This window comes from Rhizobium sp. B230/85 (genome assembly GCF_019355735.1).
In the GTDB taxonomy this organism is placed as follows: Bacteria; Pseudomonadota; Alphaproteobacteria; order Rhizobiales; family Rhizobiaceae; genus Rhizobium; species Rhizobium rhododendri.
The window spans coordinates 115,343-171,507 of record NZ_CP072160.1; the positions used below are offsets into that span (position 1 = coordinate 115,343).

Here is a 56,165-nt window from a genome sequence, read left to right on the forward strand (position 1 = left end):
GGGCGCAACAACCGGCTATTCATCGAGGCCGTGCTTTGGATCGTGCGTACCGGCAGCCCTTGGCGCGACCTTCCGGCTGCGTTCGGCAATTGGAGCACTGCGTTCCGGCGGTTTCGTGACTGGCGGGAAGCCGATGTCTTTAAACGGATATTTGATGCCCTCTCTGATGAGCCGAACATGGAATACGCCATGGTGGATGCCACCATCGTCAAGGTCCACCGACACGGTCAGGGCGCAAAAGGGGGACTCAGAGCCAGGCCATTGGTCGCTCAAAAGGCGGGATGACAACCAAAATCCTGGCACTGACCGATGCCTTAGGCAATCTGGTCCGGTTCGAATTGCTGCCGGGCCATCGCTTCGACACGGTCGGCGTCGCGCCGCTCATCGATGGCATCGAGTTCGGTGCGCTACTTGCCGACAAGGCTTTCGATAGCAACAACATTGTGGCCGATCTCAACGAACGCGGTGCGAAGATCGTGATCTCACAACATCCACGCCGATCGGTGCCTCTCCAAATCGACACTGAGATTTACAAATGGCGACACCTGATCGAAAACTTCTTCTGCAAGCTCAAAGAGTTCAAACGTATCGCCATGAGAGCCTGTAAAACGGACCAGAGCTTTAAGGCGATGATCTATCTGGCCGCGGCTGTGATCAACTCACGATGAATCCCCACAAGCCCTAAAGTAGGACACAAACACACATTAAATTGCGACAGACATTGTTCATTTAAACTTTCAACGAAAATATGGTTATCAACCATTTATTTAGCATAACACACGTAAGAGCGTCGCACGTCATCCGGACCCGTTGATTAAGCAGAACGCGGACATGAGCCCCAGGTAATGATCGGATAACTGACTAGGTGACCCAACCGAAACTCCCGGTCCTGGACTTCTTCATCTTCATCTTCATCTTCATCTTCTCCTCCGTCAGTGTAGTTGCCACCTCTAGCAAAAAAGTCGTAAGATACGCCATTGATCTCATCAGCCCCAGGGCGTACAAATATGTTGCTTCGGATGATGGCGAGGAAAAAAGCGTTTTTATGTGGGCCCTCATAGTAATTGACCAAGCCCCCTTGGTCAGTTCCCTCTCGCAGCAGGCGGTTCAACCGCCGCGGATCTAACAGCCACGGCGGTATGGCCGTTGCCGCAGCGCCGAAGTTGCTTGAACTAGAGGGCAGAAGGCGGTTCATAGCGCATCTTTGAGCAGTCGCTTGATCAGCATACACGTAAGTCAAAGATTGATCGGTCAATATGTATTCATCGTCATATTGACCGGGAGTACGTATCGAAGCGTTGAAGTAGCAGATTGATCCTACAGTGTTCCGGAAATCGTTACGGGCCTGCTCCAAGCGAAGTGAGAGTTCCTGAGCATTCGAAATTTGAGTCAGGTCACGAACCGCCCATCTAGGTACCGCCATAGTAAGATACTAAATGCCTTGAGATAGCACCACGATTCATGCGACGAATTTATAGAAGCGCTGACGCCCTTGTTGGCAATTCGTAAAGATAACGGAGCCGTATATCTTTCCCATGGTACTATAGCAATCATCTCCCTATTTTCACGCATCGCCGCCTTAATTGACAATGGCTCAGCGGACTTTAGATTCTTGTGGGACCAGTGTAATCGATGATTTGTCAATTTTCGGTGACAGAGCCGGTAGTGTGTCGGGTTTTATTGAAAGCGTCAGCACCGCCCTTTGACAAAAGGTTTAAATCAAACTTTCCACGATGTGAACAGATTCGGCCGCCCCTAGAAAAGTCAAAATGTGCAGCGATTACTCCAATCAGCGAAAATCAAGGAGTGATTGGGTCTATTCAAAGGAATGACAAACAATTTCAATAATTGCGCACACGATTATTGATATATATATATATATTCATAACGAGAGCTATGTGACTTAAGGCGGTCATTAGTATTACCATTCCTAAAGTGCGATGGCGAATTATATCGGAAAAGATCTGTCGACCTACGATCTGGTCAGCGCCACTCAGGCCTTCATTGACCTACATGGAGAAGCCGAGATTTTGCCTACTGGCGAAACGATGCGAACGTCTGGTGCCTTGATCTACATGTATGGGGACAGCGACCTTACACGCCGAATCTATGACGGGGTCGTCTATCTCCCTTCGAAGAAGGAGGATACCTTTCTTTCGTTCGAACCAGAGCAGATTAAACAAAGCAGGTTCGCTTACACCCACTACGTAGCGCTCTTTCCAAGCGAATGCTTTCTCCTGATGAATCAGAATGGCCTCTATGCGAGATGCCATGAGGCGGATGTTCTCTACCCCATTGTTGCTTATGGCGCTCTCTAAAAAAGTTATCCATTGGATAATCTGCATGAAAAAAGTTTCTTCAAATAAGCGATTGTTACGCCTATAATTAATAAAAGCAACTGAGTGTACGATATATTTGCCTATTTTATAATACAGTCTTTCTATAGTGTTTTGGGTTTCCCAATTATAAGTAACGTATTATAAATTAAATCTCAGTGGGATTACAAATACATGTTTCTCGCTCATAAATTAATACTAAATACGAAATTTTTAATTAAATTATAAATAAATTCTAATATTAAATTAGACATCGGTCATGCCCTTCGTATCTTAATAAACGCAGATTTAGAATCGAAGAATTACATTTTGATATATCCTATCAGTCAAAACTTACTCATTAGGTTTTCGAGCAAAAAAGACGGCTGTCGCGTAGAAGACTAACCGGTTCAAACTTGCTGGCGTATAATCCGCATTCAGGAATCTTTGTAGCCACACTGTACCCAATACGGGCTCAGTGGTAACGCTCATTGACGACATGTCCCTATGCGTAGAGCGCTAAAAATACAAAATGAATGAATTGTTCTGGAGCACGAAAACAGAATATTACACATGCATTGCCGGAACGCAAAATATCTCGGAGCCTCTTCGAGCCTCTTGGTGGGTTGGAGTCATGGTGAAAAGGACATAATGTTTGAAATGACGGTCCGCTACGATCTGAATCGTAATTTTCATGACCACTAATTTAGATTACGAAAATATCGATCTATGCTTAACTAAGACTCTTTAAAATTAAAAAAATTTTTAATTTGAATATTTCAATGATATTCACAGCCTAACGTTATAATATCAGTTTATGGACCTGTATTTTTATATCCCATGTACTAACCCACTTTAATAGATTTATATTAGTTATGTTAAACATAAATCGAATTTTAAATTAGTGATATGCCATCCCCGGAAATATGTAAGTATAATTAACATCGAAAAATCGCTTCATATCACTGCTATTCGATATTGAAGTCAGTTTTTTTGCAGGACGAATGCCTCTGAGAGTCTGTTCAAGAAAGCGGGTATCGAGCGAGCCTTCTTGTCATGAGCTTGATCATTGCTGTTTGGATGAAGGCTAGGCTTGTGGCCGAGAAACGCTCGAAATCCTTTGCCATTCGGCGGTTTATGCCGAGCCACGCCAGCGTTCGTTCGACAATCCATCGCTTTGGTAGCACCTGGAAACCGGCCTGGTTTCGTTTGATAATCTCCATCGGTCGCGGGCTGGCCTCTTCTACTGTTGTGCCCTGATAGCCGCCGTCGCCGCAGATTTTCTCGATAAAGGGAAAACGGTTGGCGAGCCTGTCGAAAACAAGTGCTGCTCCATCACGATCCTGAATTCCTGCCGAGTGGACCTCGGCTTTCAGAAGCATGCCAAGAGTATCGACCAGAATGTGCCGCTTGCGGCCCTTGATCTTCTTACCCGCATCATAGCCGATATCGAGACGAGCATCCGGGCCGGTCTTCACTGATTGGCTATCGATGATGGCAAATGACGGTTGCTCTTCTCGCCCCTCAAGCTGCCGCGTTCGGCAGTAGAGCGCGTCATGGATACGACGCCACGTCCCGTCCCGGCAAAACCGTTTGAAATAATGGTAGACCGTGCTCTTCGGTGGAAAATCATGCGGCAGCAATGCCCATTGGCAGCCTGACTGCAGCAGATAAAAAATCGCGTCCATCACCGCCCGAAGCGACGTCTTGCGTCTGCGGCCCAGTCGAGGCTGCCTCGGCATGAGGGGCTCGATCAAGCTCCACTCACGGTCATTCAGATCACTTGCGTAGCGCATGCGGCTTCTGTCATGGTGACGCCGGGTGAAGGGTGTCCAGGCCATTCGATCTCTCCGTATTTGTCGCAAAATACAAAGAATCTGATTGCCGCCCTTCACTCAACCCCGCGCACGCCCGCCATTCTTGAACAGACACTGAGAGTGCTCTCGCTGATCAAGTACTCCTGGGAAAGCAAGCCAGTCTGCTGCATAAGCCCTGGGTTCAGAGATTGACAAAGTCATGGATGTGCGGCGGAAGCTATTCATACATAACCGTAGAAGCTGATCCTGGCCAAGAACTAGAGGTCATCAATGGCTACAGTTTGGCAGGCGATGAGCCAAGCCGGAAAAGCGTGCTTGCTTCTGTGATAGGGGGGCGGATGATGAATTTCCGAGCAATCTGAAAGATGCAATCGACATCCTCACCAAGACGGATCCTCCCGAAAAAACCGTGGTCAGATTGGTTGACCGTGTAGATCCTGAAGCTGGTAGCAGTGACCTTACGGTGCAGGAAACGGGACAAAACCGGAAGATGATGGATGAGTGGAAATCTATTCTGAACAATATGTCGCCCCCGCAACGCGCCATGTTGGTCGCCTGGAACCGGGTAGAGCGCGATACGGTTCTGGATCGCATCACGAAGCTGCCCTACCTGCCGAATGTCGCTGCGACTTATCTGAATGCCAATATTTCCTGTATAAAAAGACAGGAGATGCGTTGGCGTGAAGGCGTCCAAATGGGGATCCGGGAGAGAATAATCTTCTGGATTTGGATGCTGGTTGATGCAACTCGGTGTTATCGTCCCCGATACTGTTTCCGTTTTCCTCGGAGCAGTCATTGCTGTGTTCCGTTCGGGACCGATCAGATTGCAAAATCAGCTCATGGCAATCGCGATATTGGATTTTCCCTGGGCGGATGAAAGGCTTGCGCGCTTCATCATCCTGCAGCGCTTCCTCGGTATTCTTCCAACGATTTTGTTCGGCATTTCCGCCCTGGTAGATTCAGGTTTCCGACGGACAGCTTTCAAAGGTGTGAGCAATATATCCTGGAAAGCAGTTATCTGCATCCTCTGGCAAGTCCTAATGCACAATTGGAAAAATCTGTACGATTTATATTATTCCAAGCGTTTAAGGGCGTTGAGGCTGTCGAGCCTCGAAAAGTCAGAGATTGTTGAATGTCAAGTTAGTCTGTCACGTTGCAACGCTCTCATCTATGCCGAGTTTGAGATTTACCAACTCGGAAATCGATTTGGGGGGCAGACAAGTTACTATAAGCAGGATCATGAGGATGTGGCAAAAGGTCTGCACTGGATTAGTCATACAGAGACAAAAGAAGCCGTCCAAAAGAATTTTGCCGGCAAGTTTTCAATTTTAATTGCGGTCATTGCCATCGGGAGTTTGATTTGCACATCAGCCTTTCCAGTCGATCCCTACGCCGGCCTTGTTGCGATTGCTTATTTTGGTCCCTTGACCATCAGAACTGCAGTTGATGTTTGGGATCCATCCCAAAGCCTTGAAGATCTTTTGCGCCTGTTCACCATTACTGCTGGGCCAACATTTCCGAGCACCCTCTTGATGGTCGTCAATTTGATTTATTGGATTATCACCAGAGAGGCGTTGTTCGTTGGCTTTTTGAACATAAAATTCGCCATCACATTCGCAGTTCTGTTTTATCTCAGCCTCTACCCTAAACTTTGGGGGGAGGGATTTTTGTACGTAGGGCTTGCCTGTCAAAAATACGTATCCCGGATTACGGGAAAATCCTCTGGAAAAAATAATGTAGTTCCATGAGGATGAAAATATGTATTTCAGTTTTTTATTGAATAAATATTAACTTCTCGTATTCCTCCTTTAGGGTGCTATCTAAAATCTGAAAACATCTTTTGGTTTGATCCGAAAACCGGATTCAACTTTTTCCCGACAAACACTAAGTTGGCTCTCGAACATTAAAACGTGCGGACCCACGTTTCATAGATATCGTGCGCGTCGTGAATTCTTATCGAACTCCAAATTGAGACATGTCGTCGATGTCGCGGACTGTTCATTTTTTTCTTCAAGATCGCGGTGTGGAGAATTGTTTGTTTGACAGGATATATTGGAATGTCGCATCCGTGCATCCGTGCATCCGTGCATCCGTGCATCCGTGCATCCGTGCATCCGTGCATCCGTGCATCCGTGAGGTGGCTCGGGAAATCTGCACAGGGGGATAAGTGGAATTTCTGCCTGACTTCGGATTAGATGCGAGAAACAGGAGATGCCATGGCAAGACGACCGCGCCGGAACCAAAGCCCGGCTTTCAAGTCAGGAGTCGCGATCGCCGCCATTCCGAGCGAGCAAACACTGGTGGAATTATCCAGCAGTTTGAGGTCCACGCCAACCGGATTAACAGTGGAGGAACAACTCCTTGAGGAGACGATAGGTGTTTTTGGCGATGAAACTGAGGCTGGACCAGCAGGTCCAACCGTCGACGACAAAACGCTGCACGCCAAAATAAGCGAACTGAAACTGAAAAAAGTCTTTTTGGCCTGAGCGCTCGGCAAGGCGGGATTGCTGGGCGGAAAGAAATGATCGACCTCGAGCATAAGTTGCCGGTCGTGCCAGGCGAAGCTTCTCGGCTTCAGCCCTGGCACAATCTATTATCTACTTCCTGCAGTGCCTGACGGTTATCTGGCCCTGATCCGCCGGATTGACGAGTTGCATCTCGACTACCTCTTTGCCGGGATGCGGATGTGTCGCAAGGGCTCTTAAGAGGAAAAGGGCTCGAAGCTGGGCGGCTGGATGGAGGCACGCTGATGAAGAAGATGGGCATCAAGGGGTAATCCCCCCGGCAATTAACGGGCTTCAAAAGTAGAATTTTCTCGGCAATATGAACGAGGAGATTTTGATGAAGACGAGCAGATTTAGCGAACCCCAAATCCTTGCCATCCTTCGCCAGGCGGAGGGTGGGGTGCCGGTGCCCGAGCTTTGCCGGGAACATGGAATGAGCACGGCGTCCTTTTACAAATGGCGTTCCAAATATGGCGGCATGGATGCGTCGATGATTAGCCAGATGAAGGCTTTAGCAGGTCGCGGAAATAGCGCCGATTTTTCCGCCGATCCTGGCTAGACGGCTCGAAGACAGGCCGTGATGAGGCTTTTTCAGCGGCCGTTGTCGGCCCATTTTGTCGTCATCCGCCTGGTTCGGCGGATTCCGGGCGCGATTAGGCTGTCGCCAGCAGCTTTGGCAGCCTCACCAGATTATAAGCGGTGGCTGTCAGTGTGAACATCCAGCCGACGCGATCCTTTCCACGATGGCGGGTCTTACGCATTCCGCCGCTGGTCTTGGCCCAACCGAACACTTCCTCGATACGCTTGCGAATGCGCTGACTGACAGCGTAGCCAGGGTGATGGGTGGTGCGACCGTCGATGGCCGAGCGTCGGTTCGTCGTGTTTTGGGCGACGTGTGGCGTCACCTTTGCGTCCCGCAAGGCAGCAACGAAATCGGCCGTATCGTAGGCTTTGTCTGCAGCCAATGTGATGCGATGACGACCATCCATGCGGCCCACCATATCCAGTGCCGCCTCGCGCTCGGCGGTTCCGGTCGCATGGGTCAGCGTGGCGTCAACAACCAAACCATTGCGGTTTTCCATGGTGACGTGGCCCATGTGGCAAAGCCTGGCCGCCTGGCCACGGGCCTTCTTATAAAGCCTGGCGTCCGGGTCGGTGGTCGATGCGTGGGTTGCGTTGCTGCGCTTCTCGCCGTGGAAATCGCGCTCAGAGTTGCGGCCTTTGGCTTCTGGCGGCTGTTTCTCTTCAGCGCCAGAGCCGCTGCCGTCGGTGTCGCCACCATCTGTGTCGTCCTTGGGCTTGAAGCTCTTCATGCTGGCCCAGGCTTCGATCAAGGTGCCGTCCACCGAGAAGTGGTCGTCTGACAGCAATGCTTTCACCCGCGGCTGGCTCAGCAACGCGGCCAGAAACTTGGCGGCGATATCGCCAGCCAAGAGCCGCTCACGGTTCTTGGTGAACACGGTGACGTCCCAGATCGGCGCGTCCATCGACAAGCCGACGAACCAGCGGAACAGCAGATTGTAGTCCATCTGCTCCATGAGCTGACGCTCCGAGCGGATCGTGTAAAAGGCCTGCAACAACAGAGCGCGCAGCAGCTTCTCCGGCGGGATCGACGGACGGCCGATCGCTGAATACATCGCCTCGAAATCCGGCGACAAAACTTCCAGCGCCTCGTCTACAATCGCGCGGATCGCCCGCAGCGGATGGCTTGTCGGAACCCGGGCTTCGCAGCTCACATAAGAAAACAAAACCGCCGTCTGGATATCATTACCGCGCATGTCCTGCTCCTGCCGACCAATCACTCAGGCATGGAATCATGGCAGTCCGTTCACAGCAAGGGCCTTTTTCCGCATCCTGTTAGAGGATGAGAACCGTCGGCTGAAGAAAATGTATGCCGAGATGAGCATGCAGGCAGAACTGCTGAAGGAGGCTCTCGGAAAAAAATGACGCAGCCATCTCAACGCCGGGAGATGGCTGCGAAAACAGTGGCGCTACGTGGGGTCAGCATTGCGTTGGCCTGCCGCACCTTCGAGGTCAGCGAGACCTGCTATCGTTACAGCGCCAAGCTGAATGACGAGAACGAGCAGATCGCCGATCTCCTCATCGGGTTGACGCGGGCAAAGAAGACATGGGGCTTCGGCCTTTGCTTCCTTTACCTGCGGAATGTTCAGGGGCACCGTTGGAACCATAAACGGGTCTATCGCATCTACCGCGAACTGGAATTGAACCTCAGGATCAAGCCACGCAAGCGATTGAAGCGGGACAAGCCCGATGCCTTGGCTGTGCCAGAAGCGCCGAACATGGTGTGGTCGATGGACTTCATGGCAGACCGCCTGGAGGACGGTAGGCAGTTCCGGCTGCTCAACGTCCTGGACGACTTCAACCGGGAGGGGCTGGGCATCGAGGTGGATTTTTCGCTACCTGCCGAGCGCGTCATCCGGAGCCTCAACCAAATCATCGAATGGCGGGGAAAACCGTTCGCCATCCGTGTCGACAATGGCCCGGAATATATCAGCGGCAAACTCATGGAATGGGCTGAGAACCAAGGCATCGCCTTGAACCATATCCAGCCAGGCAAGCCGCAACAGAACGCCTATGTTGAGCGCTACAATCGCACCGTCCGGCACGAATGGCTCGACCAATACATCATCGTAAGCATCGAGGAGGCACAGGAATTCGCCACACAATGGCTATGGACCTATAACAACGAACGGCCCAATATGGGCATTGGCGGCATCACGCCCGCACAGAAACTGAAAATGGCTGCGTGAATTCTACTGCCGAGCCCCGTTAGAAACGGGGGGATTACCTCCTCAGCTTCGCCTCGTCCGACCAACGCCGTCTGCGTTCGGTACCGGACATAATCTCTATGCGAGCCATGAAACCTCTTTGTTCTGGTATTAATGTCAGCACTAATGCTGGTTCGAATGCCAGAACATCGCCTGATTTGCCCGATCAGCAAAAACAGCTCACCGGACGCTCACGTTGAAACTGCCGGACGGCACCTTATCGAAGTTCGCGCCGATACCGAGGAGGTCACTAAAGTCGACCTGGATATCCGATTCAAACGGATCCGGGTGTTGCCGCCCATCGGCAAGAAGAAACGATATCCTGCTTTGGATCTGACGGTCATCCACGCGGTGGAGCCCAACCCTCCGGCCGGCCGCAAGCGCATCGAGTGGAAGCTACTGACCGATCTTGAGGTACATAGTGGATGGAATCTAACGCTTGGTGCCCGCGTTTAACGGCGGCGATGATTTTGTCGGGATCGGCGGTCCAAGTGAAGGGCTTTGGCTTTTTGTTGTGCTCAACGAGGAAACGGTTGATGGCGGCCTGGAGATCGACGACGGAATGGAAAACGCCGCGTTTCAGACGCCGCTTCGACAGCCTGGCGAAGAAACCCTCCACCGCGTTGAGCCATGAGCTTGAAGTCGGAGTGAAGTGGAAGGTGAAACGCTCGTGACGGTCGAGCCAGGCTCTCACCTTGGGATGCTTGTGGGCAGCATAGTTGTCGAGGATGACGTGGACGGCCTTGTCGTCCGGCACCTGGGCGTTAATGGCGTTGAGGAAGCGGATGAACTCCTGATGACGATGACGCTGCATGTTGCGGCCGATGACGGTGCCGTCGAGCACGTTGAGGGCGGCAAACAGCGTGGTTGTGCCGTGCCGCTTGTAGTCGTGGGTCATGGTGCCGAGCCGACCCTTCTTCATCGGCAGGCCCGGCTGGGTGCGGTCGAGCGCCTGGATTTGGCTTTTCTCATCGACCGACAACACGACGGCGTGGGCTGGCGGATCAACATAGAGGCCGACAACGTCTCGCAGCTTGTCGACGAATTTCGGGTCGTTGGACAATTTGAACTGCCGCCACCGATGAGGTGCGAGGCCATGCGCTTTCCAGATACGCCTGACTGCGCTGGCGCTGATGCCGGCGGCCGTCGCCATCATGTCGGCCGTCCAGTGCGTCGTCTCGCCCGGCGGATCAGCCAGCGTCAGGGCCACCACACGCTCGGCGACATCGGGTCCGAGCCGCACAATACGCGACGGCCGCGTCTTGTCGCGCAGGAGACCCTCGACGCCTTCTGTGGCGAAGCGCTCTTGCCAGCGCCATACGCAGGTCTTCGATTTGCCGGTCTGGCGCATAATCTCGACAGTCCCGACGCCATCGGCACTCAGCAGGATGATCTCGGCCCGCCAGACGTGCTTTTGGGGCGCATTGCGATCCCTGGTCAAGGCCATCAGGCGTTGGTGATCTGTTGGCGAAACGGTGAACGATATTCCTGTGCGCATGCGCCAGACTCGCATGCCAACCCAGCAAATGGAATCCCATACAGGACTCTTATGTCAGGCGGTAACCAATAGCTGCGACGATGCCGTCGAAAAAATCAAATGGTACGCGATGCGCTGGAAGATTGAGGTCTTCCATAAGATCCTGAAGTCGGGCTGCCGGGCTGAAGATGCACGATTACGAACGGCCGACCGACTGGCAAACCTTGTCGCCATGTTCTGCACTATGAGCTGGAGGGTGCTCTGGTTGACAATGCCGCGCGCAGTGCGCCCGAAATACCGCCAACTGCGGCTCTCACCGAACAGGAAATTGAAATTCTTGATCGAATGATCAGCAACGCAGGTAACCGACAAGCGACGCCGGGATCGCTGAATTTCTATCTCACCAAACTCGCCCGTTTGGGTGGTTATGTTGCAAGAGCTTCAGATCCGCCTCCGGGAAATACGGTCGTCTGGCGCGGTCTCAGCCGGCTGACGGACATTCGCCTCGGAGCCGAAATCGCAGCGACACTCAGATGTGGGTAATTGCAAGCTTCGCCGGATGCTTACGATCAGCAGAACCCTGCGTCCATTGAAACCCAGATCGATTTGGCAACGTCATTTGTTTTAGTGTCTGTTCAAGAATGGCGGGCGTGCGCGGGGTTGAGTGAAGGGCGGCAATCAGATTCTTTGTATTTTGCGACAAATACGGAGAGATCGAATGGCCTGGACACCCTTCACCCGGCGTCACCATGACAGAAGCCGCATGCGCTACGCAAGTGATCTGAATGACCGTGAGTGGAGCTTGATCGAGCCCCTCATGCCGAGGCAGCCTCGACTGGGCCGCAGACGCAAGACGTCGCTTCGGGCGGTGATGGACGCGATTTTTTATCTGCTGCAGTCAGGCTGCCAATGGGCATTGCTGCCGCATGATTTTCCACCGAAGAGCACGGTCTACCATTATTTCAAACGGTTTTGCCGGGACGGGACGTGGCGTCGTATCCATGACGCGCTCTACTGCCGAACGCGGCAGCTTGAGGGGCGAGAAGAGCAACCGTCATTTGCCATCATCGATAGCCAATCAGTGAAGACCGGCCCGGATGCTCGTCTCGATATCGGCTATGATGCGGGTAAGAAGATCAAGGGCCGCAAGCGGCACATTCTGGTCGATACTCTTGGCATGCTTCTGAAAGCCGAGGTCCACTCGGCAGGAATTCAGGATCGTGATGGAGCAGCACTTGTTTTCGACAGGCTCGCCAACCGTTTTCCCTTTATCGAGAAAATCTGCGGCGACGGCGGCTATCAGGGCACAACAGTAGAAGAGGCCAGCCCGCGACCGATGGAGATTATCAAACGAAACCAGGCCGGTTTCCAGGTGCTACCAAAGCGATGGATTGTCGAACGAACGCTGGCGTGGCTCGGCATAAACCGCCGAATGGCAAAGGATTTCGAGCGTTTCTCGGCCACAAGCCTAGCCTTCATCCAAACAGCAATGATCAAGCTCATGACAAGAAGGCTCGCTCGATACCCGCTTTCTTGAACAGACTCTTAGAGCGTGGCTGGACGCTTTATCAGACATTTGTCGATGCAGGAGTAAGCGGCGCTAGCTTCGTGACCTGAGACCCATCTTCCCTCCAGTTTTCAAGAGAGTCTTGGGTTTACACTCCGTCGCGTTGTGACGACCTTCAACGTAGACTCCATAGAGAAACTCCTTGTCGCTCGTCCATGGTATGTCGATCACACAACAGGCGTTTGACGACAATGTGGGGAATCACCGGTTACTCCAGAGTTCGATTTCATAAAAGTGCAACAGCTTCAACACTTTCGCGATATGCTCAAGGTCTCGCGACAAGCGATCAAGGGCCAGGCAGAGGAGGACGTCTCTAAATCTTCCGTCATATCGCTGACGACGCGCACGCCACCATCATCATAAATGAGGCGGGATAGCAAATGTCCAACAATCTCGTGGTTCCTGAAAACATCACGATCCTGCCCCTGCCGTCAAAGTCGCCTGAGTTGAACCCGGTCGAAAACCTCTGCCAGCTGATGCGCCAGAACGGGCTCTTGAACCAGGTTTTCGAATCCTTCCAAGATATTGTCGACCATCGCGCGACGCCCGGCGGAATCTTGAAAGGCAGCCATGGCGCATAATCTCCATAGGTCGCCTTAAATGGGCACATGGGTTCTGATTATTGAGCGCTGGTATAACTAAAGCAAACCTCTGGTTGACGACAAACATTAAGTCAAACTTCATTGCATTGCGCTCGTCCTTCAATTGAAACATGAAGTCAGTGTTTCAAAATCGAAATGTAACAGGCTACTCGCACAATCAATCTCGTCAGTTGTAATCTTTCCTTTCACCAGGGGGCAACGGCGGTAACGGATGTGAGGATATTGTGCATGTTGAAAACGACAGGCGGTTTCTCCACGATTTTGTGGGCATTGATGATTCAGCCCGCAGCGGCGGCTCCCCTTTCTTTGATGACATTCGACCGCTACGCTCAAGAGTGCGGGCCATCTGTCGCGTCTTCTACGCTTGCGGCAATTGCTAAGGTTGAAAGCCAGCTGGATCCGCTCGTCATGCACGACAACACGACGGGCGAGACCCTTCACTGGAATGAGCAGGCGCGAGCCATTCGCGGCGCCAGCGATCGACTTCAGGCGGGTCATTCCATTGATGTCGGGTTAATGCAAATCAACTCAGCGAATTTCTCGACCTTGCGCCTGTCAATCGGAGAAGCCTTTGAGCCGTGCCCGTCCTTATCAGCTGCAGCCAGGATTCTCGTCAAGAGTTACCGTGGAGGCACGACGACCAAGGAAAGGCAACAATCTCTGCGTCAAGCGCTCTCGATGTACAACACCGGCGATCCGCAAGATGGGTTTGCAAACGGATATGTTCGCAGGGTTGAAGTTGCAGCCCAACAACTTGTTCCAGCATTGAGTGACGTTTCAAAAAACGAAAATGGTGACGACAGGAACGAAGAGACGTGGAACGTTTGGGAGACCTACGATCAGCAGCGTCTGCCATCCGTACCGCCCGATCTTCGTGGTTCTGATCCGCCTGTTTCTGAACATAAAAACCAGATCTTGCTCGACTTAAAGGATGGAGGTGCATGATGCATGCATTGGACGACAGACAACAATCAAAGTTTTTTTGCGCTGTGCAGCGGGCAGTGCGGCATGTCGCTACCTGTGTCCGGGCCGTTGTAACGACTGTCGCAATAAGCGCCGTCTTATCAAGACCGGCTGCGGCACAGGCTTCGGGGGGGACTGACCCGACGGCTATGGTAAACAACATATGTACGTTTATCCTTGGTCCTTTTGGGCAGTCGCTCGCGGTACTCGGGATTGTTGCCATCGGTGTGTCCTGGATGTTCGGTCGTGCCTCGCTCGGTCTAGTCGCCGGCGTTGTCGGAGGCATCGTGATCATGTTTGGTGCCAGTTTTCTGGGGCAGACGCTTACGGGAGGTGGCGGCTGATGAGAGAACGTTTAGAGGAATCAACTCTCTATCTGGCAGCTACACGGCCTGCGCTGTTTCTAGGCGTCCCGCTTACAATGGCCGGATTGTTCATGATGATGGCGGGGTTTGTCATCGTCATAGTTCAGAACCCGCTTTACGAAATGATCCTTATTCCGTTGTGGCTTGCCGCGCGGCTTATTGTCGAGCGTGACTACAACGCCGCCAGTGTTGTTTTGCTGTTCTTGCAGACGGCGGGCAGGAGTGTCGATGGAGCGACTTGGGGAGGAGCCAGTGTTAGCCCCAATCCAATCAAGGTACCAAAGCGGGGAAGAGGAATAGCCTGATGCTTGGCAATAGTGGTACAGCTGAGAGATCTGGCGAAATATATCTCCCTTATGTCGGTCATCTCAATGACAATGTCGTGCTTCTCGCAGACGGATCGATTATGACGATGGCGCATGTCAGCGGTCTTGCCTTTGAGCTGGAAGACAATGAAACGCGCAATGCGCGCGCACGCGCTTTCAATACGCTCTTCCGCAACATCGCGGATGACAATGTGTCGATCTATGCCCATCTCGTCCGTCATAGCGATGTAAGGCCCCCGCCTCCACGGAATTTTCGGAGTATCTTTGCAGCGCGTCTTGATCATGCTTTCGAAGAGCGTGTGCTTTCGGGTAATCTCTATCGAAACGATCATTTCCTCGCTCTTATGATCCATCCGCGCACGGCACTCGGCAACGTCAGGGGCAGGTTTGCCAGATTTCACAAAAAAAAGGAGAGCGATCTTGCAAACCAGATGCGCCACATTGAGGACGTGTGGCATGTGGTATCCGGTGCTCTCGAAATGTATGGCCTGCGGCGACTCGCGATCAGGGACAAAAATGATGTCCTGTTTAGCGAGGTTGGCGAAGCATTGCGGCTGATCATGACCTGCCGTTTTGCCAAGGTACCACTGGTCAGCGGATCGCTTGGCGCATCCATCTATACGGATCGCGTCATCTGCGGCAAACGCGCTATCGAAATAAGGACGCCTAAGGACCGGTATGTCGGCTCCATCTTCTCCTTTCGGGAATATCCTGCAAAAACCCGACCGGGCATGCTCAATACATTGCTATCATCGGATTTCCCGCTTGTCCTGAGCCAAAGCTTTTCCTTTCTCACGCGCGCCCAGGCCCACGCCAAACTGAGCCTGAAATCCAGCCAGATGCAAAGCGCCGGCGACAAGGCTGTGACGCAGGTCAGCGCGCTGGGCGAGGCAGAAGATGCCTTGGCCAGCGGTGAATTCGTGATGGGTTCTCATCATCTGAGCCTTTGCGTCTATGGCGAAGATCTCAACCAACTGGCAAATTGCGGAGCGAAAGCCCGTACCCGCCTGGCCGACGCCGGTGCCGTCATCGTCCAGGAAGGAATCGGCATGGAAGCGGCCTATTGGTCGCAGCTTCCAGGGAATATGAGATGGCGCACACGTCCAGGGGCAATCACGTCGCACAATTTTGCCGGTTTGGTGTCATTCGAGAACTTCCCTGAAGGCTCATCATCCGGCCACTGGGGGGATGCAATAGCCCGCTTCCGCACAAACGGTGGAACCGCTTTCGATTATATTCCGCACGAGCATGATGTCGGTATGACCGCGATATTCGGGCCGATAGGCCGCGGCAAGACCACGCTCATGACTTTCCTGCTCGCAATGCTGGAGCAAAGCATGGTCAGCCGCAGTGGAACTGTGGTGTTCTTTGACAAGGATCGAGGCGGTGAATTGTTGGTGCGAGCGACAGGCGGAACCTATCTTGCTCTCAGGAGGGGTGTTCCAAGTGGCTTGGCACCTTTGCGCGGTCTTTCCAATACGCCGATGTCCCGGGACTTTTTGCGGCAATGGATCGTGGCCCTGATCGAAAGCGATGGGCGCGGCAGCATCACTCCGGAGGAAAACCGACTTCTGGAGCGCGGGATAAGACGGCAGATGTCATACGAGCCACAGATGAGATCGCTTGCTGGTCTGCGAGAGTTTCTTCTGCATGGACCTTCAGAAGGGGCCGGCGCGCGCCTGCAACGCTGGTGCCGGAACAACGCGCTCGGATGGGCCTTCGACGGGGAAACCGACGACGTCAGGTTGGATCCCTCTATCACAGGGTTCGATATGACACATCTTCTGGAATACGAGGAGGTATGCGCGCCGGCTGCTGCTTACCTTCTTCACCGGATCGGGGAAGTTGTCGATGGTCGTCGATTTGTGATGAGTTGCGATGAATTCCGCGCCTACTTGCTTAACCCCAAATTCTCCTCGGTCATCGACAAGTTCTTGCTCACAGTGCGCAAGAACAATGGGCTGTTGATCCTTGCGACACAACAGCCGGAACACGTGCTGGAATCCAGTCTTGGTGCCAGTCTTGTGGCACAATGCATGACGAAGATTTTCTATCCTTCGCCCACCGCCGACCGAGCTGCCTATATCGACGGTCTGAAATGTACCGAAAGAGAATTTCAGGCTGTGCGTGAGGATATGGCGATCGGCAGCCGCAAATTTCTCCTGAAGCGAGAGAGTGGCAGTGTCATTTGCGAATTCGATCTCCGCGATATTCGTGAATATGTCGCCGTTCTGTCTGGGCGCGCCAATACGGTCCGGTTTGTGGATCAGCTTCGCAAGACTTGCGGAGAGGATCCTTCAGCATGGCTCGAGACATTTATGGACCGCTACCATGAAGCAGGCGATTAAGCGTGTACGGTCATGGCTGAAACACGTTTCACGGCCTCCGTCAACCGCTGTCACATCGGTTGCATTCCTTTGGCATCGTCCGGGTCGAGACACTCGTCCGGGAGATGCAAAAAAACCGATATAAACGCCCGGCCGTTCGGGCACTGCACACCAACAACGATGCAGTGAGAGGTCCGAGGCATCAAATCCATCCATCGCGCTTTCCAGATTGGCATCGGCGTGAGATGTGGTGACGAAAGGATACATGTTATGAAAACTGCACAATTTGGCTTAACAGTTCTTGTCGCGTCTCTGCTGATATCCACTCCCACCAAGGCTCAGTTTGTTGTCAGCGATCCGGTAACCGAGAGTGAAACTTTAGCAACCGCATTGTCTACGGCCTCCAATCTTGAACAAATGATCACCATGGTCACGGTCTTGACGTCTGCTTTTGGCGTTGTGGGCTTGATGAGTGCCCTTGATCAAAAAAATCAGTATCCTTCAACAAATATGCTCGAAAAGCAGATGTTTTCTGCCGATGGAACGAACTCTGATGTTGCGCGCGCGATTACATCGGATAACGACCGGCAGGTGTCGGGCAGTGATGCAGAGGCCGACCTGCTGCGTGAGCAAATCACCGGTGCGGCAAATGCCATCGGCGTAGCCGCCGAAAATCTCGATGCGATGGACAAGCGGCTTGATGCCAACAGCAAGACTGCCGGCCAGCTTTCCCGTTCACGCAACATCATGCAAGCGACGGTTTTAAACGGGTTGCTTCTCAAGCACATACACGATGCAATTATTCAGAATGTTCAGGCCACGAACCTCCTGACGATGACGACTGCGCAGTCTGGCCTTCACGAAGCCGAAGAAGCTGCTGTTCAGCGAGACGAACACCAAAAAACTGCGCGGATTTTCTCGCCTCTTTATTAAAACATGGCGAGCTAACCATGACCTTCAGAGTTCATTTGGCTCACTCTGACCCTGACTCCAGGCAAAAAGCATTCTTCAGCATCGGACCGAAAAGTGGGAATCGGTTTTCGGTCCGATGCTCTCTCAGAACGACAGGAGGGAAAGATGGCTGTGAATGTTTCTTTGAGCATTCCTGCTCCATTCACTGCGATACACACAGTATTCGACACAGCGTTCACTGTGGGGCTTAACACCTTGCTGGATGACATACAAAACGCGGTCAGTGCTCCTCTGTTAGCCTGCGTCACGCTTTGGATCATGGTTCAAGGCGTTCTGGTGATACGTGGCGAGATTGATGCGCGCAACGGCATCACCCGTGTCATCATGGTTTCGATAGTGGTGTCCCTTGTTCTCAAGCAAGCAGATTATCACCAATACGTGGCTGCATTTTTCGAAGATACAATTCCAAAATTCGTTGAAAAATTCAGTGCATCCGACCTGCCTTTGGAGACAATTCCCGCGCAGCTGGATGGAGTATTCGCCATAGCACAGGCCGCCTTCCAGAAAATCGCATCGGAAATAGGCCCACAGAACGAGCAGGACATTCTGGCATTCCAGGGCGCACAGTGGATTTTTTATGGAACACTCTGGGTAGCGTTTGGCATCTACGATGCCGTTGGGATCCTTACCAAGGTTCTTCTCGCGATCGGGCCGCTGGTGCTCGTCGGTTATCTTTTTGATCGCACACGGGATATTGCGGCAAAATGGATCGGCCAACTTATCACTTACGGAATACTTCTTCTTCTGCTGAACATCGTCGCAACAATCGTAATTCTAACAGAAGCTGGCGGGCTGGCGCTAATCCTGACCGTAGTCATCACCGCTGGGACCACTGCTGCAAAGATCATTGGTCTTTACGAGCTGGACATGTTCTTTCTAACGGGGAACGCTCTTATTGTGGCCCTTCCTGCAATCGCGGGGAATATTGGCGGTAGTTACTGGAGCGGCGGTGGACAGAGCGCAAACAGCCTCAGTCGCCGTATTACGCAAACCAATCGAGGCACAGCAAATCCACGATCCGCCAATGGAGGGAGTCGATGAAGTATTTCCTAGTGATATTAAGCCTTTGTCTGGCTTCATGTCAGACAAACGACAAACTGGCATCGTGCAGCGGGCCGATCTTTCCTTTGAACACAGGGCGATGGCAACCCTCTCCCGCTGATCTCAAGCCTAACGATGCGGGAATTACACCATGAAAGATGCCGAATACGCGCTTCTGGTACAACGCGAGTCCCTGGCTGAACACTATAAGCAAGTTGAGGCCTTTCAAACTGCGCGCGCCAAATCAGCCAGACGTATTTCCAAGGTTTTTGTCGCCATTGCTTGCCTGGCGATTTTAGGAAACGTCGCACAGGCTGTCACGATTTCTGTCATGGTTCCCCTTTCAAGGCTTGTTCCGGTTTACCTGTGGGTGCGGCCAGACGGAACGATGGACAGTGAGGTTTCGGTTTCCCAGTTGCCTGCTACTCAGGAGCAGGCAGTCGTGAACGCATCGCTCTGGGAATATGTCCGTCTGCGTGAGAGCTTCACTGTGGATACCGCACAGTACTCCTACGATCTCGTGTCTGCACTCAGCGCGCCAAACGTGCGGCAGGAATATCAACAATTCTTCAACTATCCCAATCCGGCTTCGCCGCAAGTGACGATCGGAAAACGCGGTAAGGCCGAGGTCGAGCACATCGCCTCCACCGACATCATGTCGGGCGTTCAGCAGATCCGCTACAAGCGAACCCTGGTTTTTGATGGCCAGGAACCAGTCATCACAACCTGGACTGCAACGATACGCTACGAAAAGACAACCAGTCTTCCAGGACGAATGAGACTGACCAATCCGGGTGGCTTGATGGTCACATCCTATCAGGCCTCGGAGGATACAGTTTCGAACACGGGACGTAGTCAACCATGATCTCCAAGATTTTTACCATATTCTGGTGGTTTCTCATCGTTTTGCCGGCCAGTGCATATGCGGAAGACACCCCCACAGCAGGCAGGCTCGATCCGCGCATGCGATCTCTGGCCTATAGTCCCGATCAGGTCGTGCGCCTGTCCACGGCAGTCGGAGCGACACTGGTCGTGACTTTTGCAGCCAATGAAACCGTTACTGCCGTAGCGGTGTCGGATAGCAAGGATCTGGCAGCGCTTCCGCGTGGAAACTATCTTTTCTTCAAGGCGAGCAAGGTCCTGTCGCCGCAGCCTGTTATCGTCCTGACTGCGGGAGAGGCGGGAAGCCGACGTTATGTTTTCAGTATTTCGAGCCGAATAATGGCGCGCCTGGATAAGGATCAGGCGGATCTTTACTACAGTGTGCAGTTTGCCTATCCCTCCGACGTTGCTGCGGCACAGCGAAGGCAAGCCGAACAGAAAGCGGCATCCGACCGCATGAAGGCGCAAGAGCGATACCAACAGAGCGCGCAGAGTTTGTTAAACCGGCCATTCGGCACAGAAGCTTCCCAAACAAGCAACTGGCATTATGTTGCTCAGGGTGATCACTCCCTGCTGCCGCTGGAGGTTTTCGATAACGGGTTCAGCACCGTGTTCCGCTTTCCGGGCAATACCCGCATACCGTCGATCTATACTGTCAACCCGGACGGAAAGGAAGCCGTAGCAAACTACGCCGTAAAGGGCGACTATGTGGAAATCGCATCCGTTTCACGCGGCTGGCGCCTGCGAGATGGCCACACGGTGCTGTGCATCTGGAACACGGCATATGATCCGATTGGGCGCAAGTCTGGCACCGGCACAGTCAGGCCTGACGTTGCTCGCGTCTTCAAGGAGGCGCGATGATGGATGTGCAGCCGCCACACGACGTAGATTCATCTGGATCGATTGTCTCCGATCCCCATCGGAAGCGTCTCTCCGGGTCTCAAAAACTCCTCGTTGCGGCTGCGGTCCTGTTGATTTCGTTAGCGCTCATCTGGCTTGGCGCATACTCGAAAAAGAAGACTGATGCGTCCTCTCGAGAGAGCATGATCGATGCCAACACAAAGCCATTTCGCCCCGCGCCGATCGATGTGCCCTTTAAGACTGTCACCCCACCGCCTACACAACAGACAAACGATGTGTTGCCTGCTCCTCGCGCTCAAGAACGCCATGAGGTGCGTCCAGAGGAAACGCCGATATTTGCTTATAGCGGGGGCGAGCAGAACAGTGTGAGCAATGCTTCTTCTGAAGACGAACATGGGCGTGACAGGGCAGGGGCTGACATACGGGAGGAAGAGCCTCCTGCTGAAAACGATCTTTCAATCCGCATGAAGCCGACTGTATTGCAGCCAAGTCAGGCCGCGCGTTTGCCTCATCCGGATTTCCTGATAACGCAGGGAAACATCATTCCCTGCATTCTTCAGACAGCAATCGATACCAATCTGGCCGGCTATGTTAAATGCGTGTTGCCCCAGGACATTCGTGGAGCAACCGGCAATGTGGTCCTTCTTGACCGCGGCACGACTGTTGTGGGAGAAATTCAACGCGGCCTGCAGCAGGGTGATGAGCGCGTTTTCGTGCTATGGACCCGCGCCGAAACGCCAGGACATGCAGTCATCACACTTTCCTCGCCGGGTACAGACGAGCTTGGCCGCTCAGGCTTACCTGGCAAGGTCGATAATCATTTCTGGCAGCGGTTTGGCGGCGCAATTCTCCTCAGTCTGGTGGAAGGTGCGTTCCAAGCTTCAACCAGCCTCGCCACGCATTCCGGCGACGGCACAAGTTTCAATAACTTTCAAAACAATGGTGAGCAAGTCGCCAACACTGCGCTGAAGTCCACTATTAATATTCCGTCGACGTTAAAGAAGAACCAAGGCGACACCGTATCCATATTCGTCGCACGGGACCTGGATTTCTCAAGTATATATCAGCTGCGAGTGATTGGAGGCGTGGCAAATGCACGGCCTCAGCACCTGCCTTCACATCGTCTTAACCGCAAGTGAACTGGAGACCAGAATGCACACTGAGGCAGACCCACAATTGCGCTTTCTCCTGAGCCCGGTTTTGGAATGGCTTGACGACCCCCTGACGGAAGAGGTTGCGATCAATCGACCCGGAGAGGCCTTCGTGCGCCAGTCGGGAGTATTTGCCAAGCATCCCCTTGCTCTCACTTACGATGACCTTGAGGATATCGCCATTTTGGCCGGTGCATTACGCAAGCAAGACGTGGGGCCAAGGAATCCCCTGTGTTCTACCGAACTTCCCAATGGCGAACGGCTACAGATATGCCTGCCGCCGACGGTTCCGTCCGGAACTCTGAGTTTAACCATACGCCGCCCAGGCTCGCGGGTTTCGGCCTTGAATGAGGTTTCGTCACGCTATGACGTCTCGCGTTGGAACCAGTGGCATGCGCGCACGCTTGGTCAGCAGCATAAAGATCAAAAGATTTTGTCTCACTACGATACGGGAGATCTGGAAGCCTTTCTGCATGAATGCGTAACAGGTCGGCTTACCATACTGCTTTGCGGACCGACGGGCAGTGGGAAGACGACGATGAGCAAGACGTTGATCGGAGCTATTCCTTCCCATGAAAGGTTGATCACCATTGAAGATACTCTCGAACTAACAATCCCTCACGAGAATCACGTGCGGCTGCTTTATTCCAAAAACGGTGCGGGGCTAGGGGCGGTTACCGCCGAGCACCTCTTGCAGGCGAGCCTGCGGATGCGGCCGGACAGGATTTTGCTCGGTGAGATGCGTGATGACGCAGCCTGGGCTTATCTCAGTGAAGTTGTTTCAGGACACCCAGGTTCGATTTCGACAATTCATGGTGCAAATCCCGTTCAAGGGTTCAAGAAATTGTTTTCGCTGGTCAAGGCTAGCCCGCAGGGCGCGGCTTTGGAAGATCGCACGCTGATGGATATGCTCTCGGCTGTCATTGATGTCATCGTGCCCTTTCGTTCACACAACGACACGTTTGAAGTCGGAGAGATATGGCTGGCAGCTGATGCGCGCAGGCGAGGGGAAACCGTAGCCGATCTTCTTGTGCAGCACTGAAGATAAGCAATGCTAAAGAAATGAATTTATGGCGAGCGCCGGGTGGTCTGCGTCTACGAGGTAAGGAACCTTGTCAGAATGTTGACGATGGATCCATGCGACTAAAGGCGAATGCCACTGCCGTCTTTTCGCCATGAAAGATCAGGAATTTAGCGTGGATACTACGTAAGGAGGGTCGCGTAACAAGTATTAAATGATCATAAATGAGATGGCAATAGGTGCAGGAGCAATTTTTCAACAATAATTGCAGCACCCTGGAAACTTCATTGAAAGGTGATCTATTGAAACACGTTCTTATCATAGATGACGACGCCGCGATGCGGCACTTTATCATTGACTATCTCAAGATGCATGCCTTCAGGGTGACGGCAGTTGGTGACAGCAATCACTTCAACCGCGTTCTGAATTCCGACATGGTCGATATTGTCATTATCGATCTCAATCTTGGCCGTGAGGATGGATTGGAAATCGTTAGAAAACTCTCCGCAAGCTCCGATGTCCCGATCATCATCATCAGTGGAGACCGGCTTGATGAAGCCGACAAAGTTGTCGCTCTGGAGCTTGGTGCAACAGACTTCATAGCCAAGCCATTTGGAACGCGGGAGTTCCTTGCCCGTATCCGTGCTGCGTTGCGCAGTCATAATGGCAATCACCGCTGTAAAGACCGGCGATGCTTCTACTTCAATGGATGGACGCTCAATCTGAAACAACGCCGTTTAACGTCTTCGAACCACCTCGAGATCAAGCTGACTTCGGGAGAATTCAATCTTCTTGTCGCTTTCTTGGAAAAGCCACGGGATGTTTTGTCCAGAGAGCAGCTATTGCTCGCATGTCGCGTGCGAGAGGAAGAGGTATACGACCGTAGCATCGACGTTCTCATATTGCGGCTGCGCCGGAAGTTGGAGACAAACCCTGCTAATCCTTCGCTGGTGAAAACGGTTCGGGGTGCAGGGTACATGTTCGACGCGGATGTGGAAGTTTCTCAAGGCGGAGCGATGGCAGCCTGAAGCCATTCAGGAGAGGAGGATCAATGGTCGGTCCTCCTCTCCTGACTGAAAAAATGTGCCAGTGCCGCTGTCGCAAGCTTTCGGCCGAACGAGCGCCCTGTCTCAAGGCCCAGGGGATCAAAATAAGTGCGGGCTACTTGAACCAACGGTATGGGAACCATGTGCGAGGTGCAAACGAGCACAGATTGTTCCACCTCGTTGCCAAGCACTGGATAGCTTTTCGCGGTGACACGAAAGGATCCGTTGGCAAGGAGTCCTTCGTAGTCTTGCAGAGCGCGCCGCATAATCATCTGTAGTGACTTTTTCAGAGAATATTGCTGCCTCAACCTGTCGAATATTGGCGATACCCCCTGTGCCGGCACGAAAGCCGACAAGAATATTTGTATTTTCCCGCCCCCACCAAAATCAGCCGCACTGTTAGTTGACGCAAGCCGGTTGGAAGAGCGCGTCCGAAGCGTCTTTTGGGATGTTGTGCCCTGCAATGTATTTCCACGATGGTCCGCATCAGTATTGTTCACGAAGGAAGCGACAGGCAAAATGGCTTTGCCGGGATCGCCGTCAATGATCCTCGAAGCAGCAAGGCGTCTCGCTTCAGAGGGGGACAACACGGGTTTGCGAATTCCCATAGTCAACCCTCCAGAACCTGTACAACAAGTCTGGAAAGATCCAGAAGTTCTTGCATTGCGGTCCGAATATTGCGTTCAATCAGCCGCATCGTCGGATCGGCCTCCAAAGTGCGGAGCGTCAAATGGAGCATGCCGCGCTCCTTCATCGCTGCGAAAGCATCTCTCTCATACAATGGTGCGGCAAGAACCGGAAGACTTTCCAGCATATCCGACATCGCGCGTTGCGACGTCGTGAGGCGTCCAACCGGCATGCGCTGAATGAGCACCGCTGTCGGAATCGTAATTTTTTCGCTTATCAACAACTCGATAACATAGCGATAGGTCGCTAGGGCTTCATCGACGTCCAGCGGTGTTAACATGGTGGGAATAAGCAGGAAATTCGAGCTCGCAATAATTGTGTTGTTTAATTCGCTGGAGCCACCATGGGTGTCGGCCAAGGCGTAGTCGAAATTGCGACGCTCTGCATGTTCATACGCCTCCTCAAGAAGAGTCATCTCGTCGGCAATGAATATTTCGCATGCAGGATCCCATGTATTGCTCCGCAGCGCGTTGTCTCTCCAGCGGCTCAGTGGCCTGTTTTCGTCCGCTTCCAGCAAAGCTACGCTTTTACCGGCGCTGGCCAAGGCGGCACACAACCCCATGAGCGCCGTCGTTTTTCCCGCTCCTCCTTTAAATGAACAACATGTAATAAGCTTCATTTCCTTCCCTCACCTTCGTTATTCTAAGGTAGTCTAGATTTATCAACCGCTAATATCCCAGGTGTGTGTCGTTTTTATTTCGGAACGATTGCTTTTGTATTTCATCTGTAGCTTGAATTTTGTTTTTATAGTCTTTCGAGCTTAGAAAATTTAAAATTGTATCCTATATTATTTTGTATGTCTCTTGTGATGCATCAGGTGCCTCTGGATCGGATCATCGCGCTAAAGCGGCGACACCTGCACACGCTGGATGCCTCAAAATGACATGCGGCAGCGTGAACGACCAGTGACAGTGAGCATGATCTGTTACATTTGAAGTCTTTTAAAAATTCAAAACATCGAAAAACAGGATATAATCTGAAAATCAGCTCATTTTTGTTATTATTACATCAGTAGATGTAATGAAGCTCAAGGAGATCCAAATTGAAATTCAACCTTAGTGACAACGATGTTTTATTAGTTCATCCCAACGGCACAGAAACAGAAAAAACTATCTTTAGTGATGATTTGGATGAAGAAGAAAGCGGATTTTCTGAGGAAGATCGTGAAATGATCCGGCTTGAAAAATTTATTCGCCGGTGCCCCGTCCCGTCTGACAACTCCAACAAGCAAGGGTGATAAAGCTATGCCGATCTCCCAAAACCCTGAGGATGATATCGAGGCAAGTGGCCGGAAGCGATTCAAGCTAGGGATTGTCAAAACTGAAGACGATCATGAAATGCCGGACGCACCCTCAAGTTCGTCCTTCGGGAACGTCACAGATCCCAAAGTTGTCGATGCAAATCTTAAATTTGCCTTAGATGCGCCCTTGCCAGACAGCGGTAGGCGTGACGATGAGTATATCCTGGTGAATAAGGCTGCTCCTGGCAAATTCGTCGGAACAGCCAAGGGCAGTCTTGCGACCATGCCGACACCGGGTGAATTCGATGCTAGCTGCCGCCTCTATCGAGACGAGGCCGGAAATTACTACCCGGCACCCTTGGCATTTAACAAGATCGAAGTTCCTGATGGGCTAAGCATTAGCGAGCGTTGGAAATCAAGGTTGGCGATCTGGAACCGAGAACACGATGCCATGGGCATCACAGGCAGAAAGATCTTTTATGAAGCCGACAGGAGCGTAGCTCTCGGTAAAAATTACAAGATAAAGAACCCGGAAGACCGGTTTATCCAAACGTCGAATGGGCCCAGAGAAGTCGAGAAAAGATATCAACACCCATTTCAAGCCGGTTCAGAACTGCCGGATATCATGATCAAAACCAAGCAGAATGTGGTACATTTTGTAAATCGGTTCAGCGGAGACAAATTTACTGGCAAAAGCTTCTCAGAATTTGAAAGTCACATCAAGCAGGCGCTCGGGCCAGAAACTGAAATAAAGCTGCGGTCCGTTTCCGGCATTATGCATGACTCAAACTATCTTGAGGCTTGGGAAGCCGGTAAAGCCGACATCCGCTTCGGGCAGTTTGCAGGAGAGAACCGTGCCCACAATAGGGAGTTACCGCTTGCTGTTGTCAATATCGGCAGGGTCAATGACGGGAAGGGAGGGATGACGCCAGATCGCTACATCAGCGTCAAGTTTTTGATGGAAAGCGCTCCCGGCTCCCCCTGGGCAGAGGCATTGAAAAAAGGTGAGTATTGGGACCGGGTCCAACTTCTTGCGCGCGATGGAAACCATTATATGGCGCCTGGCAAGGTTCACTATGCGGATCCCAAATACTTTGAGAAGGCACTGGAGCAGGTCAATCTGCCACGCTCAATGGCTCTACAAAGCAAAAGCCTGGAGACGCAGATCGAAGAAAACCACTTGAAGCCACCCGTGCTCGTCTCTATCGGTCCCCAATTGCACGATGCTCGCACCTTGACCGAGGAACAAGGAAAATCAATTACAGAAAAGCAAATCTTCGTGGCAGATCGGAATGACAACGGGCAGCGAACAGGAAACTATACCAGCCTTCTGGAATATAAGCGTTCAAAACAGAGATTGCCAGATGATGCTGCACAGGCCATCAGCATAAACCCGAATACTTATTCACATGGGGCCACCAGACCTGAGCCAGCTCTTCGTCCTATTCGCGATAGCAGGCGAAACCTGGAAGAGCGGCCTCGCGGGTCGTCTATCAACAGTCTCTAACACACTAGTGTTATCCTGATTGCGGTGAAGCAGGGATGTTGTCTTCACACGAGATGCAACTTTTGCCTTTTCTCGTGTGGTCCCTCATCGGACGTTTATCGTGTCCACCTGTTCATGAAAGGGCTACGTCATGGTTAGTATAAGCAAAAAAGCTGTTCCGGGTGGCGCGTTGGGAAAGAGGCGATCTGCCAAGCGCGCCTTTGAGCAGAGGCAGGTGGCATTGGCGGTGGAACAAAAGGCAATTGACCTCCGCTCTCGTTTCGAGACATCTGGAAAGCAAGAAAAATACGCCGCCGACTTTCGGTTGATGGACCGGCTCGATGGGGCCTTTCGGGGAGAAATAAGCTATAAGCGCCTTGGAAATAAGCGGCTTTCGGTCGAAAAGGAGGGCGAATTGACCCGTGAGCACGGTGTAGTGCGAAAAATCAGGACGGTTTTTCAGCGCAACCTTCATTCGGGGGCAATCGACCTGAAATCCTATCAAAGAAAAGGCTTCCGTGGCAGCAGCAGCTATGTCTTCGACGACAATGGGAAGTTACAGGCAAGGCAGAAGAAAGACCTGCGCGGACGCGTGCTCGAAGACTGGGAAAGAGAAGGCGGTCAGATGATCCGCACACGGTACGTCAACAAGCGGCGTCTTGGAAGCGCATTTATCCGACCTGTTTCGGAGGAAATGAGTGCGCCCTACCGAAGTGGCGCTGACAACCGTCTTTATCGAAAACTCACTCGGCGAAAAGGAGGAAAGTCGGAGACTTTCGAGCGTGATGACAACGGCAATCTTGAACTTGTCAGCAGAAACAGCTCCTTTTCGTCCATGAGGCAGATCAAAGCCGGGGACCGTAGAACATCTGAGACGTACAGTCGCAAGCTGGGGGGGGCATTCTCGAAGTCACATCGGTCTTTGCTTGATCATGACGGAAAGGAAGTTGCCCGTGATATATTGAGCCACAGGAGGCTCTTCAACAAGCGCTCGGCGGTATATGATCCAAACACTGGGATGCTGAAACGGGCAAAACATACTTTTGGGAAGCTTTATAAGCATGATGTCGACTACATCAACAAGGACGTAAAAAGAGAATCACACACATTCCTCGGGGTGACTGTCCAACGCAGATACAAAAATCTAAGCAAGCTTGAGTCGAATGATTGGCATTTGCGTGAGAAGCAATTTGCCGAACACATGAAGACCTGGAACGAACGTTTTGAAGATGTTCTGAGACATCCAGCGGAAAAGGGCCATACCGAGAGCGCTTTGTCCAACTCTCCTTTGAATAAACCGACCGCACCCATTCAGGAGTACGTTCCAGCCACCAAAACGCCCGATTCTGCTGGTCTTGAACACGAAAAACTCGTTTCGTGGCCGATCCCCAAAACGTTCGATGCGCAATTGCTATTCGGTGAGCCATCACCCGCTCGAGATTCAAATTTGTTACAATCTACTGATGTTGGTAAGATTGCGCAGGAACACGAGTTGGCAAACATTCTGAAGTATCAGCCTTTGCCTGTTGTCTTTAACCCTCTGGAAGAAAAAAACTTCGAGAGACATTTAACCGACAACCCTCCCGTGATGCTCAGGCCGATCCAACCAGACGATAATCTGGCGAAATCCACCACGACTGACGAAAAAAGCGCCACGGCTGAAGACCGCTCGACATCTGTCTCTTTACATGGTGCCGGTGATCTCCAGGCTCTGTTTGGTGAACCGAGCATGTCAGAGCCACCAACACTGCGTTTCAACTTTAACACTGAGAGCAACACGATGTCGGAAACAGAAAAACAGGCTCTCCTGAGAGAAGTGGTCAATGCGCCGCTACCTCAATCTCTATCAGATGCAAGATCGGATATCCTTAACCGATCCGCTAATCGAGACAGAAGCGCCGCAAACTGTCGCTAGGATCGAAACAATGCGGGAAATTGGTCAGTAGGCAGACATTAAGGGCTATTCTCCAACGGACAGACCAGTCCGATCTGGTTTCGGATCAGATCGAGAATAGTCATGATATCGACTGATTGCTCAGGCGGCATCAACGAAGACGAACCGGACCACCTCGCTAGCCGCTCCATCTCCAGCGCCTGGTATTGCATTTCGCGTCCGACAACCGGGTTGTCGAATTCTTTCAGGACGACATTCTGATGATCGACAACGCGGAAGGATGTGGGCGTATACCAAGTATTGTCTACTCTATGCGTGCCTTCTTACCAAGTACATGCGCGCGGCGTCCGCCATGCGGATATCCAGCGCAGAGACCGTTGATGATACCGCCCCTGCGGAATGCTGCATGATCGTCACGACTTCGGCGTCGACGCCTGTGTTCTTGAAGCGTGCGAAGTGATGGGCTCTCTGTCGAGGAACAATATAGGCTTTGGCAGGCTTGACTGACTGCATCATCAAGGAAGTCACCAGATGGCATTCATCGAAGCAAAAGAAGGTACGAAGCTGCATGTCAAGGACATGGGTCAAGGCCGCCCTATTATCTTGATTCACGGCTGGCCGCTGACCGGCGACATGTTCGAATACCAGACGGTGGCTCTTTTGGAAGCGGGATTCAGAGTCATTACCTATGACCGTCGTGGTTTCGGTCAGTCAGGACATCCAGCCACCGGCTACACTTACGATACCTTCGCCGATGACCTTGCCACGTTGATCGATGGGCTTGAGCTTCAGGGCGTAGCCTTAGTCGGTTTCTCCATGGGTGGCGGGGAGATCGCCCGTTATCTTTCACGCCATGGCGCGTTGAGAGTATCGAAGGTCGTTCTTGTCGCCTCAGTTGCAGGTTATCTGCTTAAGGATGAGACCAATCCTGACGGTGTCGATGCCAGCGTCTTTGAAAGCATGAAATCGGACATTCGCAAGGATCGTTTCGACTTCTTGCAAAGCCTTGCCAAAACGTTCTACGGGGTTGGCTTCGTAACGAGCCCGGTGAGCCACGGCGTACTGGACTGGTCCTTCGTTCTTGGCGTCATGGCAAGCCCAAAGGCCACAATTGACTGCGTCGAAGCATTTAGCAAGACGGACTTCCGACCGGATTTCGCCGCGTTCACGGTTCCCACACTCGTCATACACGGGACGGGCGACAAGACGGTGCCAATTGATCCTACAGGCCGTGCCGCATTAAAGGGTATCGCCGGAGCAAAGCTGATTGAGTATGACGGTGAGCCTCACGGCCTGTTTGCTACGGTGCCAGATCGCTTGAACCAAGACCTGATCGAGTTTCTCGCGTGATTAAACTGGTGCGCGTAATTAGTGCGCGCACCAATTATGGGCTAGATCTCAGTATGACGAGATACAGCGGGAAATCTGCTTTTTTGTCTGCTAAGAACCTTCTAGGCAGACACACGCCGGCGATGCGACTTCCTGGTGAGCGCGATATCAAATCGTTGGATTAAGGCCAAAGATGACCAATCGTCACTTATTTGCTCGCCTCAGCCGGTGAGGTAGACAGTTACGTTGGGAATGCAATGTCAGTCTGAACTCGATCAAGCTCGACATTGCGACGTAGTGCCAACGTTGGCATCGGGATCACCCGTTGCGCAAGAATATTTTCCATCCACTGGTCACTTCTTCCACCCTATACTTCATGATTAAGTGTAACCGGCGTTCTGCTCCCACATTGCTCGCTTCCGCCTGATCTGTGATCGACATTCCATGGATGAAGAACGGGAGTTTCTCCATGGAGACTACACTGGAGTTTCTCACAACCAGCAAGCCTGGACGTGAGGTTCACCGACGCTGGCCTGATCAGGTCAAGGCGCGGATCGTGTCGGAAAGCCTGAGGCCTGGCACGACGGTCAATGAAGTTGCGCAGCGCTATGGATTGCGTGCGCATAGTCTTTCTACCTGGCGGACGATGGCGCGGCAGGGCAAGTTGATCCTGCCAGCACCGGAGGATGCGGTAGAGTTCGCGGCGGTGATCGTCGATCCCCCTTTTCCGGAACTGCAGCCTAAAACGGTTGGTCGCCCCGAGATCGTCCTCGGTCCCATCACGATCCGTCTTGAGGAAGGTGCGTCTGCTGCCAGGATCGCTGCCATCGCTCGCGCCCTGGTGGCAGCGACATGATCTTTCCGTCGAACCGCCTGCGGATCATGGTGGCGACCAAACCCGTGGATTTCCGAAAGGGTCATGACGGTTTGGCGGCGCTAGTGAAGAACGAACTGCACAAGGACCCGTTCACCGGAACGGTCTTCGTGTTCCGGTCACGCAAGGCGGACCGGTTGAAGCTGATCTACTGGGATGGCTCCGGGATCGTCATGGCCTACAAACGGCTGGAAGAGCATGGCTTCACATGGCCCGGTATCAAGGATGGATTGATGACGTTGACCCATGCCCAGTTCGAGGCCCTGTTTGCGGGCCTGGATTGGCGGCGGGTTCATGCCGTCAGGACGAGAACACCGGAGACCATCGAATAGCTGCGGCAAGATGACTCAGGACAACAGATTCCGAAGGCAAATCGGCACAGAGTTTGGTAGGTTCCAGCTATGCTGGACGCCGCCGATCTTCCCGATGATGTTGCTGCCCTGAAGGCGATGCTGATCGCAGCTCAGGCACGCGAGACGGCCAAGGACGTTGCGATAGCAAGTAAGGACGAGCATATCGCTCGCAAAGACGAGCGGATCGAACGGCTTGAGAAGCTGGTCGCGGCGTTCAAGCAGGCAGCTTTCGGGCGCAAGTCCGAAAAGACCGATCCCGATCAATTCGATCTGGCATTGGAAGACCTGGAAACGGCCATGGCCGCGATCCATGCAGAGGATGAGGCAGACGTTCTCGTCGGAAAGAGGATTACCAAGCCACGCGCGACCAATCGCGGCTCCCTTCCAAAGCATCTCCCCCGTGTCGAAAACGTGATTGAGCCGGAAAGCCTGATCTGCACCTGTGGCGGATGCCTGCATTGCATTGGCGAGGATGTCTCCGAGCGGCTGGACGTGGTTCCGGCCCAATTCCGCGTCATTGTCACCCGTCGCCCCAAATATGCGTGCCGTGCCTGCACTGACGGCGTCGTCCAGGCTCCAGCTCCAGCAAGGCTTGTCCAAGCCGGGGTACCGACGGAAGCCACCGTCGCCCATGTGCTGGTTTCCAAATATGCCGATCATCTACCGCTCTATCGGCAGGCCCAGATCATGAGCCGCCAGGGCGTCGATCTCGACCGGTCCACGCTCGCCGACTGGGTCGGTCGAGCAGCCTATGAGCTGCTTCCCGTCTTCGATGCGCTGATCACTGAGCTGAAGCGCTCAACCAAGCTATTCATGGACGAGACGCGTGCTCCGGTTCTTGATCCAGGCTCTCGCAAAACCAAGACCGGATACTTCTGGGCGTTGGCACGGGATGATCGCCCATGGGGCGGCGGTGATCTGCCAGGTGTTGCCTTCACCTACGCGCCCGGTCGCGGAGGCATTCATGCCGAACGGATATTGCAGGGCTTTTCCGGCGTCCTGCAGGTGGATGGCTATGCCGGATACAACAGGCTGATCGCGCCAGAGCGTGTCGGACCGGGCATTCGGCTTGCCTATTGCCGAGTAGGCGGGGTCGTTACCAAGCCCCGCCCCTCACAGATCCGGACGTGCAGATTTCCCGCATCCGGTTCCTCACGGTCCAGTTTCGCTCAGGTACGGCTCCATTGATGGACGATCCGGGTTGGCGGCAGGGGAAATCTGTCAAGGACCTGGGCCATCCGATTCCAGTTCGGCTTCCCAGATCGGCTGCGGCGCGAGAGCCCGCTTTTCCAGATACGCTCGACCTGATGGTGATACCACGTCAGACGTCGTCCGTTGCCCGTGATCCCGTAGTAGGCGTAGTGGCCTTGCATCATTCGGGTCAGGTGTCGATGCTGAACCGTGAGCGACAGGTGCAGATGCTTGATGCACCAATCCCTGGCTGTCCGTAAGGCCCGCGCAAACCGATCCTTGGCCGTGACCTGCCGCACCACCGGCTTGCCTCTCCGCGACTGGCCCCAGACATGGGTGAAGCCGAGAAAATTGAAACTGGTGGCACTAGTTGCCGGATGCTGCCCATGAGGGCGCCGGAAACGGAAGTCCACATAGCGCGTCTTGTCAGGATGTAGCCGAAGCCCATACCGCTCGAAACGCTTGCCCAGTAGCCACCCCATTTTTGACGTTCCGATTTGTCGCAAAAGTCAGTCCCGTAAGCTGGACTCTCGCACATGACTTTTGCGACAGAAATTCCCCTGAAAAATCAGCGTCGCCGATTTTGTCGCGAAACTTAGAATTTCTGTGACACAGTCTCCTGAGATACGAAATCGACCAATAGACGGATATTGCGCGAGGGGGCAGCCCCGGCCGGCCACAGAAGCCGAAACACGCCAGCGTCCCGCATATTTCCCTCCAGGATCGACAGCAAGCGGCCATCCTCGATGCGACGGCTGACCGCGATCGAGGGCACGCAGGCGAAGCCCGCTCCCTGTTCTGCCAGCTCTATTCGGGCCTCGACACTGTTTGTGACCATTGCAACGGGCAGGTCCAGATCGAGATTGACGCCATCCCTAGCAAGCGGCCAAGCGTCTATCAATCCGCTCTTAGGGTGCCGTCTATGCAGACAACGGTGATTGAGAAGATCTTCAGGAGCGGCCGGAATGCCGTGAACAGCAAGATATGACGGCGCGGCAATGATGGTGTGTCGAAAGCGCCCTACGATACGAGTCATGAGGCTGGAGTCGCGTACCTCGCCGGTTCGAATGGCGAGGTCATAGCCCTCTCCGACAATTTCCACCAGGCGATCGTTCAAATCGAGTTCCAGCCGCACCTCCGGATAGACCTGCGTGAAACGCCGAAAGATCGGTAGGAAGCTCATCGCCCATGTGGGCAGGCTGACCTTCATCGGGCCACGAACGTTCTGCCCGGCTTCCGACAGTTCCTGCGTCGCCAGCTCTATTTCGGAAAGGATACGCCGCGCCCGGTCGAGGAACAGGGTACCTTCCGTTGTGAGGCTAACGCTGTGCGTGGTCCGGTGAAGCAACCTTGCGCCTATTCGTTGCTCAAGGCGAGAAACAGCCTTTCCGATCGCAGAGGCAGAAAGGCCGAGTTGGCGGCCGGCCTCCACAAAACTGAGGGTATCCGCCACCCGCACGAATATCTTCAGGCCGCCCAAATTCTCCATATTACACTACTCCTTTACGGACAGAATAGTCCGCATCGACCGGAAAGCCAGCACCTTTCGCGGACGGAGTGAAGCCTATATCGTGGGGAACATCCGCGCCTCGCAATGAGGACGTGCGAGAATAAGAAGGAATCTTGACACCATTTGTGTCCGGGCCTTCCGCGTCAGAAGGATGCCGGAATAATGCAGAGGCCCATCGACTGGACCATCTTGCTCGCGCTGGTCGCCGGCGTCGTGCTGGCGGTCATGACCGATTGGAATAGCCAGCTTGCCCGGCACAGCTCTCCGCTCTTTGCATCATGGACGGCGCACGGCGTTGGGACAGTCGCCAGCATGGCCCTCGTCCTCATCCTGTCGATTAGCGGCAAGAAAACGATCGTAAGCGTGCCGCATCATCGCTGGCCGCTATGGGCCTATCTTGGCGGCATTCCGGGGGCCTTCACCGTTTTGCTCGCAGCAATCACGGTCAACAGCGCTCTCGGTCTTGCGGGCACTTTGGCCCTGTTGCTGGTCGGGCAAATGGGGTTTGGCGTGTGCGCTGATTATTTCGGGTTCTTCCGTCTACCGCGCCGGCAACCGCAACTCCGCGAGACTATAGGGTTTGCTCTGGTTCTGATCGGAACCATGGTCATCATCGTGGCGAGGAGCTGAACAATGCTGACATTGATCGGCCTCGCATTTCTTAACGGTGTCCTGATCGCTATGAGCCGGGTCATCAACGGGCACCTCGGGCAGAAGGTCGGGGCGATCCGCACCGCATTATGGGCGCATGCGGTCGGCTTCATCTTCCTGTCGTTGATCATCGCCACGATGTTCCGAAATTCTATGGCGGTAGAGCCGGCGGCGCCTACGGTGGCCTGGCTCGGTGGCATCCTCGGCGTTGCCTTCGTGGCGCTCAACAGTCACGCAGTTCCAAGGCTGGGGGCTGGCAAGACAACCAGCTTCGTCGTGGCCGCGCAGATGCTCGCCAGCGTGGGGATCGACAGCCTGAGCCGGCCTTTTTCAGAGGCGACTATTGCCGCTCTTGCCGGGGCCTCCATCATCGTCACCGGCGTTTGGATGGCGGCTTTCAGTGGAAAGAAGTAGCGAATTTAAGACATGGTCTCCAAAAACTAGGGCTATCGCGATATCAAACGAGTTCCTTCACATAACACGGATAGCTCTTCTGCTTGTCTTTGACCGAGGCGATCTCGAGCTCGACAACCACGAGCGGTGTTTCCGGAGAAGTCATGTCGATTAAGTCTCCATCTTTACCCCCGAATGTTGGCCCATTTGATCCTTGTCCCACGCGGTTGGAACTGATGACATAACAGCCTGAAACAATCGAGGCCATCGCGCCTGCAGTTAGAAAAACCTTCACGGCTCTTCCCGTGGCTCTCGGGACAACGATCAACTCCGCGCCTTGCTTGCGATAATGGCGAGCATGTTCGTTGAACATCACTTCCGTGCAGAGAAGCACCCCTACGGATAAACCGCACACCACGACTGGCTCGAATTCGCGTGATTGTGTCGCGTACCAGTTCGACTCGTACCAGCCCGACTCTGCGGGAAAATATTGCTTTGTGTGGAGGTGTTTTATCAGTCCCCCTTCAAGGCAAAAGGCTTCATTAGCAAGCCGTTCCCCCTCCCAAACTGGCCGCGAAGAAATGATCGCGGGGATATGTAACCTTTCGAGTGCCGCTGCGCCGGCCCGATGACACTCAATACTGTGTTCAGCCATTTCGGGATCGAACTCCGGAGTTGCAGCAATCCAGGGGCCAAAAGGCAATTCATTCGTGACTAATATATCGATATCGGCCTTTGAGATATCCTTCTTCAAACTAAGCCACTGATCGCTGTCGGCAATCAAGTTTTCCGGCCACTCAACAAATCCTACACGCATCGACTATCCTCACCATTTGTAGATCGGTGTTCTATGACGATGTATGTCGGTCGCCAATGAAAACGCCGCCTCCTTCTACTATATTGCTTTCGCTCTACACATGAGTGATTACCCGATCAGCCACGCTGCAAAATTAGGGATTCCGCGAATTCGTTATCGTATGATTTGGTCGAGGACCGGCAAGCTGAATACGGCTGCTGCCGAGATAAGACCATAGCAAATCCATCGGAAAACGCCCTCGCTCGCTCGGCCGAAAAATTGCGACCCGAGGTATAGGCCCAATCCGTAAAAAGGCCCCGTCGTCAGCGCGAGCACCATGACCGACTCGGTAATCAAGCCGCCAATAAGATAGCTCGCTCCGGTCAGCACCGTGGAGATCGCGAAATACAACACGATGTTTGCACGTACGATCGTACTCCGAATCGACCCACCCAGCCAGTAGACCACCACCCGCGGCCCACCGATCTGGGCGGCTCCGGTGAACATGCCGGAAACTGCGCCGACAGCGATTGTCAGCGGAGCAGATGGTCGACCGTGGTATCTCCAACCAGAGACCAACAGGATGAGGAGCACCACGACAACCAAAACGATGATCCATCGCACCGCGAGAGGATCGATCATCGTCAACACAGCAGTACCGAGTGGAACGCCTATCGCCGCTCCGACGGCCATCATCCCGACGTCGCGGCGATCTGAGCGCCGCCATGCGTCCGGAATAAGTCCTATTGCGGTCACTGCATCGATGATCAGGAGAAGCGGTGCGGCTGACTGAGGACCAATGACGGCACTCGCCAAAGGCATGAAGATCAGGGCGGCGCCAAAGCCGGAAAAGCCCCTTGCGAGCCCGGCGACGAAAGCCGATGCCAGCAGAAACAGAAATTCTGGCGCGGACAGGTTTGCCAGAACCAGATCAGTAATGGTCGCCATCCTACTCTTGTCTCCCGCCACGCACACCATCGGCAAAGACCTGCGTCCAGGCAAGCAACCGTACGGAGCGGCGCAAACCTGTCGTCCAGAATGGGTCTTCTTGCACAAGGGTCTCCACCTGCTCTCGGCCATCGGCTTGCACCACCCAAAGGCCCCCGGTCGGAGTATCGTCGACATCCCTGAGCGGACCTGCTGCCCTGATAAGGGAAGCGTTGCGTTCCAGGAAGTCGAGGTGGGCGGGCATATACTGTCGGCGGATATCGTCCGCGCGGTTGGCATCATCTTCAAACAGAACGGCGAAAAGCATGATCGTATCTCCCTGCGATGCGGCCACCTTACAGCGGCATTTTTACCGCTTCACGCCGAATTCTTGCCGGGATAGACTGCAAAAATGCAGGCACTCGATTGGAATGATTTTCGGTATGTCCTCGCTCTTATGCGGGAAGGATCACAGGCTGCAGCCGCGCGTCAGCTTGGTGTCGACCCGACCACGGTCTCCCGCCGATTGCGGGCGATTGAAACAGTACTTGGGGTGCCTCTGTTCGAGCGCGGCGCGGACGGGAGTATGCGTCTAACCCAGGCCGGCGAGATGGCGGCGAGGCGCGCGGAGAACGTCGAGGCCGAGCTTGGTGGGCTGACGGAAGCGCTGCAGGGAGCCGATGCCTTAGCCAGCGGCACGGTGCGTGTGACGGCCGTCCCGCTTCTGATCAACCGGGTCTTGGTGCCTGCCGCGGCTGACCTGATGGCCCAGCATCCACAGCTACGCGTCGAATTGATCGCGAAATCCCGTGATCTCAATCTCACCCGGCGCGAAGCCGACATTGCGCTTCGACTTGCGAGGCCCACCGACGATACTGGCAGTAGGGTGCTTTCCAAGCGCATAGGCACACTGACTTACGCAGCCTATGTCGCAAACGATGTTGACGCCGGCACGGAAAAACTACCCTGGCTTACGTATGAGGAGGGAATGGCACATTTGCCGCAGGCCCGTTGGATCGCGAAAGCAGTGGAGGAGGACGGCATACGTTCGCCCCTTGCGGTCAATGATGCCGAGGCGATGCTTCAAGGCGTCGAAGCTGGGCTTGGCCGCGGTCTGCTGCCTTGTATGGTGGCAGATCAGATTTCGGGCCTAAGGCGCATACATCACGATGGACCGGCATTTCCTGAACGCGAAATCTGGTTGTTGACCCATCCTGATCTGCGTCACCTCGCGCGCATAGCGGCGGTCCTTGCCTGGGTAGAGGCGTCGATCCGGAAGGTGTAACTCGTATCCATGGTTGCAAAGGAACCGGGTTTTGCGAATCCCGAATTTCGTCTGACTTCTTGGTCTGAGTAAAGTTTGGCGTAAAATCAAGATTTTTGCGATGAAGCGTTTCCCCATCCGGCCACAATAATCGTCCCTAGCATTGTCATAACTCCGCCGATTAGTGTTGCCATAGGCGGTTCATCGCCGAAAAAAATAAAGGCGAGTAAGGTTGCGAACGGCGCCATCAGGTAGATGAAGTTTGCGGCCACTCCGGCAGGCAATTCACCCAAGGCATAATTCCAAGCGAGATAGGCGACGATTGTTGGGAAGATCGCCAAGCCTGTTATAGCGATCATCGTCGAAGGCGAAGCTCGCATTAATTCCGTGGCTGCGTCATGCGACCACGGTAGGAGGAACAGCGCCCCGAAGACCATAGTGTAGGCTGTGCAGGGGAGTGCTCCGTAAATCGGCACCAGCGGCTTTTGCATAACGAAGTAGACGGCTGAACACAGCGCCGCCAGTAGAATGAATGTAGAGCCGGCCCCAAAAGTCAGGCCGCCCGGTTGGTTGATGGCAATTATGCTGACACCGGTAAAGCTCACAAGAAAACCCAGCCAGCCGACCAGTCTGATACGTTCCCCAAGCAAAATCCAGGCGAGCAAGGCCGTCAAAATGGGAATGACGTTTTCAATGAAGCTGGCCGCACCGACGGAGACCGTCGTCTGACCCGTGTTTAGAAACACACTATATAGCGTGAAGCCGGATGATGAACCGGCTATTAGGCGCAGCACGCAGAAAGTCTTCGACATCGCGGAACGCGAACGCGTGGCATTTGTCGTGTACGGGCATGACGCACAGCAATGGAAATCCTTACGTCACTCCCCGGTGTTTTAGGGGTCAGAACAAGAGCAGTTAGAAATCCTGCGCTAAGAACGAACGGACAGCGAACATCCTAAGGATTTGAGACGTTTGTCGGGAAGTCGCAATGGTTCGATCTCTTCCAAGCCTAAAAGCCGTGCTCATGAGGCTCCTCTTGAGCAATCCATTTTTGTGTGGCATTCAATGGGAGATGATCGACCTGACCAATATCAGCTTTAGCATTTGGTGGCGCTCCGTTTAGGAGCGGCAGTCGTCATCTATTGAATTTGACCATTTGCCGCCGTGAGCTGGCAAAGTATGGTCGAATTTTTCCATCATCCGGTCACGGCGGCTCCCCAAGAGGAGCGTTCCATGACTAGATTCTCACTTGCTTCAATTCTCAGGCCGCTCTCTGAAGGCCATGATATATCCGCGGACCAAGCGGAATCGATGATGTGTTCTCTTATAAAGGGGGACTTTTCGCCTGTTGAACTGGGCTGCATCATGATGGGGATGCGGCTGAAGGGAGAGACAGCCGAAGAGCTGGCGGGAATGGTGCGTGCTTACCGCGCAGCGTCGATACCCGTTGCAACGCCACCAGACCTTGACGTTGTGGACGTCTGTGGCACCGGAGGTGATGGGCCAAGCGCAGGCGTTTTCAACATATCGACCACAGCTATGTTCGTTGCGGCCGGCGCTGGTGTTCCTATGACAAAGCACGGTACCAGCGCAGTTTCCAGTCAATCAGGCAGTTCGGACGTGTTAGAAGCGCTCGGAGGGAGGAACCTCAGCGATCCAAGACAGGTCTCGGAATGCCTTGATGCTATAGGGCTCGCGTTCATGCATGGGCCCTCCTTTAACCAGGGGATGAAGAACGTCATTCAGAGCCGGAGAGAGGCGGGGATCCGCTCTTTCTTCAATCTGCTTGGCCCAATGTCGAATCCCGCCAGGCCTCGACGTCAGGTTATTGGTATCTATGACCGACGGTACACCAATGTTGTCGCAGATACGTTAGGCCGTCTCGGAGCGGTGCACGTCATGGCCGTATCCGCCCACAATGGCTTGGACGAGATATCCACGGAAGGTTCCACCCAGATCAGCGAATTCAAGAACGGGAAGATCACCACAGTGCAATTCGATCCGACCCCTTTCGGGTTTGGCAAAATTGATTGGGAAGAATTGCATGGAGAGGGTCCGGCATTTAACGCCTCGAAGATGGTTCGAATCCTTAACGGCCAGATTTCAGGGTGCGCACGAGAGATTGTTGTTCTCAATGCCGCGGCGGCCATCATTGTCGGTGGGTTGGCCCATTCTTTCGAAGAGGGGTTAGCCTGGGCTGGCAACAGCATCGATAGCGGCAGGGCTATCGAGAAGCTGGATGACTTTAGGCGATGGACCCATACGGCGGCGAACATCATGCGGCCCGGAGAAGATGGCCGGGAGTTCGGAGCGGTCTGAAGCCCTCCGGCATCCGTTGTTCGGCGTCCCAGGAATAGATGCCGGTGAGATTGATGTGTTCCCAGCTGAGCGGCGACACATGTTTAAGGACTTCATCCTCGATGTTTCGGCCTCGCTGGCGCAAGTGGGCGACGGCGCGGCTGAGATAGACAGTATTCCAATGAACGATGGCGCTGACAACCAGATTGAGTCCGGAAGCTCGAAAGGCCTGGCTGTCATAGGATCTGTCGCGGATTTCGCCGCGCTCGTGGAAGAAGACAGCACGTTTGAGCTTATGAGCTGACTCGCCCTTGTTGAGACCGGCCTGGCAACGCCGGCGAAGTGCCGGGCTCGAATACCATTCGATCATAAACAGGGTGCGTTCGATGCGGCCGAGCTCGCGGAGCGCTTTGGCGAGGGCGCTGGATTTCGAAGACGTGGAGCACCACTTGAGGATCGTCGATGGCGCAACGGTGCGCGTCGTGATCGAGACGCCCAGCCGCAAGAGATCATCCCAGTGCTCCAGGATGAGATCGGTATTGATCGGCGCGCCGATGTGCTTGGCCAACACCGGATAGGTATCGGCCTTTTCGAATGTATGGAATTTCCGATCCTTGAGATTGCGCAAGCGGGGAGAGAAACGCCGGTTGACTATGGGGAAAAGCCCGAAGAGTTGATCGCTGGCGCCTCCGGTATCGGTGAAGAGTTCCTCGATATCGAGGACCGTGTCGTGATCAAACAGGCCATCGAGCACATAGACTGCCTCGCTTTCGGTCGGGCTGATCGGAAGGATGCTGAAGTATCCGTACTGATCGGAAAGGGCGCTGTAGAACTTCATGCCCGGTTCGCTACCATAATGCAGATTTATATCGCCGCGCCTGGCGGCCCGGTCGCTGGCGCGGAAGAATTGCCCGTCGGATGAGGCGGTGGTGCCGTCGCCCCAGATTTTTGAATGCGGGCGACGCGTATGAGCATCGGCCACGCAGGCCTGCGCGAGCCGGTAGGTTTCGGAGCGAGCGTGGAAGCTGCGCATCCAGCCGATCTGGTGAGCGCTGATCCCTTTCGACGCACCGGCCATGCGTTTCGGCCCAAGATTGGTGCCGTCCGCAAGAACGCCGGCGAGCATGGCGGCGATATTTTGCGGTGCATCCCCTGTCCGGACATGGGTGAACTGGTCGCCAAACGCTGTCCACTCATGCACTTCCCGCAACAGGTCGGGGACATCAATCAGAGGATACATCTCACTGATTTCAGCTTTCAGATCCTTGGCTGCCGTGGGCACGTCGCTGACATGCGGCGTCACGATCAAGGTTCCGGCTTCGAGCCTGACACCTTCAAGCTTTCCGTACCGGGCACGCCGCGCTAGCTGTTTGAGATTGAAGTCCATCATCTCCCGTACTTCGGCCAGCCACGCCGCTCCATCGCTCTGAACACCGAGGCCGATCTGGCTTTCCGTCTTCGAAGATAAGCTCGCGCTCCGATTTCGTCAGATGGGCGACCGGAACACGAACAGGCAACACGCGCCGCCCCTTCGCATAAAGTGCCTTCAAGGTGGCGATCGCGGCAAGCAGTGGGTCGTGTCGCCGACGAGAGTGGAATGCGAATGTCTGGAGAAAGGCCCCGGCATATTTGCGTACGGGTGCGTGTTGCTCGCTCGCCATCATCAATGCCGGCTCGTCGTTGGTTTCCACCATGGCCTCGAGACCAGGTTTGATCTGAAGCAGCCTGTGCCAGCCCACCCGTCTATCTAATATCATCATAGGATCGGCATCGTTATCGTTGGCCACCTGCAAGGCAAGGATCGTGTCGAGGAACAGTCGCAACGCCTTCGATGTTTCCGGGCGGGAATTCATATGGCGTTGCTTTTTCCGGTTGTTGGCTTGAGAGAACAGGCGGCCCAACAGCTTGATGAACATCATCACCGCATCATCAGTGAGCTTCTGGCCGAGCCTAACGATCTGCGCCACGATCATCGCGCGCCGACGATCGGCGTTGAAGTCGCTGGCAAGCCAAGCCGGCGTGGCGTCTTCTTCCCGCACCATCTGATCCGACCGTCCGGAAGAGATGCGAGCCTGTAAGCGAGGTTCGATCCCGAGCGTGCGCAGGAACGCAATGCGCTCTGTCAGTCCGACCAGGTTCACCGCTCCGGGAGCCTCCGGGGAAGATTTCAGCCAGTGAAAGCGCGTATGGCCGATCGCGGGATCGACATCCAACAATCTATCGAGCATTTGCAGCTTTTCCGGATCGAGATTGGAGAGCAAGTCAGTTTCGGCACGCCGCCTGGCAATGGCCCGCGCCGCCAATCCCATCCGCTCGATCGTGTTCGGGACGGGCAGAAGAACGCCACGCTCCCTGAACGCGGCTATGACGGCGGTCGCGATCGTCACTCCCTTGTCGGTCGTTGAGGCTGCATCAATTGCCGACAGCAGTGCTACGCGTCGGTCTTCCGCCGTTGCGCTTCTCATTTCCAGATAGCCCAACAGATGGGCGACATGGTTCATGCGTGTCTCCTCCCGATGGGCATAGAGATCGAAAGAAGCCGGATCGGCTCCGATCTGCTCGGCAATATAATTGAGCATCGCTTGGGGCGGACGTTCATTGGATAAAAGCGGGCGTCCGAGATGACGAATAAGGCAAAGCTGCACCGCGAACCCGAGTCGATTATGCTCTCGTCTGCGAACCACGACTTCAAGCCGGTCCGTTGGTGAAAGGCAATAATGCTGGATCAGACTGTCTTCGTCGGCCGGGATGTCGAAAAGCGCCTGCCGATCCTGCGCCTTGAGCAGTTTCCGTTTGGCCATTTTCCACTCCTTACATTCGGATGCCCAACGGAACTGCCCTGTACGCAAAGGTTCGATTGCGTACAGGGGGAAAACGACCTGTCCACAAATTAGATTGACATACTAATGAACATCAGAGATATTCTCGACAGCCTATTCGGACGGAATTGACCCATGCCACGCACATTCGCCTATGCCCGCGTCTCGACAACGGGCCAAACCACCGAGAACCAGATTCAGGAAATCCAGGCCGCTGGTTTCCACGTCGAACCGAAGCGGATTATCACCGAGACGGTTTCCGGAAGCACGGCCATCGCGCAAAGGCGAGGGTTCATCAAGCTCATGGACCGGCTGGAATCCGGTGATGTACTGATCGTGACCAAGCTCGATCGTCTAGGCCGCGATGCCATCGACGTTAGCTCAACCGTTAAAGCACTATCCGAAAACGGCGTGCGAGTTCACTGTCTTGCGCTAGGCGGCGTCGATCTCGCAAGCTCGGCTGGCACGATGACCATGAACGTTCTCAATGCCATTGCCCAGTTCGAACGCGATCTTCTCATCGAGCGGACGCAATCCGGTCTCAAGCGGGCCAAGGCCGAAGGAAAAGTTCTCGGCCGCCCATCTATCCTGAGCGAGAAGCAAAAACAGGATGCCCGAGATGATCTCGCGATTGGGATAAGTGTTTCAGCCGTTGCCAGAAAGCTGGCAACCAGCCGCCAGACTATTATGCGCATCAGAGATACGCGTTCTGCTAGATGAACGCAGTCGGGCCCGAAGCAGACTTCTGGTGGGCTTTGGCGGAACCAGGCATGGCCCTCCAAATGCAGGATGCCAAACGTCATGAGACTTGCTCACATAAACTTAGTTGCCCGCAATGTGGAAGTGCTGACCGCGTTCTATGTGAACGTCATGAAGTGCAATGTTCTTCGCGAATTGAAGACGTTGTCTGGTGAAAACGTTTCGCGAGGCAATGGGCTCCCAAACTCTGAAATTCGTACGATCTGGCTAAAATTCCCGGAACTGGAGCGGCCTTTTCTGGAGATACACGAACATACGACTACCCATCATCGTGATCAGCCTAGGGTCAACGAACCCGGCTTTGGACATTTAGCGTTCCAGATGGAAGATATTCGCGACACCCTTTCTAAGATCATCGAAGCGGGAGGGGCGCAGATCGGAGAGATTATAGATTTTGGGACGCCAGGGATGCCGTATCTAATCGCTTATGCACGCGATGTGGAGGGAAACGTGCTTGAGCTTGAGCAAATACCTCATGGTCGCTGATGGCGAAAGTAGCTCCGTATACGGTTCATTTGCCCCAACTGGAACCGACCCAATTAAGATGAGAGAGTTCTCGTTCCGTTCGACCTTAGAGCAGGATTCTGAACTGCTCTTGTTCCGACCCCGAACTGGAGCTGTTCGAGGACCTGATGACCAGGGTCGAAAGCGATGACTGGGTATCTCGCAAGCGGCTCGAACGCCTGAAGGAAGGACTGCAGGAGAGGCTCGAAGCGCTTGTGACCCGCAAGGATGATCTTCTCACCACCTCGGAAATCGGCGTGGACCAGATTATCGTCGACGAGGAGCAGGAGTTCCGCAAGCTGTCGTTCGCGACCAATATGTCGACGCGGAAGGGCATCGACCCGAATGGTTCGCAGCGAGCGTGGGATCTGTTCGTCAAATCTCGTTTCATCGAGACGAAGAACCCCGGCCGGGCGCTCGTGCTGGCATCGGGCACACCGATCACAAATACGCTTGGCGAAATGTTTTCGATCCAGCGCCTGCTCGGGCACGAAGCCTTGCGTGAGCGCGGACTGCATGAGTTCGACGCCTGGGCGAGCACCTTCGGAGACACCACGACGGCGCTGGAGATCCAGCCTTCCGGCAAATACAAGCCCGTCAGCCGCTTTGCCAGCTTCGTCAACGTGCCGGAACTGATCGCCATGTTCCGCAGCTTTGCCGATGTCGTGATGCCGGACGATCTGCGCCGGTACGTGAAAGTGCCGGCCATTTCGACCGGCCGGAGGCAGATCGTGACCGCGAAGCCAACCCAGGCCTTCAAGAACTATCAGACCATCCTCGACGCGCGCATCAAGGCGATCGAGCAGCGAGAAGGACCCGCGAAATCTGGTGACGATATCCTGCTCTCTGTCATCACCGATGGCCGCCACGCGGCGATCGATCTGCGGCTGGTCGATGTCGATAACAACAATGAGCCCGACAACAAGCTCAATCTCCTGGTCGAGAATGTTTTCCGGATTTGGCAGCAAACGTCGGACAACAGCCATGTCCGGCCCGATGGCAAGCCCTATGAGCTTCCCGGTGCTGCCCAGATGATCTTTTCCGATCTCGGCACCATCAATGCCGAAAAGTCGCGTGGCTTCTCTGCCTATCGCTGGATCCGCGACGAGCTGATCCGCATGGGCGTCCCCCCGGCGGAGATCGCCTATATGCAGGACTACAAGAAGACGGAAGCCAAACAGCGGCTGTTCGGCGACGTGCGCGGCGGAAAAGTCCGCTTCCTGATCGGCTCGTCTGAAACCATGGGCACCGGCGTCAATGCTCAACTCCGGCTGAAAGCCCTCCACCATCTCGATGTGCCCTGGCTGCCGTCGCAGATCGAGCAGCGCGAGGGCCGCATCGTGCGTCAGGGCAATCAGCATGACGAGATCGATATCTTCGCCTATGCCACGCAAGGGTCACGTGATGCCAGCATGTGGCAAAACAATGAGCGAAAGGCCCGGTTTATCACAGCAGCACTTTCGGGCGACACGTCGATCCGCTGGCTGGAAGACATGGGTGAGGGACAGGCCAACCAGTTCGCCATGGCCAAGGCCATCGCGTCGGGCGACGAACGTCTGATGCAAAAGGCGGGGCTCGAAGCGGATATCGCCCGTCTGGAGCGCTTACGCGCCGCGCATGAGGATGACCAGTATGCGGTCCGGCGGCAGATCCGGGATGCCGAGCGCGACATCGAAGTCTCGACGCGGCGCATCGGCGAGATCGGCCAGGATATCGAACGGCTTGTTCCAACCGCTGGCGATGTCTTCGCGATGACGGTTGTCGGCGAGGTTTACAACGAGCGGAAGATTGCCGGACGCGCCCTGATGAAAGAGATCCTCACCCTTCTGCAGCTTCGCCAGGAAGGAGAAGTCGCACTTGGCACAATTGGCGGCTTCGATCTCATCTATGACGGCGAGAGCTTCGGTAAGGGCGACGGCTACCGTTTCCAGGCCCTGCTCCAACGCACTGGCGCCGACTACGAAATCGACCTTGATGTGACGGTCACACCGCTTGGTGCGATTTCGCGTCTCGAACATGCACTCGACGATTTCGAGGGCGAGCAACAGCGCTATCGCCATCGCCTTGAAGAGGCTCACCGGCGACTTGCCTCTTATCGTTCCCGCGAGGGCGGAGAGTTTGCCTTCGCCGAGGAGCTGGCGGAGAAACGTCGCCAACTGTTCGAGGTTGAAGAAGCGCTGGCCAATTCCGTCAGCGATAACTCCGAAGCTGGAGACTTCGCCGCTTGAACCCACTGCTTGTGCTCGCTTCTTCCCATGATCGGTTCGATCGAAGTCATGGGCAGATCTTCCAAAACGCAACAGATGCGTTACAAAAGCTCCATGATCAGATCCGAACTTATCGATGTTATCGCCGCGCGCAATCCACACCTCTACCGTCAGGATACGGAGCGGATCGTCAATACCGTCCTCGATGATATAGCGACTGCCCTTGAACGGGGGGAACGGGTTGAACTGAGAGGTTTCGGAATCTTTGTCGTGCGACATCGCCCGGCCCGTTCGGGCCGAGATCCCATGAACGGCAAGGCGGTGTTCGTAGAGGAGAAGTGGGTGCCGTTCTTCCGCGCCGGCAAGGAACTCAGGGAGCGGCTCAACGATGACGGGAAGCTTGGTCGAACATGAGGACTGAACATTGGTCGTAGAATATGGTGGAGGAACCCCGTTCTGCAACGCGCTTCCTCCGCATCTCCTTAGCATCGTTGATATGATGACACCGCAGTTCCTGGCCGAGACCTGGCCCGTGCGGTTCGTCGCGCTGCTGTCGATGCTGGAGGATATGACAGGACAGGCGGGTGTGGCTGACCGGCCTCTTGTCACCAATAAATGGGTGGCCATCGTCAGCGGTTTGCTGGAAAACTTGCCCCGCGACATGGATTGCCCCGAGTGCCTTGCTTTAATGCGCCACAGCGCGATTGAGATATTCCGGAAACGCGCGGCACGGGGGACGCCGGACGTACGCCAGCAAGACGAACTCTTGCGAAGCACATATCCACAATGGTCGGCGGTCGAAGATTTGTTCGACGAATACGAGACATGGGCGGCGCAGCAATTGCCGACGACGCATCATTAGTAAAGAGGTACGGGGATGCCCACAGGAAAACTCAAATGGTTCGATACCGCCAAAGGCTACGGTTTCATCACGCCTGACGACGGCGGCCCCGATGTCTTTCTCCATCTTAGCAAGGTGACGGAGGCCAAGCTGCCAACATTGCAGCCCGGCGTGCCGCTCCGGTACGTGCTGGGCCGCCAAGGCAGCAAGGTTTCGGCGCACGACTTGTCTTTGATGCCAAATGAAGCCACCGCTTCGCCGCCCGCATGCAGGACCGACGATGATGCTGATTTCGAGGCAGAGTTCGAACGAGAATGGGGACTTCGACGGGGTTAGACATGGTTTGAAACGACCACAGAACCGCGTCGGCCCTCTCCATCCGAACCGGCGTCAGCGGTCTGCGACTGCTGAGCGGCCCGTTATTTCGACAGTCGGTTTTCGTCATCGATCAATGTCAGGCGGGAGGGAGCCTTCTCACCCCATGTCCACAGGACGAGGTTGAGATCGTCTTCTCCAACGCCTTGAGCGAAGCTTCGCACAAGCAACCCGCTATAACCTTCGGCTATCAACAGGCGAGCGAAGATCTGCGTTCGCGCTTCTCCGGTCGCCTTCATCTGGTCGCGCCACGTATCATCGCAGAGTGCCGCTCTGTCCATCGCCGTCCTCGCAAGCACGGCCTCATCTCTCGTATCGAACACACGGTCGATTTCCGCATCATAGGATACCAGCGTCGTCGGTTGAAAACTGCCAGCCTGATTGGCTTCTCGCAGTGCGGTCATCACCGACAACGACGTGTAGAGCGCTGGAACTCCTTTGGGATTGAACCGGCCGCCATAGAGTTCCGCACCTCGACCCGAGAGCGGTTCACGCGCGAAGACGGGGTTGAGCGCACGATAAAGAGGTCCGCGATATTGCATCGCGGGTCAGGCGTGGACGCCGGCGTCGACAGCATCGATAAAGTCGAGGACGTCTTCGGCCCGGCCGCTGCGAACGAGTTGCATGGCGGTTTGCCCGGAGAACCCTGGAAGAGGTTCTGACCTGAACCAGGCATAGGCCATCAAAGCGGAACCGAACCGTGGCTCCACCTTGTTGATGACCTCGATCATTTCGCGCAGGCGGCGCTGGGTTCTGTCCGACCGGACGCGTTCCTTACGCTGGACGGCATCCTTTCCAAGGCCGGCCGTCCGGGCAACTTCCTCACTGGTGGTGAGAAATGCTTCGGCAATCTTGCGAGGCGCGAAAAAGCCTCCATCGGCATATTGAGCGAGACGCATGAGAGGCTCCTTTCCAGACATGCCGTACATATAGACGCAAAATAGCGTCGAAACAAGCGGAGATAAGGTATTCGGGAATCATAAAAAAAATGAATGGAGAAGAGGAAATGACCCTTCTCGCAGAACGATCGATCCGGTGACGCTATCGCTCAACCGCCGCCTGCGCGATCCCGGCCACTCGGTCTTCGCAGGGCTGTGAGCCCCGCTTGTCCTTCGCGGCAGGGATGCTCGGCCTCAGTTGCACCGGACCAATCGCTCCGCGGTTCGGGAGATGTCTTCGGAAAAAAGAAGACGCGAGAAGGACCGGCAGGGGGCCGCGTCCGCACCGAACAGGAGCATCCCTATGCATATCGTCAAACTCGATCCGCGCGCGTTGAAGGACAATCCGGACAGGACACGCCAGTCGAAATCGTCACCGCAATCCGACGCGCTGCTTCTGGCAACCATCAAGGCCGTTGGCATCATACAGCCGCCGGTGGTCGCCCAGGAGCGGGACGGTGGCAATGCCTACATCATCGACGCCGGCCACCGCCGCGTCAAACAGGCCATTGCCGAGGTCTCGAGGAAATCGAGGTTTTAGTCGGGGATGCCAGTGACGACAACGGCGCCATGCGCGGCATGATCGAGAACATCGCGCGCGAGCCGCTTGGCGCTATTGATCAATGGCGGGGCACAGAGCGGCTCGTCGCGCTTGGATGGACCGAGGAAGCGATTGCCATCGCGCTCGCCCTGCCGGTGCGGCAGATCAGGAAGTTGCGACTTCTCGCCAACGTGCTGCCGGCCATGCTCGACCAGATGGCCAAGGGCGATATGCCGTCGGAGCAGCAGCTTCGCACAATCGCGGCAGCCTCGCTCGACGATCAGAAAGAAGTCTGGAAGGCCAATAAGCCGAAGAAGGGCGACACCGCATCCTGGTGGGCGATCGCCAACGGTCTCAGCAAGACGCGGATGTATGCCAAAGACGCAAGTTTCGATGATGATCTGGCACAGGCCTATGGTATCGCGTGGGTAGAGGACCTGTTCGCTCCAGCCGATGAAGACAGCCGCTACACGACGGATGTCGAGGCCTTTCTCGGCGCCCAGCAGAAATGGATGACCAGCAACCTGCCGAAGAAAGGCGCCATCGTCGAAGTCAACAGCTGGGGTCAGCCACAGCTGCCGGCAAAGGCCGACCGCGTTTATGGCAAGCCGGGCAAGGGCGATTACACGGCGATGTATCTCGATCGCGACGGCAAGGTGCAGACGCTCCATTACCGGATGCCGGAGATCAAAAAGACCAAGGGGAAGGACGGCACCAACACACCCGACAGCGATACTGCTGACGAGTCCATCACGTCGAAGCCGCGTCCTGACGTAACACAAAAGGGCCAGGACATGATCGGCGACTTCGCACCGATGCGCTGCATGAGGCGCTTGGCCGCGCGCCGATCGAGGACGACATGCTGATGGCCCTGCTCGTCATCGCCTTCGCCGCCCTGAATGTTCGAGTGGATACCGGTGCTGATGGCAATGTTTACGGTATGAAGCGGTTCAACCGCCACATCGTTCCTCTGCTGGATGAGAACGGCAAGGTCGAAATCGACGTGGACAGGCTGCGGATCGCAGAACGATCCGTGCTGATCGATGTGCTGTCGTGCAGGCGCAACATCTCGAACAGCGGCATTGTCGCCCGTATTGCCGGAGACGCCATCGGCGCCGACGCGTTCCTGCCCAACATGGGTACGGAAGACTTCCTGTCATGCCTGTCGCGTCAGGCGCTCGAAGCCTCGGCTAATGAAACTGCTGTTCTTCCCCGCCCGAAGGTCCGGGAGACGCGCGCAGCCCTCGTCGACCATTTCAAGGACGAACAGTTTGTCCATCCGTCCGCCCTGTTCGCACCGGCCATGGAAGATCTCGCCGACTTGCTGAAGGTGGGCGCTGCACCTGAAGAGGACGCAGAAGCCTCGTTCGACCCGGCTGAAGACGACACTTTCGAAAACGCCATGCCCGATCCAGGCCCGGGCGAGGAGGGGGATAAAGACGAAGCGGATCTTCCTTCCGCCGGTGAGGAGACCGGCCAGACTGCCGCGGAACCGATCGGCGACGATGCTTCAGCCGATCATCATTACGGCATCGCTGCCGAGTAGCCGTCCCACTTTCATTTCCTTCCGATCGCCTTGTCCGCCGCCAGCCTTCTGGCGGCGGCTTTGTTTTAACGCGTGCAACAAGGAGGACCGACATGTCCGCACACGCAATTTTCGATCGCGCGCCGCTCGGCTCGCTGATCCGCTATAGCGATGGAACGTCCCAGCCACCGGAGCGACATAGCAAGAAGCTAGCCAACTGGAGGCGCCGCAACAGTGGCGGCCGGCTGATCCGCAAACAGGATGCCCGGTCGGTCGGCAGCATGACGTTGCCAGCCACGATCACGCTCCACAAAGGAGACTTCGGACAGGGCGGCATCGTGGTGCTTACGGTGCACGAAACGATTTCGGTCGATAACGATCTGACGTTCACCGTCATCGAGCAGCCGGCAATTGGCGCGGTACGCATCCTCAGCGGGCCAGAGGACGACGCCGAACTGCTCCACCTCGCGCCCGGCATGGCGGACGCCGAAACATGGCTGCAGGAACACCGCTACCCGGATGCCGTTCTGGACGAGGTAACCGCCGATCATGTTGCGGCCGATGTCGTTGAGGGGAGGGCCGCGGCATGAACGGCCTCCCTCTTGAAACGGTCGAACCAGCCACACCTGAATATTCAGGGGTCGGGTCCGGGAAAAGTGCAGACGGCCTGACGGTCGCCCGCGTCGGAGACATGGTCTTTGCCCTGCTGCCGGGCCGTAATGGTCAGCACTTCCTGGCCTCCGCTTGGCGCGTCTCCCGCCCACTTGCCGATCTGAAGCGGGATGATTTCTATTCTCACGACGGCATGATCGAGGATGAAACCGCCTTCCATTTCCGGATGTTCGAACAGGCGGAGCATAGCCGTGAGCTGCGTTCCCTGGCGCGCCGATCTGCCCGGATCCACTGCAACACACCCTGGGGTCCGTCGCAGGGCACCACCATCTATTCCGAGGGTGTCGTCTCTCACACCACGGCGGGCATGGCGGCTTTAAATTGTCCGGCGAACGCAACAGTGTGGTTCACCCGTCCTTGCGGAGCGACAGCGGATTTTATGAAGAGGATATCGGATGGGCGATCGTCGCGCTGACGTTTCCAGGCCTCTTCACGACTTTTGAGCGAAAATGCGCTGACCAGACAATCCGGAACTCATGGCCAGACGCCTGGGAGGCAGTCCATGGTCACCAACTTTCTATTGGGGAATCTATGGAGAAGGATCGCCGGGCCTTCGAGAAACAGCATGCCGGTGCCTGGATCGTCATCTCGGCGATCCTGTCGGATCAACATCCCGGCATGACCGAGGTGATGGCCACAGTCGGTGGCTCTCGCCAATTCAGCTGCGAAGAACGACGGTTTCTCGTCGCGAACGATGAATACCATGCGCGGGGGCGGTTCGGCTTCGTCATCGATGGCGCCCGGCACCAGGCTTATCAAGGGCCATCGAGTTTTGTCGGCTGGCGCGGGAGGGCCGCGTCATGACGGGAATGATAGACCTCCAAGCGCAGTTGCTGCGCATGGAAGAGGCGCGGCGCCAGACACAACATCGGCTGGAGATGATCGAGCGTCAGATCACCCGCAAGCTCCGGGCGACGGATCCGCTCATCAATGAGCGTCGGCGCGAATATCCGCGCCGTCGATCGCCCAATCCCTGGACCTGGTTGCAACGCTATCGCGCCAACCTGGCTGCGCTGACCGCCGAGCGCCAGCCGGAGATCGATGCGCTTGCCCGCAAGCTGGCGCGCCAGGACACCGCCATCGCGGCGCTCCGGTCGCGGCTGGTCGGGGATGTGCCTGGATCCTCGGGTCGACGCGCGCAGTCTTCCGCTATCTTCGAATGCGAGGTGCGGCAATGACCACGATCGGTGATCTGGAGAAAAGGGCAGGTATCGGCGCTTCGCGTGAGGACCGCACCGCGTTCTGGCTGCGGTTTCGTCATCTGGACGGCATCTCCTGCCTGAAGGCGGGTGTCGCGGAGCTTGAACGGTTGATCGCCATCAGGGAGGCGGAGAACCCGAGCGCGAGAACTGCGGAAAAACCGGTGCGGCGAACGACATTGCCGCCTTTGACGGACGAGCAGCAACGGGCGCTGCAGGCTTATATCTGCTGGCGCGGATGCAGATGAAGCCACACGGGGACGCTGGATGACGGAGAATTTGACCACAGATACGATCAAGCCGTGGCGTGTGTCCAAAGGACCGATCGCCGCCAGTGCGTATGATCTGAAAAAGGCCGAAGCGATCAACGTCCTTCTCGCCTCACCGGCCATTGTCTTGCCGGCAAGCGAAGGCGCTCCGATCCTGCCATTTGCGATCGGCCTGTTCGAGACGTTCAAGAGCCGTCTGCGAGATGACGCCACCGCAACGCAGCTTCGTCGCGCGACAGCGGTTTATACCCATGCAAAAAATTATCTTTTCGCCTGCGCCCAACCGGATTCCATGCGTCATGACATCGATGGCCAGGCGGTCATGGCCGTCAGCGATGAGGACCGCCTCTCCAGCCAGTTGCGGTTTGTCGATATCCTGCGCAGCCGCAAGGCTGCACAGGCGGACGTCGGCGTGCAAAGTGTCGTTGCGTCCAGTGAAGCCGGGCCAGCGGCTGAAGACGGCCTGCAGAACTGATTTTTGTACGGAGGCAGCGTGGCTATCTACCATCTGCGTGTTGACAAGATCGGCCGCTCAAAGGGCCAGAGTGCTGTTGCATCCGCATCCTACTATGCCGATGAACCGTTGATCGATTATCGGACCGGCATTCGGCACGTCATGCCGCAAAGGCCGGGTCTCATCCACAAGGATATCATAACCCCGGCGGGCACGTCCTGTCCGCATGTGGCCGATCGCCTGTCGCTCTGGAACGCGGCCGAGGCACACGAAAAACGCAGCGACAGCAATACTGCACTTCTCTGGTACGCGGCGTTGCCACGGGAGCTCACCGATCGACAGTCGATCGCTCTGGCGGAAGCTTTCGCCCGGAGCCTGAGCGAAAGAGAGGGCAATGCCATCGACCTGACGGTCAGACAGACCGGACCGGGTTCCCTCGTCGCCTTCCTGCTCTGCACGACGCGTCAGCTTACAGCTTCGGGTTTCGGCGCTAAAATCGATTTCGTGCTCGGCGGCAAGGACAGGGAGAAGCGTGGGTTGCCGAAATCTCCCCGTACAGATCTCGCCGAAATCCGCCTGCACTGGGCAAACCTCGTCAATGTTGCGCTTCGTAACGCCGGTTCGACCGCTCGCGTCGATCACCGCAGTTTGAAAGATCGCGGCTACGACCTCATTCCCCAGACCCATCTCGGTTCAGCTGCACGGCGAAGAACCGAGCGCGGCGAGGACATCGACCGCAAGGCGGGATCGATCGAACGCGATGTCCATAACACCAGAATAATCCAGGAGCGGCCCTCGATCATCCGGCAGTTGATCGCGGATGCGGGCCAAACCTTTGACCGCGAAACGATCGAGATATTCGTGCGCCGCTATGTCGATGATCCCGTCCTTCAGCCTGAGCTGGTCCGTCTGGTGTTCGACGAAGGTTGACCACCGCTCGCGCGGCGGATCCAGCCCCATTCAGACCGGGTAGCAGGGAAAGAGATAAAGCGGCCCCCGATCTGCCACCCCATGCGGCCCGTTCCGGTTGATCGGTCTGGCGCCGGTCAGTCATCGCGCAACAGCTTTGCTGTCCTCCTCTCCGTTGCGGCCCTTGCCGCCGGCTGTGCCGGCGGACTGCGGGTGTGCGCCTCCTTTTGCCCGTCGCTCTGAGACCACTGTCACGGGCCGCATGGGGCGGCCCTGAAACGGAGGTTTCAGGAATGACCAGGAAGAACGAAAACGAGCGCGCCGATCTTTACACCCGGATCACGGACAGGATCCTCGCTGATCTGGACAAAGGCGTGCGTCCATGGATAAAGCCGTGGTCGGTCGCAAACACCGCCGGACGGATCAGCCGTCCTCTGCGCCACAATGGCGAGCCCTATAGCGGGCTGAACGTCCTGTTATTGTGGTCGGAGGGTACAGCCCAGGGTTATGCGTCGCCGATGTGGATGACGTTCAGGCAGGCGTTGCAGCTGGGCGCAGCGGTCGCAAGGGCGAGACCGGAACGACGGTCATCTATGCAAGCCGCTTTACCAAGTCGGAAGCCGACGGCAATGGCGGGGAGGTCGAACGCGATATTCCGTTCCTGAAAGCGTACACAGTATTCAACGTGGCGCAAATCGATGGTCTGCCGGACCAGTACTACGATGCGCCCGAACCGGTCATCAGTCCGTCGAGCGCATCGCCCATGCGGATCAATTCTTCCGCAACACGGGCGCGGTGATCCGTTATGGAGGCGATAGTGCCTATTACCATCCGGTTTCTGACCACATTCAGTTGCCGGTACGGGAAAGTTTCAGGGACGCTGCCTCAGTCGTCGCCGTGACGGCGCACGAATTGACACATTGGACATCGCATGCCGACCGGGTTGGCCGCGATCTCAGCCGCTACGCCAAGGACAAGTCGGAGCGTTGCCGCGAAGAATTAATTGCCGAAATGGGCGCTGTTTTCTTGGCTGCTGACCTCGGGATTGTCCCCGAACTTGAGCCGCGTCCAGATCATGCAAGTTACCTCGCCTCGTGGCTGACGCTGCTCTCCAATGACAAGCGGGCGATCTTCCAGGCGGCCGCGCATGCACAGCGCGCCGTGAATTATCTGCACAGCCTCCAGCCTCTGGTGTCTGAAGAAAGGGAGGCAGCCTGATGACCAAGCTCCCTTT

The 56,165-nt window shown here is 55.0% G+C and carries 53 protein-coding genes and 9 pseudogenes (1 of these 62 cut by a window edge); 46 read left to right on the top strand and 16 right to left on the bottom strand.

Going from position 1 to position 56,165, the window contains the following annotated elements; genetic code table 11:
- A protein-coding gene (locus J5289_RS28285) for an IS5 family transposase (RefSeq protein ID WP_209207729.1) occupies nt 1-668 on the top strand; the annotation gives its coding sequence in 2 pieces (ribosomal slippage) (nt 1-247 and nt 247-668; 753 coding nt in all) (it extends 84 nt beyond the left edge of the window).
- A gap of 146 nt (nt 669-814) precedes the next feature.
- Here the strand turns inward: J5289_RS28285 and J5289_RS28290 are convergent.
- Nucleotides 815-1,423 (bottom strand): RolB family protein, encoded by a 609-nt coding sequence (locus J5289_RS28290; RefSeq protein WP_209207730.1) that lies wholly within the window; start codon nt 1,421-1,423, stop codon nt 815-817.
- Nucleotides 1,424-1,940: 517 nt separating this feature from the next.
- Here J5289_RS28290 and J5289_RS28295 point away from each other — a divergent pair.
- Complete coding sequence (locus tag J5289_RS28295; protein WP_209207731.1) at nt 1,941-2,318, top strand: hypothetical protein; 378 nt, start codon at nt 1,941-1,943, stop codon at nt 2,316-2,318.
- A 1,019-nt stretch (nt 2,319-3,337) separates the two neighbouring features.
- Here the strand turns inward: J5289_RS28295 and J5289_RS28300 are convergent.
- Both J5289_RS28300 and J5289_RS28305 read right to left on the bottom strand, forming a co-directional pair.
- Nucleotides 3,338-4,156: an IS5 family transposase gene (locus tag J5289_RS28300; RefSeq protein ID WP_219276561.1), complete on the bottom strand. Its 819-nt coding sequence runs from the start codon at nt 4,154-4,156 to the stop codon at nt 3,338-3,340.
- Nucleotides 4,157-4,406: 250 nt separating this feature from the next.
- On the bottom strand, nt 4,407-4,826 hold the full coding sequence (locus J5289_RS28305) for a hypothetical protein (RefSeq protein WP_209207728.1): 420 nt from the start codon (nt 4,824-4,826) through the stop codon (nt 4,407-4,409).
- Between the two features lie 46 nt (nt 4,827-4,872).
- On the opposite strand from J5289_RS28305, the gene J5289_RS28310 reads away from it, so the two are divergent.
- From J5289_RS28310 to J5289_RS28320, 3 genes and pseudogenes are all read left to right on the top strand, one after another.
- Nucleotides 4,873-5,880: a hypothetical protein gene (locus J5289_RS28310; protein ID WP_209207727.1), complete on the top strand. Its 1,008-nt coding sequence runs from the start codon at nt 4,873-4,875 to the stop codon at nt 5,878-5,880.
- Between the two features lie 447 nt (nt 5,881-6,327).
- Nucleotides 6,328-6,902: pseudogene (locus tag J5289_RS29665) on the top strand (IS3 family transposase); the annotation flags it as partial.
- 71 nt (nt 6,903-6,973) lie between these two features.
- A pseudogene (locus tag J5289_RS28320) lies at nt 6,974-7,150 on the top strand (transposase); the annotation flags it as partial.
- Between the two features lie 139 nt (nt 7,151-7,289).
- Here J5289_RS28320 and J5289_RS28325 read toward each other — a convergent pair.
- Nucleotides 7,290-8,414: an IS5 family transposase gene (locus J5289_RS28325; RefSeq protein WP_219276660.1), complete on the bottom strand. Its 1,125-nt coding sequence runs from the start codon at nt 8,412-8,414 to the stop codon at nt 7,290-7,292.
- A gap of 79 nt (nt 8,415-8,493) precedes the next feature.
- Here J5289_RS28325 and J5289_RS28330 point away from each other — a divergent pair.
- A pseudogene (locus J5289_RS28330) lies at nt 8,494-9,407 on the top strand (IS3 family transposase); the annotation flags it as partial.
- A 358-nt stretch (nt 9,408-9,765) separates the two neighbouring features.
- Here the strand turns inward: J5289_RS28330 and J5289_RS28335 are convergent.
- Nucleotides 9,766-10,923 (bottom strand): IS630 family transposase, encoded by a 1,158-nt coding sequence (locus J5289_RS28335; RefSeq protein ID WP_257625546.1) that lies wholly within the window; start codon nt 10,921-10,923, stop codon nt 9,766-9,768.
- Between J5289_RS28335 and J5289_RS29670 the strand changes: the two genes are divergently transcribed.
- The 15 genes from J5289_RS29670 (at nt 10,901) to J5289_RS28410 (ending at nt 24,008) form a co-directional block, all read left to right on the top strand.
- Nucleotides 10,901-11,251, top strand: a complete 351-nt coding sequence (locus J5289_RS29670; protein ID WP_257625547.1) for a hypothetical protein — start codon at nt 10,901-10,903, stop codon at nt 11,249-11,251. The genes J5289_RS28335 and J5289_RS29670 overlap by 23 nt on opposite strands.
- 369 nt (nt 11,252-11,620) lie before the next feature.
- Nucleotides 11,621-12,439 (top strand): IS5 family transposase, encoded by an 819-nt coding sequence (locus J5289_RS28345; RefSeq protein WP_219276561.1) that lies wholly within the window; start codon nt 11,621-11,623, stop codon nt 12,437-12,439.
- Between the two features lie 410 nt (nt 12,440-12,849).
- Nucleotides 12,850-13,050, top strand: coding sequence for a hypothetical protein (locus J5289_RS28350; protein WP_209207810.1), 201 nt, complete (start codon nt 12,850-12,852; stop codon nt 13,048-13,050).
- A 249-nt stretch (nt 13,051-13,299) separates the two neighbouring features.
- Nucleotides 13,300-14,016, top strand: coding sequence for a type IV secretion system lytic transglycosylase VirB1 (locus tag J5289_RS28355; protein ID WP_209207811.1), 717 nt, complete (start codon nt 13,300-13,302; stop codon nt 14,014-14,016).
- On the top strand, nt 14,013-14,378 hold the full coding sequence (virB2, locus tag J5289_RS28360) for a pilin major subunit VirB2 (RefSeq protein WP_209207812.1): 366 nt from the start codon (nt 14,013-14,015) through the stop codon (nt 14,376-14,378). The genes J5289_RS28355 and virB2 overlap by 4 nt, the downstream gene beginning before the upstream one ends.
- On the top strand, nt 14,378-14,704 hold the full coding sequence (locus J5289_RS28365; RefSeq protein ID WP_142832338.1) for a type IV secretion system protein VirB3: 327 nt from the start codon (nt 14,378-14,380) through the stop codon (nt 14,702-14,704). The genes virB2 and J5289_RS28365 overlap by 1 nt, the downstream gene beginning before the upstream one ends.
- Entirely contained in the window at nt 14,704-17,073 is a 2,370-nt protein-coding gene (locus tag J5289_RS28370; RefSeq protein ID WP_209207813.1) for a VirB4 family type IV secretion/conjugal transfer ATPase, read from the top strand. The genes J5289_RS28365 and J5289_RS28370 overlap by 1 nt, the downstream gene beginning before the upstream one ends.
- A 249-nt stretch (nt 17,074-17,322) precedes the next feature.
- Nucleotides 17,323-17,985, top strand: a complete 663-nt coding sequence (virB5, locus tag J5289_RS28375; protein WP_209207814.1) for a pilin minor subunit VirB5 — start codon at nt 17,323-17,325, stop codon at nt 17,983-17,985.
- A gap of 144 nt (nt 17,986-18,129) precedes the next feature.
- On the top strand, nt 18,130-19,065 hold the full coding sequence (locus J5289_RS28380; RefSeq protein WP_209207815.1) for a type IV secretion system protein: 936 nt from the start codon (nt 18,130-18,132) through the stop codon (nt 19,063-19,065).
- Entirely contained in the window at nt 19,062-19,220 is a 159-nt protein-coding gene (locus J5289_RS28385; protein WP_209207816.1) for a type IV secretion system lipoprotein VirB7, read from the top strand. The genes J5289_RS28380 and J5289_RS28385 overlap by 4 nt, the downstream gene beginning before the upstream one ends.
- Complete coding sequence (locus tag J5289_RS28390; protein WP_209207817.1) at nt 19,217-19,930, top strand: type IV secretion system protein VirB8; 714 nt, start codon at nt 19,217-19,219, stop codon at nt 19,928-19,930. The genes J5289_RS28385 and J5289_RS28390 overlap by 4 nt, the downstream gene beginning before the upstream one ends.
- The gene (gene virB9, locus J5289_RS28395; protein ID WP_209207818.1) at nt 19,927-20,808 is read left to right on the top strand and encodes a P-type conjugative transfer protein VirB9; all 882 of its coding nucleotides are present in this window, start codon (nt 19,927-19,929) and stop codon (nt 20,806-20,808) included. The genes J5289_RS28390 and virB9 overlap by 4 nt, the downstream gene beginning before the upstream one ends.
- Nucleotides 20,805-21,947 carry a type IV secretion system protein VirB10 gene (gene virB10 / locus J5289_RS28400; RefSeq protein ID WP_209207819.1) on the top strand — a complete coding sequence of 381 codons (1,143 nt, stop codon included), beginning with the start codon at nt 20,805-20,807 and terminating at the stop codon, nt 21,945-21,947. Before virB9 ends, virB10 begins: the two co-directional genes overlap by 4 nt.
- Nucleotides 21,948-21,960: 13 nt before the next feature.
- On the top strand, nt 21,961-23,001 hold the full coding sequence (virB11, locus tag J5289_RS28405) for a P-type DNA transfer ATPase VirB11 (RefSeq protein ID WP_209207820.1): 1,041 nt from the start codon (nt 21,961-21,963) through the stop codon (nt 22,999-23,001).
- A gap of 281 nt (nt 23,002-23,282) precedes the next feature.
- Entirely contained in the window at nt 23,283-24,008 is a 726-nt protein-coding gene (locus tag J5289_RS28410) for a response regulator (RefSeq protein ID WP_209207885.1), read from the top strand.
- Between the two features lie 20 nt (nt 24,009-24,028).
- Here the strand turns inward: J5289_RS28410 and J5289_RS28415 are convergent, their stop codons facing one another.
- On the bottom strand, nt 24,029-24,634 hold the full coding sequence (locus tag J5289_RS28415) for a VirC2 family conjugal transfer protein (protein WP_209207821.1): 606 nt from the start codon (nt 24,632-24,634) through the stop codon (nt 24,029-24,031).
- A gap of 2 nt (nt 24,635-24,636) precedes the next feature.
- Nucleotides 24,637-25,332 carry a conjugal transfer ATPase VirC1 gene (locus tag J5289_RS28420; RefSeq protein WP_209207822.1) on the bottom strand — a complete coding sequence of 232 codons (696 nt, stop codon included), beginning with the start codon at nt 25,330-25,332 and terminating at the stop codon, nt 24,637-24,639.
- 423 nt (nt 25,333-25,755) lie between these two features.
- On the opposite strand from J5289_RS28420, the gene J5289_RS28425 reads away from it, so the two are divergent.
- From J5289_RS28425 to J5289_RS28455, 7 genes and pseudogenes are all read left to right on the top strand, one after another.
- Nucleotides 25,756-25,950, top strand: a complete 195-nt coding sequence (locus J5289_RS28425; RefSeq protein ID WP_209207823.1) for a hypothetical protein — start codon at nt 25,756-25,758, stop codon at nt 25,948-25,950.
- A gap of 7 nt (nt 25,951-25,957) precedes the next feature.
- Entirely contained in the window at nt 25,958-27,460 is a 1,503-nt protein-coding gene (locus J5289_RS28430) for a VirE2 family protein (protein WP_209207824.1), read from the top strand.
- Between the two features lie 130 nt (nt 27,461-27,590).
- A complete protein-coding gene (locus J5289_RS28435) occupies nt 27,591-29,354 on the top strand; it encodes a virA/G regulated protein (protein ID WP_209207825.1) in 1,764 nt (587 codons plus the stop codon).
- Between the two features lie 510 nt (nt 29,355-29,864).
- Entirely contained in the window at nt 29,865-30,683 is an 819-nt protein-coding gene (locus J5289_RS28440) for an alpha/beta fold hydrolase (protein ID WP_209207826.1), read from the top strand.
- A 448-nt stretch (nt 30,684-31,131) separates the two neighbouring features.
- Complete coding sequence (locus J5289_RS28445) at nt 31,132-31,518, top strand: transposase (protein WP_209207827.1); 387 nt, start codon at nt 31,132-31,134, stop codon at nt 31,516-31,518.
- Nucleotides 31,515-31,868, top strand: a complete 354-nt coding sequence (gene tnpB / locus J5289_RS28450) for an IS66 family insertion sequence element accessory protein TnpB (protein WP_209207828.1) — start codon at nt 31,515-31,517, stop codon at nt 31,866-31,868. Before J5289_RS28445 ends, tnpB begins: the two co-directional genes overlap by 4 nt.
- 69 nt (nt 31,869-31,937) lie before the next feature.
- Nucleotides 31,938-32,969: pseudogene (locus tag J5289_RS28455) on the top strand (IS66 family transposase); the annotation flags it as partial.
- Between the two features lie 89 nt (nt 32,970-33,058).
- On the opposite strand, the gene J5289_RS28460 reads toward J5289_RS28455, so the two are convergent.
- Nucleotides 33,059-33,562 carry a maturase gene (locus J5289_RS28460; protein WP_209207829.1) on the bottom strand — a complete coding sequence of 168 codons (504 nt, stop codon included), beginning with the start codon at nt 33,560-33,562 and terminating at the stop codon, nt 33,059-33,061.
- Nucleotides 33,563-33,675: 113 nt separating this feature from the next.
- Nucleotides 33,676-34,569, bottom strand: a complete 894-nt coding sequence (locus tag J5289_RS28465) for a LysR family transcriptional regulator (RefSeq protein ID WP_209207830.1) — start codon at nt 34,567-34,569, stop codon at nt 33,676-33,678.
- Between the two features lie 183 nt (nt 34,570-34,752).
- Between J5289_RS28465 and J5289_RS28470 the strand changes: the two genes are divergently transcribed.
- Together J5289_RS28470 and J5289_RS28475 are read left to right on the top strand one after the other, a co-directional pair.
- Complete coding sequence (locus J5289_RS28470) at nt 34,753-35,220, top strand: DMT family transporter (protein WP_209207831.1); 468 nt, start codon at nt 34,753-34,755, stop codon at nt 35,218-35,220.
- Between the two features lie 3 nt (nt 35,221-35,223).
- The gene (locus J5289_RS28475; RefSeq protein ID WP_209207832.1) at nt 35,224-35,655 is read left to right on the top strand and encodes a DMT family transporter; all 432 of its coding nucleotides are present in this window, start codon (nt 35,224-35,226) and stop codon (nt 35,653-35,655) included.
- A 43-nt stretch (nt 35,656-35,698) separates the two neighbouring features.
- Here the strand turns inward: J5289_RS28475 and J5289_RS28480 are convergent, their stop codons facing one another.
- The 3 genes from J5289_RS28480 to J5289_RS28490 all read right to left on the bottom strand — a co-directional run bounded on the left by J5289_RS28480 (nt 35,699) and on the right by J5289_RS28490 (nt 37,685).
- Nucleotides 35,699-36,451: a carbon-nitrogen hydrolase family protein gene (locus tag J5289_RS28480; protein ID WP_209207833.1), complete on the bottom strand. Its 753-nt coding sequence runs from the start codon at nt 36,449-36,451 to the stop codon at nt 35,699-35,701.
- A 153-nt stretch (nt 36,452-36,604) separates the two neighbouring features.
- A complete protein-coding gene (locus J5289_RS28485) occupies nt 36,605-37,399 on the bottom strand; it encodes a sulfite exporter TauE/SafE family protein (protein WP_257625548.1) in 795 nt (264 codons plus the stop codon).
- A complete protein-coding gene (locus J5289_RS28490) occupies nt 37,380-37,685 on the bottom strand; it encodes a YciI family protein (RefSeq protein WP_247750811.1) in 306 nt (101 codons plus the stop codon). Before J5289_RS28490 ends, J5289_RS28485 begins: the two co-directional genes overlap by 20 nt.
- Nucleotides 37,686-37,769: 84 nt before the next feature.
- Between J5289_RS28490 and J5289_RS28495 the strand changes: the two genes are divergently transcribed.
- Nucleotides 37,770-38,642 (top strand): LysR family transcriptional regulator, encoded by an 873-nt coding sequence (locus J5289_RS28495; protein WP_209207834.1) that lies wholly within the window; start codon nt 37,770-37,772, stop codon nt 38,640-38,642.
- An 86-nt stretch (nt 38,643-38,728) separates the two neighbouring features.
- Here the strand turns inward: J5289_RS28495 and J5289_RS28500 are convergent, their stop codons facing one another.
- Nucleotides 38,729-39,433: a DMT family transporter gene (locus J5289_RS28500; protein ID WP_209207835.1), complete on the bottom strand. Its 705-nt coding sequence runs from the start codon at nt 39,431-39,433 to the stop codon at nt 38,729-38,731.
- Nucleotides 39,434-39,854: 421 nt separating this feature from the next.
- Between J5289_RS28500 and trpD the strand changes: the two genes are divergently transcribed.
- The gene (gene trpD / locus J5289_RS28505) at nt 39,855-40,940 is read left to right on the top strand and encodes an anthranilate phosphoribosyltransferase (RefSeq protein WP_209207836.1); all 1,086 of its coding nucleotides are present in this window, start codon (nt 39,855-39,857) and stop codon (nt 40,938-40,940) included.
- Here the strand turns inward: trpD and J5289_RS28510 are convergent.
- A pseudogene (locus J5289_RS28510) lies at nt 40,897-43,720 on the bottom strand (Tn3 family transposase). The gene trpD and the pseudogene J5289_RS28510 overlap by 44 nt on opposite strands.
- Nucleotides 43,721-43,873: 153 nt before the next feature.
- Here J5289_RS28510 and J5289_RS28515 point away from each other — a divergent pair.
- From J5289_RS28515 to J5289_RS28540, 6 genes and pseudogenes are all read left to right on the top strand, one after another.
- On the top strand, nt 43,874-44,458 hold the full coding sequence (locus tag J5289_RS28515; RefSeq protein ID WP_209207837.1) for a recombinase family protein: 585 nt from the start codon (nt 43,874-43,876) through the stop codon (nt 44,456-44,458).
- 81 nt (nt 44,459-44,539) lie between these two features.
- Nucleotides 44,540-44,983, top strand: a complete 444-nt coding sequence (locus tag J5289_RS28520; protein WP_209207838.1) for a VOC family protein — start codon at nt 44,540-44,542, stop codon at nt 44,981-44,983.
- Nucleotides 44,984-45,105: 122 nt separating this feature from the next.
- A pseudogene (locus tag J5289_RS28525) lies at nt 45,106-47,229 on the top strand (lactate dehydrogenase); the annotation flags it as partial.
- Between the two features lie 93 nt (nt 47,230-47,322).
- The gene (locus J5289_RS28530) at nt 47,323-47,622 is read left to right on the top strand and encodes an integration host factor subunit beta (RefSeq protein ID WP_219276692.1); all 300 of its coding nucleotides are present in this window, start codon (nt 47,323-47,325) and stop codon (nt 47,620-47,622) included.
- Nucleotides 47,623-47,704: 82 nt separating this feature from the next.
- The gene (locus J5289_RS28535) at nt 47,705-48,070 is read left to right on the top strand and encodes a hypothetical protein (protein WP_247750812.1); all 366 of its coding nucleotides are present in this window, start codon (nt 47,705-47,707) and stop codon (nt 48,068-48,070) included.
- 15 nt (nt 48,071-48,085) lie between these two features.
- Nucleotides 48,086-48,385 carry a cold-shock protein gene (locus J5289_RS28540; RefSeq protein ID WP_209207840.1) on the top strand — a complete coding sequence of 100 codons (300 nt, stop codon included), beginning with the start codon at nt 48,086-48,088 and terminating at the stop codon, nt 48,383-48,385.
- Nucleotides 48,386-48,468: 83 nt separating this feature from the next.
- Here J5289_RS28540 and J5289_RS28545 read toward each other — a convergent pair whose 3' ends face one another.
- Together J5289_RS28545 and J5289_RS28550 are read right to left on the bottom strand one after the other, a co-directional pair.
- Nucleotides 48,469-48,966 (bottom strand): RES family NAD+ phosphorylase, encoded by a 498-nt coding sequence (locus J5289_RS28545; RefSeq protein ID WP_209207841.1) that lies wholly within the window; start codon nt 48,964-48,966, stop codon nt 48,469-48,471.
- Nucleotides 48,967-48,972: 6 nt separating this feature from the next.
- Nucleotides 48,973-49,323, bottom strand: a complete 351-nt coding sequence (locus J5289_RS28550; RefSeq protein WP_209207842.1) for an antitoxin Xre/MbcA/ParS toxin-binding domain-containing protein — start codon at nt 49,321-49,323, stop codon at nt 48,973-48,975.
- A gap of 343 nt (nt 49,324-49,666) precedes the next feature.
- On the opposite strand from J5289_RS28550, the pseudogene J5289_RS28555 reads away from it, so the two are divergent.
- From J5289_RS28555 to J5289_RS28590, 8 genes and pseudogenes are all read left to right on the top strand, one after another.
- Nucleotides 49,667-51,449, top strand: a pseudogene (locus J5289_RS28555) (ParB/RepB/Spo0J family partition protein).
- Between the two features lie 92 nt (nt 51,450-51,541).
- On the top strand, nt 51,542-52,018 hold the full coding sequence (locus J5289_RS28560; protein ID WP_209207843.1) for a hypothetical protein: 477 nt from the start codon (nt 51,542-51,544) through the stop codon (nt 52,016-52,018).
- A pseudogene (locus tag J5289_RS28565) lies at nt 52,015-52,904 on the top strand (hypothetical protein). The gene J5289_RS28560 and the pseudogene J5289_RS28565 overlap by 4 nt, the downstream one beginning before the upstream one ends.
- Nucleotides 52,901-53,278, top strand: a complete 378-nt coding sequence (locus J5289_RS28570) for a hypothetical protein (protein WP_247750813.1) — start codon at nt 52,901-52,903, stop codon at nt 53,276-53,278. Before J5289_RS28565 ends, J5289_RS28570 begins: the two are co-directional and overlap by 4 nt.
- Nucleotides 53,275-53,547: a hypothetical protein gene (locus tag J5289_RS28575; protein ID WP_247750814.1), complete on the top strand. Its 273-nt coding sequence runs from the start codon at nt 53,275-53,277 to the stop codon at nt 53,545-53,547. The genes J5289_RS28570 and J5289_RS28575 overlap by 4 nt, the downstream gene beginning before the upstream one ends.
- Before the next feature lie 19 nt (nt 53,548-53,566).
- A complete protein-coding gene (locus tag J5289_RS28580) occupies nt 53,567-54,043 on the top strand; it encodes a ProQ/FINO family protein (RefSeq protein ID WP_209207844.1) in 477 nt (158 codons plus the stop codon).
- An 18-nt stretch (nt 54,044-54,061) separates the two neighbouring features.
- Nucleotides 54,062-54,952, top strand: a complete 891-nt coding sequence (locus J5289_RS28585; RefSeq protein ID WP_209207845.1) for a MobA/MobL family protein — start codon at nt 54,062-54,064, stop codon at nt 54,950-54,952.
- Nucleotides 54,953-55,224: 272 nt separating this feature from the next.
- A pseudogene (locus tag J5289_RS28590) lies at nt 55,225-56,149 on the top strand (ArdC family protein).
- The last annotated feature ends 16 nt before the right edge of the window (nt 56,150-56,165 follow it).

What these genes read in the sequence shown, in the direction of transcription:
- J5289_RS28290 (WP_209207730.1), bottom strand. Translation starts at nt 1,423, where the DNA reads ATGGCGGTACCTAGATGGGCGGTTCGTGACCTGACTCAAATTTCGAAT.
- J5289_RS28295 (WP_209207731.1), top strand. Translation starts at nt 1,941, where the DNA reads ATGGCGAATTATATCGGAAAAGATCTGTCGACCTACGATCTGGTCAGC.
- J5289_RS28300 (WP_219276561.1), bottom strand. Translation starts at nt 4,156, where the DNA reads ATGGCCTGGACACCCTTCACCCGGCGTCACCATGACAGAAGCCGCATG.
- J5289_RS28310 (WP_209207727.1), top strand. Translation starts at nt 4,873, where the DNA reads ATGCAACTCGGTGTTATCGTCCCCGATACTGTTTCCGTTTTCCTCGGA.
- J5289_RS28325 (WP_219276660.1), bottom strand. Translation starts at nt 8,414, where the DNA reads ATGCGCGGTAATGATATCCAGACGGCGGTTTTGTTTTCTTATGTGAGC.
- J5289_RS28335 (WP_257625546.1), bottom strand. Translation starts at nt 10,923, where the DNA reads ATGCGCACAGGAATATCGTTCACCGTTTCGCCAACAGATCACCAACGC.
- J5289_RS28345 (WP_219276561.1), top strand. Translation starts at nt 11,621, where the DNA reads ATGGCCTGGACACCCTTCACCCGGCGTCACCATGACAGAAGCCGCATG.
- J5289_RS28350 (WP_209207810.1), top strand. Translation starts at nt 12,850, where the DNA reads ATGTCCAACAATCTCGTGGTTCCTGAAAACATCACGATCCTGCCCCTG.
- J5289_RS28355 (WP_209207811.1), top strand. Translation starts at nt 13,300, where the DNA reads ATGTTGAAAACGACAGGCGGTTTCTCCACGATTTTGTGGGCATTGATG.
- virB2 (WP_209207812.1), top strand. Translation starts at nt 14,013, where the DNA reads ATGATGCATGCATTGGACGACAGACAACAATCAAAGTTTTTTTGCGCT.
- J5289_RS28365 (WP_142832338.1), top strand. Translation starts at nt 14,378, where the DNA reads ATGAGAGAACGTTTAGAGGAATCAACTCTCTATCTGGCAGCTACACGG.
- J5289_RS28370 (WP_209207813.1), top strand. Translation starts at nt 14,704, where the DNA reads ATGCTTGGCAATAGTGGTACAGCTGAGAGATCTGGCGAAATATATCTC.
- virB5 (WP_209207814.1), top strand. Translation starts at nt 17,323, where the DNA reads ATGAAAACTGCACAATTTGGCTTAACAGTTCTTGTCGCGTCTCTGCTG.
- J5289_RS28380 (WP_209207815.1), top strand. Translation starts at nt 18,130, where the DNA reads ATGGCTGTGAATGTTTCTTTGAGCATTCCTGCTCCATTCACTGCGATA.
- J5289_RS28385 (WP_209207816.1), top strand. Translation starts at nt 19,062, where the DNA reads ATGAAGTATTTCCTAGTGATATTAAGCCTTTGTCTGGCTTCATGTCAG.
- J5289_RS28390 (WP_209207817.1), top strand. Translation starts at nt 19,217, where the DNA reads ATGAAAGATGCCGAATACGCGCTTCTGGTACAACGCGAGTCCCTGGCT.
- virB9 (WP_209207818.1), top strand. Translation starts at nt 19,927, where the DNA reads ATGATCTCCAAGATTTTTACCATATTCTGGTGGTTTCTCATCGTTTTG.
- virB10 (WP_209207819.1), top strand. Translation starts at nt 20,805, where the DNA reads ATGATGGATGTGCAGCCGCCACACGACGTAGATTCATCTGGATCGATT.
- virB11 (WP_209207820.1), top strand. Translation starts at nt 21,961, where the DNA reads ATGCACACTGAGGCAGACCCACAATTGCGCTTTCTCCTGAGCCCGGTT.
- J5289_RS28415 (WP_209207821.1), bottom strand. Translation starts at nt 24,634, where the DNA reads ATGGGAATTCGCAAACCCGTGTTGTCCCCCTCTGAAGCGAGACGCCTT.
- J5289_RS28420 (WP_209207822.1), bottom strand. Translation starts at nt 25,332, where the DNA reads ATGAAGCTTATTACATGTTGTTCATTTAAAGGAGGAGCGGGAAAAACG.
- J5289_RS28430 (WP_209207824.1), top strand. Translation starts at nt 25,958, where the DNA reads ATGCCGATCTCCCAAAACCCTGAGGATGATATCGAGGCAAGTGGCCGG.
- J5289_RS28435 (WP_209207825.1), top strand. Translation starts at nt 27,591, where the DNA reads ATGGTTAGTATAAGCAAAAAAGCTGTTCCGGGTGGCGCGTTGGGAAAG.
- J5289_RS28440 (WP_209207826.1), top strand. Translation starts at nt 29,865, where the DNA reads ATGGCATTCATCGAAGCAAAAGAAGGTACGAAGCTGCATGTCAAGGAC.
- J5289_RS28445 (WP_209207827.1), top strand. Translation starts at nt 31,132, where the DNA reads ATGGAGACTACACTGGAGTTTCTCACAACCAGCAAGCCTGGACGTGAG.
- tnpB (WP_209207828.1), top strand. Translation starts at nt 31,515, where the DNA reads ATGATCTTTCCGTCGAACCGCCTGCGGATCATGGTGGCGACCAAACCC.
- J5289_RS28460 (WP_209207829.1), bottom strand. Translation starts at nt 33,562, where the DNA reads ATGGGGTGGCTACTGGGCAAGCGTTTCGAGCGGTATGGGCTTCGGCTA.
- J5289_RS28465 (WP_209207830.1), bottom strand. Translation starts at nt 34,569, where the DNA reads ATGGAGAATTTGGGCGGCCTGAAGATATTCGTGCGGGTGGCGGATACC.
- J5289_RS28470 (WP_209207831.1), top strand. Translation starts at nt 34,753, where the DNA reads ATGCAGAGGCCCATCGACTGGACCATCTTGCTCGCGCTGGTCGCCGGC.
- J5289_RS28475 (WP_209207832.1), top strand. Translation starts at nt 35,224, where the DNA reads ATGCTGACATTGATCGGCCTCGCATTTCTTAACGGTGTCCTGATCGCT.
- J5289_RS28480 (WP_209207833.1), bottom strand. Translation starts at nt 36,451, where the DNA reads ATGCGTGTAGGATTTGTTGAGTGGCCGGAAAACTTGATTGCCGACAGC.
- J5289_RS28490 (WP_247750811.1), bottom strand. Translation starts at nt 37,685, where the DNA reads ATGCTTTTCGCCGTTCTGTTTGAAGATGATGCCAACCGCGCGGACGAT.
- J5289_RS28495 (WP_209207834.1), top strand. Translation starts at nt 37,770, where the DNA reads ATGCAGGCACTCGATTGGAATGATTTTCGGTATGTCCTCGCTCTTATG.
- J5289_RS28500 (WP_209207835.1), bottom strand. Translation starts at nt 39,433, where the DNA reads ATGTCGAAGACTTTCTGCGTGCTGCGCCTAATAGCCGGTTCATCATCC.
- trpD (WP_209207836.1), top strand. Translation starts at nt 39,855, where the DNA reads ATGACTAGATTCTCACTTGCTTCAATTCTCAGGCCGCTCTCTGAAGGC.
- J5289_RS28515 (WP_209207837.1), top strand. Translation starts at nt 43,874, where the DNA reads ATGCCACGCACATTCGCCTATGCCCGCGTCTCGACAACGGGCCAAACC.
- J5289_RS28520 (WP_209207838.1), top strand. Translation starts at nt 44,540, where the DNA reads ATGAGACTTGCTCACATAAACTTAGTTGCCCGCAATGTGGAAGTGCTG.
- J5289_RS28530 (WP_219276692.1), top strand. Translation starts at nt 47,323, where the DNA reads ATGATCAGATCCGAACTTATCGATGTTATCGCCGCGCGCAATCCACAC.
- J5289_RS28535 (WP_247750812.1), top strand. Translation starts at nt 47,705, where the DNA reads ATGATGACACCGCAGTTCCTGGCCGAGACCTGGCCCGTGCGGTTCGTC.
- J5289_RS28540 (WP_209207840.1), top strand. Translation starts at nt 48,086, where the DNA reads ATGCCCACAGGAAAACTCAAATGGTTCGATACCGCCAAAGGCTACGGT.
- J5289_RS28545 (WP_209207841.1), bottom strand. Translation starts at nt 48,966, where the DNA reads ATGCAATATCGCGGACCTCTTTATCGTGCGCTCAACCCCGTCTTCGCG.
- J5289_RS28550 (WP_209207842.1), bottom strand. Translation starts at nt 49,323, where the DNA reads ATGCGTCTCGCTCAATATGCCGATGGAGGCTTTTTCGCGCCTCGCAAG.
- J5289_RS28560 (WP_209207843.1), top strand. Translation starts at nt 51,542, where the DNA reads ATGTCCGCACACGCAATTTTCGATCGCGCGCCGCTCGGCTCGCTGATC.
- J5289_RS28570 (WP_247750813.1), top strand. Translation starts at nt 52,901, where the DNA reads ATGACGGGAATGATAGACCTCCAAGCGCAGTTGCTGCGCATGGAAGAG.
- J5289_RS28575 (WP_247750814.1), top strand. Translation starts at nt 53,275, where the DNA reads ATGACCACGATCGGTGATCTGGAGAAAAGGGCAGGTATCGGCGCTTCG.
- J5289_RS28580 (WP_209207844.1), top strand. Translation starts at nt 53,567, where the DNA reads ATGACGGAGAATTTGACCACAGATACGATCAAGCCGTGGCGTGTGTCC.